We start from the raw sequence: 57671 nt of genomic DNA on the forward strand, positions 1-57671 counted from the left end.
TGTCAGCTGAGGAGGCGAAATATACGCACCTTGCTCGGGGGCGTCAACTACTAAAACCCGTAAAAATGGCCAAACCCAGCCTGAAAAACATCAAGCCATTGTTTTAAAACAATTTAGTCCGCTCATGTTTTTTCAAGCCATCTATCCTGCTACAACTTACCGCTGAAGGTATGCGTCAAACGTCCTCTGCTGCAGGATAGAAACGCGCGCTCAACTACGGTAATCGGCGTTGATACGCACATAGTCATAGGAGAAGTCGCACGTCCATACGGTCGCATCCGCACTCCCCCGCTCCAGCACAACCCGTACCGTAATCTCGCTTTGCTGCATGACGCGTTGGCCATCAGCCTCTTTATAACCTGGGTGACGCCCCCCGGCGGAGGCCACCAGCACATCATCTAGATAGAGGGAAAGCCTATCCACATCTAGATCCGTCACTCCGGCATAACCGATCGCGGCCAACAAGCGCCCAAGATTAGGGTCGGACGCAAAGAAGGCGGTTTTAACCAGTGGCGAGCGTGCAATCGCATAGGCGATATCCTTGCATTCGGCCACGCTACGCCCGCCTTCCACTTTGACGGTAATAAATTTGGTCGCGCCTTCGCCGTCACGCACGATGGCCTGCGCTAGCTCGCGGGCAAGATCCAGCAAGACGGCTTTAAATGGGGCGTAATGCGGATGGTCGACCGAGTCGATCAGGCTGCTTGCGCTTTGCCCGCTACAGATCAGCATAAAGCTGTCATTGGTCGACGTGTCGCCATCAATAGAAATGCAGTTGAAAGACTGGTCGGCGACCTCCTTGACCAGCTGTTCCAGCACTGGGCGCGTAATAGCCGCATCGGTCGCGATAAATCCCAGCATAGTGGCCATATTGGGGTGAATCATGCCGGCGCCTTTGGCAATGCCGGTCAAGGCGACAGGCACACCATCCAGACTCAATGTGCGACTCGCCGCCTTGGGTGCCGTATCGGTCGTCATGATAGCCTCGGCCGCCTCGGCCCAGTTGGCTTCACGTCTTGCCGGTAAGGCCTGGATGATCTTAGCTACCGGTAGCGGCTCCAGAATCACGCCGGTAGAGAACGGCAATACCTGCTCGGGCTGGCAGCCCAGCTCTTCAGCCAGTGCCTTGCAAACTTGCAGGGCATGTTCACGCCCAGCGACGCCGGTACCGGCGTTAGCATTGCCGGTATTGACTACCAGCGCGCGTATTTGCACTCCCGCCCCCAGATGGGATTTGCTCACTTGAACCGGTGCGGCGCAGAAACGGTTCTGGGTAAAGACGCCGGCAACGGTATTGCCTTTATCCAACTGAATCACCAGTACATCCTTGCGCTCCGCCTTTTTGATACCGGCCTCAGCCACCATCAGCTTGACACCGGCTACCGCCAGCAAGCTTTGCTCATCCGCGACTTTGAGATTGACTGCCATTCCGCACCTCCACAATAAATGTTATTGGCATTGATTGTAACGGATTTATTTATGTCTGCGCGACAGCCCGTCCTCAGTTGGCCAGCGCCTCTTCCAGACACGACAGCAGCGGCTCGCCATAGCGCGCCAACTTGAGCTCTCCCAAGCCATAGATATGCCGCAACTCAGCCAGTGACGATGGCCGCTTCTCGACCAGTTCGCGCAAGGTCTTGTCGGAGAAAACGGCATAAGCCGGCACATTGTGCTCATCCGCCATGCTTTTACGCCAACGCCGCAGTGCCTGCCAGACCCGCTCTTCGCGCTCGGTGCGTAACCATTGCTCGGTGCTGCCGGCTTTAGCCCGGCTATCATCTGCCAGCGGCCGCAGGAAGATTTTTTCCTGCCCCTTGAGAATATTGCGGCTGGACTCGGTCAATACCAGCGACTGCCCGCGCACGACATCAACCTCGATAATCTTTCTTGCCACCAGTTGGCGCACCAGCGAACGCCATGCCCGCTGCGAATATTCCTTGCCGATGCCGAAGGTAGAGAGCTGGTCATGGCCGACTTGCAGCACGTGCGCATTGCTGCGCCCCAGTAACACATCGATAACCTGACTGGCCGGATAGCGCTGCCCGACCCGCCAGATACACGACAATAGTTTTTGCACGGCCAGCGTCGCATCAAACGTGACCGGCGGGTGCAGGCAATTGTCGCAATGCCCGCACGGCTGCCCCACTTCACCAAAATGCGCCAGGATCAGCTGGCGACGGCAGGCGGCGGTTTCGCAAAATGCGACCATTGCATCCAGCTTGGACAGCTCGACCTGCTTTTGTAGCTGAGCCATCTCCGAGTTCAGGATCATCTGCGTCAGCTGCACCATATCGTTCAGCCCATAACATAACCAGCTGGATGCAGGCAGGCCGTCACGCCCGGCGCGCCCCGACTCTTGGTAAAAGTTTTCCGGGCTTTTAGGCAGGTCGACATGGGCGACAAAGCGCACGTCCGGCTTGTCTATCCCCATTCCGAAAGCGACGGTCGCCACCATCACCACCCCGTCCTCGCGCAAAAAGCGGCGCTGATTCGCATCCCGTGCCTCGTGCGACATCCCCGCATGATAAGGCAGCGCCATGATGCCATTCTGTGCCAGCCATGCGGCAAACTCTTCGACCCGCTTGCGCGACAGGCAATAGACGATGCCGGACTCGCCGCTATGCTCGCGCTGGATATAGGCCAGCACCTGCTTCTTGGCCTCATGCTTTTCGATGACCTGATAGAAGATATTGGGCCGATCGAAACTGGATTTGAACACCGGCGCAGCCGTCAGCCCCAGATAGTGCAGGATATCAGCTTCGGTCTGCGGGTCAGCCGTTGCCGTCAGCGCAATGCGCGGCACGGCTGGAAAGCGCTGGGCCAGCACACCCAATTGCTGATACTCGGGACGGAAGTCATGTCCCCACTGGCTGACGCAATGCGCTTCATCAATGGCAAACAGCGAAATATTCAGCCCGGCCATAAATTCGAGAAAACGCGGGGTCAACATGCGCTCGGGCGCCACATAAAGCAGCTTAAGCGCACCCGAGCGCGCATCCTGCGCGATGCACCGTTGCGCCTCCGGCTCGGTCGCCGAGTTAAGACAGGCGGCGGCAATGCCCTGCTCGGTCAAAGCCGCCACCTGATCCTGCATCAAGGCAATCAGCGGCGACACCACGATGGCCAGACCGTCGCGCATCAGCGCCGGAATCTGGAAGCACAAACTCTTGCCGCCACCTGTCGGCATCAGCACCAGCGCACTGCCCCCTTGTGCGACCTGCGCGATAATCTGTGCCTGCTCCCCCCTGAATGCGGGGTAACCGAACAGGTTTTGCAGAATATCGAGGGCTTGACGCATGGTTTGACGACCGGAAGAGCAAGAAAGACGCTCATTGTAAGCGCAAAACAAATCCGGACAGCCTTATGTTGCCGCAAACAACTAGCCGGCCTTGCCTGCTGACCTGCGCGCATGAATATGCGAGACTGCGCGCACGGAGGCTTTCATGTTCAAGCATTTATTACGCAGCACCGTGCTTTGCACGGCTTTTCTGGCAGGTTGCGCCACACAAACCGGCAAACCGCTAGACACCGGTACTGCAGGCGGCAGCCGTCCGCAGGCCAATGCCGAATGGCACAATCTGGGGGTCTCGCCTAGCGGCAATGTCCTGCACGAAATAGACGGACTGAGCATACGCAAGCACGGTAACAATCTGTTTGCCTACCGCGACCGCAAGACCATTTTCAACCCGGCCAAAGAGAACTACCTCAATACGCCCAGGCACAAACAGTCCGTCAATCGCTGGGTCGTCGATTGCAAGGCGCGCAATATACGCCTGACCGGCATGGATCTGTTTGACGAAAATGGCCGTGCCATCGCCAACTACACATATAATGACAAACAAATTAGAGCAATGCCGGTTGTACGCAACTCGGCCAGCTATCAGCAATTTGAATATGTGTGCGGAACTACGGGCAACTAAGCGCCGGGCTCCGCCGGAACGGAGCCCATGCGCAGAATCGTTTTCAATCAAAAAGGCGGGGTCGGTAAATCGACCATTACCGTAAACCTGGCGGCAATCGCGGCCAGCCTGGGTAAGCGGGTACTGGTCATCGACCTCGACCCGCAAGGCAATAGCAGCCATTACCTGACCGGTGAAAGTGCGGCGGATGCCCGTCAGGGCGTGGCGGGCCTCTACCAGCAGATGCTCAGCATCAGCCTGTTCGGCAAGAAGGCGGATGACTTTATCAGCGCAACCCGCTTTCCGGGCTTGTCGCTGATGGCCTCGCATCCGGAACTGGCCGAAATGATGGTCAAGCTGGAGTCGCGCTACAAAATGTTCAAGCTTAAAGAAGCACTGGATACGCTGGACGACAAGTTCGACGAAATCTGGATAGATACCCCGCCTGCGCTTAACTTCTATACCCGCTCGGCCCTGATTGCCGCCGAGCGCTGCCTGATTCCTTTTGACTGCGATGCCTTCTCGCGCCACGCCCTGCTCGGACTGATCGACAGCGTAGCGGAAATCCGCACCGACCATAATCCGGCTTTGTCTATCGAAGGCATCGTCGTCAACCAGTTCCAGCCACGCGCCAGCCTGCCCAAACGCATGGTGGAGGAATTGCGCGAACAGGGTTTGCCGGTACTGGACCCGCCGCTGCCGGCCTCGGTCAAAATCCGCGAATCACATGAAGCCTGCAGCCCGATGATTTTTCTTGAGCCGCGTCACAAGCTGTCGCAGGCCTATGCCGCGCTGTATCAATCGCTACCGGCCTGACGAAAACGCCAATAACGCGGTGCCTCATGCCGCCATGCCCGTATGCTGACCCTGTCGGATACATCAATCTGCACCGCCCCGCTCTCGTCGGTGCGCACCAAGCGCGCACCGCTGGCGGCTACTCGCGCCAACACTTCCTCGTGCGGATGGCGATACCGGTTGCGGTAGCCGTTGCTGGAAAGCGCCCATTGCGGCGCAACACGAACCAAAAATTCGGCGGCGCTGGAGGTACGGCTACCGTGATGGCCCAGCACCAGCACGCTGGCACGCAAGGCTGCGCCATAGCGCACAATCAGTGCACGCTCCCCAGCTTGCGGCAAATCACCGGTCACCAGCAAGGCCTGCTGCCGGGTGGCAACCCTCAACACACAACTGGCGGCGTTATCATTCTCCGGGGGATCACCGGCTGCGGGCGCCAGCATATCAAAGCGCACCCCGTCCCAGACCCAGCTTTGCCCGGCCAGACAAGGCAGGGCATGAATACCGTCAGCACGCATTTTTCCGACCTGCCCGGTCAGGATACGCGCGGCAGGCAAGAGCGCCAGCAAGGAAGCGGCGGCCCCCATATGGTCGGTATCATGGTGCGACAACACCAGCACATCCAATCGCCGGACACCCAAGCCTTGCAATTGCGGCAGCAAAATACGGCCGGCCTCGCCTGCGCCGGTATCAAACAACAGGTGATGGCGGCGGGTCTGTACCAATAGCGCAAGACCTTGCCCGACATCGATCAGGCGGGCGCGAAAATGCCCCGCGTCAGGCACGGGTGCCGGGTAAAACAATAATGGCCCCATCAGCAACAGGCCAAACAGGCGCGCACACCATGCCAGCGGTAGCAGAAGCAGCAAGCTGCCGGCCAACGCCAAAATAGTCAGTGGCCAGGGGGCCGCCGGCAAGGCCAGTGCCGGAAAGCGCGCCAGCCAAGCCAGAGCCCAGAAAAAACCTTGTGCCGCCAAGCCGGCCAGATGCAGTAGCCCGCCGCTTGGATCAAACAGGCCAAGCAGCGCCAGGGGCGTGACCAGCAGCGTGATCCAGGGAATGGCAAGCAAATTGGCCAGCGGCGACACCAGCGGCAATTGACCAAAGAACCACAGCAGCGGTAAAGGCGACACCACCAGCACCGCCCACTGCCCGGCCAGCATGTCGCGCCAGCCATAAAGCGGGCGGCGTCTTGCCATGCCAGCCACAATCAGCGCCGCCACCAGGCCAAACGACAGCCACAAGCCCGGTGTCAGCACGGCAAACGGATCGATCAGCAAGACCAGCGCAAGACTGCTCCACCATATTTGAAAAGGCGTAAAGCCACGCCGCATCAGCAGCATGGCGCCGGCTAGAGCCAGGGCCAGCACCGTGCGCTGGGTCGGCACCGAAAATCCGGCCAGCAGCGCATAGGCAAATGCCGCGCCCACCCCGGTCAGGATGACCAGTGTTTGCGGCGTGCGCACCAAGCGCGGCAGCAAGAAAAGCAGGCCGCGCATCAGGTACGCGGCCAGCAAGGCCACCATGGTCACATGCACGCCGGAGATGCTGACAAGGTGGGTGGTGCCGGTCGCGGCCAACTCGCGCCATACTGTACGCGGCAAATCGCCCTGCGCGCCCACCGCCAGTGCGGCAACCAAAGCGCCCTCGCGCCCGTCGCCCAGCGTGGCATAAATCCGCGCCACCAGACGTGCACGCAAACGGTCCAGCGCGGCGGCCATGCCCGCCTCCTGCCCCAGCGCGACCCGGTATTTTCCGACGCTGCCACTGGCCAGCAAGCCTTGCGACCACATCCAGGCTTCGCCATCAAAACCATAGGGGTTGGCCTCGGCGCGCGCGGCACGCAGGCGCAGGCTAAGACGCCAGCGACTGCCGGCCGGCCAGTCGCGCTGCAGATAGTCACGCGCCAGCAGCACGCTAGGCACTCCGGCTGGCGCATGCTCAGGCACAAAATCGAAGCGGGTGGCAAAGTCGTTGCGGGTCGCCAGCCCCTGCACCCGGCCTTCAAGCACAATCGGTATGCCCTCCTCGGCCGCTGACAGGCTATGCGCCAATTGCTGTTGGGCGCGCCAGCTTGCCCACGCCATCGCGCAGCACACCATCAGGATGCCGTAACAGACGCGCAAACCCACACCCCGCAAATAGCGTCGCGCAGGCCAAGCCAAAAGCAATGGCAGCAAGCACCAGCGCCAGTCTGGCAAATCGGGCAGCACGGCAATCAAGGCCACGCCCAGACAGAAGCAAACCAGCCGTTCCATGCTCCATCATATGCAGGCACAACTTGCATGGCAGCCTAGCCTCGCTTATCGTGCGCCCTCGCCCGCTACTGCCTGAAAGACCGCCATGTCCGATTTTCCTTTTTTCCTCGCCGCCAGTGCCCGCCGTGACTACGCAGACAGACTGGTCGCCCTGTTCGGCCTGCAACGCCTGCGCGCACGCCCGACCAGCGGCTATTGGCTGGAACTGGGGGACGACAGGCTGGAGCTGGTGACCATAGGCAAGCATGGCGCGGTTTACGCCGAGTTTGTTGAAGGCGCAGCCAAACACCGGCGCGAACAGGGCGGCGGGCGCGGCCAGCCTGTGGCCAAGGCCATCGGCCTCAAGAGCGCCAAAACCCTGCCCAGCGTCGTTGATGCGACCGCCGGCCTTGGGCGCGACAGCTTTGTACTGGCAAGTCTGGGCTGTCAGGTCACCTTGCTTGAGCGCTCACCCGTCGCCGCCGCCTTGCTGTTTGATGCGCTGGACAGGGCACGCTCGCATGCCGACACCGCCGATATCGCCGCACGCATGACGCTGGTGCACGCCAACTCGATAGACTGGCTGAGCACGCTGGCTCCCGAGCAGGCACCGGATGTGGTGTTTGTCGACCCGATGTTCCCCGACACCGACAAAAAAAGCGCCGCAGCCAAAAAGGACATGCAGGCCTTCCAGCAGGTCATCGGCGACGATATGGACAGCGCCGCCCTGCTCGCGGCAGCGTGGGAGGCGGCACGCAAGCGGGTGGTGGTGAAGCGCCCGCGCCTTGGCGCACCGATAGCAGGCATGAAGCCTTCGGTGGTGATGGAAGGCAAATCGACCCGCTTTGACCTTTATATCAAGCAAAGCATGAGCAAGCCGGACTAAGCGGCGAATGGCACAAAGCTCGAAGCAAGCACTCGCCAACTCGACAGGCTGCGTTTAAGCGATTATTTTAAAGCCATCCTGAATTCCCACACAGATACTCAACATGAATGCTGTCCTTCTTGCGGTCGTGCTGATGCTCGGCCTGTCACTCGCCCGCACCCATGTCGTCATCAGCCTGCTGATCGGCGCCATCGTCGGCGGACTGGTCGGAGGCCTGTCACTGGCCGATACACTGGAGGCCTTCAATAAGGGGCTGACCGGTGGCGCGTCGGTGGCACTGTCCTATGCCTTGCTCGGCGCTTTTGCCGTGGCCATTGCCAAGTCCGGCCTGCCGCATGCTCTGGCCGATATTGCCTTAAAGAAACTGGAAAACGGGCAAGCCAAAACCAAGCTCAAGTGGACCTTGCTGCTCTTGCTGGTGGCGGTCAGCATCTCCAGCCAGAACCTGATTCCCATCCATATCGCCTTTATCCCGCTCTTGGTGCCGCCGCTGCTTTATGTCATGGCCAAGCTGCAACTGGACAGGCGCGCGGTTGCCTGTGTGATGACTTTCGGTCTGATCACACCCTATATGCTGTTTCCGGTCGGCTTTGGCGAGATTTTCCTCAAACAGATCCTGTTGGGCAATATCGCCAAGTCCGGCATGGACGTGGCCGGCATCAATGTCACCCACGCCATGGCCATTCCGGCGGCCGGCATGCTGGCTGGCCTGCTGTGTGCGGTATTCATCAGCTACCGCAAGCCGCGCCACTACAGTCTGGGGCGCATCGAGAATGCCGAGCGTACCCATGCCAAAATCAGCACACGCTCCATTCTGACCGCGCTGTTCGCCATTGTGCTGGCGTTTTCGGTACAGCTTTACTCCGGCTCCATGATCATGGGCGCACTGGTCGGCTTCCTGACCTTTATCGCCACCGGCGTGGTGAAATGGGAAGACGCGGACGATTTGTTTACCGAAGGCATGAAAATGATGGCGATGATAGGCTTCATCATGATCACCGCCCAAGGCTTTGCCGAAGTACTCAAGGCCACTGGCCAGATTGCCCCGCTGGTCAACGCTTCGGCCGATCTGTTTGGTCATAACCGCGGCCTGGCCGTATTCGTCATGCTGCTGGTCGGCCTGTTTATCACCATGGGCATAGGCTCGTCCTTTTCCACTGTGCCCATCATCGCCGCCATTTATGTGCCGCTGTGCATACAATTGGGTTTTTCACCGATGGCGACCATCGCCATTATCGGCACGGCCGGAGCCTTGGGTGATGCCGGCTCGCCAGCCTCTGAATCAACGTTGGGCCCCACCTCGGGTCTGAATGTGGACGGCCAGCACGACCATATCCGCGACACCGTCATTCCGACCTTTCTGCACTACAACCTGCCGCTACTGACCGCAGGCTGGATTGCCGCCATGGTGCTGTGAAATTTTTAAGGAAGCATGATGAATACTCCTGCCCCAATGGCACTGGCGACACGACTCGCCCCCTTACTCAACGGACTTGACTGGGGAGTCGGCGGCAGCACCCTGCTCTACCATCTGGGGCTGGAGGCCAACCCGCAGGATCTGGATCTGCTGGTCACGCCCGAGCACTTTGCCCAGGCCCATCTGCGTCTGGCCGAACTCTTTAACGAAGAACCAAGGCCGGCGCATCCGCGCCATATTGCACAGCACTTCGCCCGCTTTGTCAGCCAGGACGGCAGTGCCATCGATTTGATAGCGGGCATTTGCGTACGCGACGGGGAGAAACAGACCAGCTGGGACTTCGACCCGGCACAGGTGGATATCGAACATGGCTTGCCATGGATGCGCGCCGAAGACTGGCTGACGCTCTACACCCTGTTCCAACGCCCGTTTCGCGTGCAGCAGCTACAAAACTGGCTCAATGCACGCGATGCCGAGCAACGCTGTGGCGAACTGGAAATCCGTCTGGCCTTTCTGGATGACACCGTCGATGCCTTAAGCAGCACGCTTGCACGCCAGCAACACGAACTCGACCTGCTGCAAGAACAGCTGCGCCTCTTGTATCGTCAAAGCGCACGCGGCAGTGGCGAAAATGAAGAGCGCTCGCTGCGCGACGAAATTCCGCCGCACTATTAAACCGCTACGCGCCTGCCGGCTGAGGGGTGAGTCATGCGTCCGGAAAACAGCCCGGATGCAACAATCAGCATGCCGCCCAACCACTCGCCTGCTCGTATGCTTTCACCGGCAAGCAGCCAGGCGGTCGCTGCGGCAAACACCAGCTCCAGCAACATCAACGCCGTCACCTGATTGGCCGGCAACAACGATACGCCATGCTGGGAGATCACACTGGTACACAACAAGGTAACGCCCAGCGCAAGGATGACCGCCCATGCCATGGGCGGAACTTCCAGCACGGCGGCTAACTGACCACGCCAAAGCAAGGCTCCCGCAGCAAAAAACAGAACACCCAACCAGATCATGGCGGATTTGACCGGCAAGGGCAGAGTATCGGCACTACGGCTCAGTACATTACCCAGCGAAAACGCCATGCCACCGGACAAGGCCAGCCACTCATAGAGATGGCTCAAGGGTAAATCGCCGTCAAACACACCGGGGCGCCACAAAATGGCCAGGCAACCCGCCAGCAAGGTGGCGATCACCACATAACCGCTGCGGGTCAGCCGCTCGTGCAGGATCAGGCGCGCCAGCAGCGCCGTCCACAGCGGAGACAGATAAAACAGCAGCAGCACACGTACCACCGGCCCCTCGGTCAGTGCCCAGCTATAGCTGAAATTGCACCACCCAAAAGCCAGCATCATCGGCAGCATAACCGGTGTCCAGCGCACCCCCTGCCGAAAAGTCGCGCGAAACAGCACCAGGCCCAGCAACATGGCGATCAGATACACCAGCAAGGAGGTGGTCCAGTTACTGACACCTCCTGCTTGCAAGGCGCGAAAAGGGAGCCACATCAGCCCCCACACCAGCGCGGTCGTCAACAGACAAGCCACGGCAGTCAGCTTTTGTTTTGCCAGGATCATATTGTTTTCTTTAAGATGGTCAGATTTGCTGCAGCACGAGAGAGAACCGTGAACCCCAATCTGGCCCTACTGCAACCCTACCCGTTCCAGCGCCTGCGCGCCCTGCTGGCCGATGTCCAGCCCCCGCAAGACAAGATCGCCATCAATCTGTCGATCGGTGAACCCAAGCACCCGACGCCGGCGCTGCTCACCGATGCACTGACGGGTAATCTGGAGGGACTCGCCGGCTATCCTGCCACGCTGGGTACCGACGCCTTGCGTCAGGCTTGTCGCGACTGGGCCCAGCGTCGTTACGCGATCGAGCTGGATGCGGCTTGCGAAGTGCTGCCGGTTAATGGTAGCCGCGAGGCGCTGTTTTCTTTTGTACAAAGCGTGATCGATAGCAGTGGCGCCGAAAAACCTATCGTCATTTCACCCAATCCGTTTTACCAGATTTACGAAGGTGCTGCACTGCTGGCTGGTGCCCAACCGTTTTACGTCAACTGCACCGCCGAGCGCGCTTTCCAGCCGGACTGGTCTGCCGTACCGGAGGCGATCTGGCAGCGCACACAACTGGTTTTCGTCTGTTCGCCAGGCAACCCGACCGGCGCGGTGATGAGTCTGGCCGACTGGCAGGCGCTGTTCGAACTCTCCGACCGCTACGGCTTTGTGATTGCATCGGACGAGTGCTACGCCGAAATCCACTTCGGCAGTCCGCCTTTAGGTGGACTGGAGGCGGCGCGCAAGCTGGGACGCGACTACCGGCGCCTGGTGATGTTTACCAGCCTGTCCAAGCGCTCCAATGCGCCAGGCCTGCGCTCGGGCTTTGTTGCCGGCGATGCCAGTCTGCTGGCAGACTTCCTGCAGTACCGCACCTATCACGGCAGCGCCATGAGTCTGCCAACACAGGCCGCCAGCATCGCCGCATGGAATGATGAAGCGCATGTCGTTGCCAATCGCGCCGCTTACATCGCCAAGTTTGATGCCGTGACCGCCCCCTTGGCTCAAGTGCTGGACGTCAAACGGCCCGATGCCAGCTTCTATCTGTGGGCCCGCGTGCCCGGCGGGGACGATGTCCGCTTTACCCGCGAACTGTTCGCGCACGAGCACATTACCGTCCTGCCCGGTTCGCTGCTGGCGCGCGAGGCGCATGGCCACAACCCGGGCCAGGGCTATATCCGTATCGCGCTGGTCGCACCACTGGCAGAATGCGTTGATGCCGCACAACGCATGGCACAATTTACAAGCGCTTATCGCACTGCAAACACTTAAAGATTACGATCATGACCACCACCATTCATCTTGCCAAAGGGCTTAACCATATGCATCCGCTGCAATCCCTGATTGAAAATGCCTTCGAAGAGCGCGCATCCATCACGCCAGCTTCGGTCTCGGCCGAACTCAAAGCCGCTATCGAGCAGGTCATTAATGAACTGGACAACGGCCATCTGCGCGTAGCGGAAAAACAGGGCGACGAGTGGATCGTCAACCAGTGGCTGAAAAAAGCCGTGCTGCTGTCGTTCCGCATCCGCGACAACGAAGTGATGGATGATGGCGTCAGCCGTTATTTCGACAAGGTCGACACCAAATTTGCCGACTGGAAGGCAGAAGACTTCAGCGCTGCCGGCTTCCGTGCCGTACCCGGTGCGGTCGCACGCAAGGGCGCTTTCATTGCCAAAAACACCGTACTGATGCCGTCCTTTGTCAATATCGGCGCCTTTGTCGACGAAGGCACCATGGTCGATACCTGGGCCACCGTCGGCTCCTGCGCCCAGATCGGCAAGAATGTGCACCTGTCAGGCGGCGTCGGCATCGGCGGCGTATTGGAACCCTTGCAGGCCAACCCGACCATTATCGAAGACAACTGCTTTATCGGCGCGCGCTCGGAAGTGGTCGAAGGCGTGATCGTCGGCGAAGGCTCGGTGATCTCCATGGGCGTATTTATCGGCCAATCCACCCGTATCTATGACCGCGAAACCGGTGAAATCCACTATGGCCGCGTACCGGCCGGCTCGGTGGTGGTGTCCGGCAGCCTGCCATCCAAAGACGGCAGCCATAGCCTGTATTGCGCGGTGATCGTCAAGAAGGTCGATGCGCAGACCCGCTCCAAAACCAGCATCAATGAGTTGCTGCGCGGCATCTGATGCCCCCGCTTAGGCCCGCCGGCAAAAGGCGGGCTTTTTTGCGCCCCAAAAAATCACCGCGTCAAGCATAAGCGCCAAACAGCACCTATCCGCTGTGTGCATTGCAACAAGAGATCATAAAGCAAGGCGGTAATTTGGTGATTCTGCCTTGCAGACTGTAAAATGCCGAACAACTCGGGCAGCTTCTGCCCCATTTTTTTGGTCATAGAAAACTCCGTGAGTACAGACAGCTTTATCGAATTCAGAAATGTCAGCTTTGCCTATGGCGAGCGCAGCATTCTGAAAAACATCAACCTGAGCATTCCCTACGGGCGCTTCGTCGCCATTATGGGCGGCAGCGGCAGTGGCAAGACCACCTTGCTGCGCCTTATATCGGGTCAGGTTCACCCGCAACAGGGCGAAGTGATCGTCGGCGGCCGCCATGTCGAAAAGATGAGCACGCGCGAACTATTCGAGCATCGCCGCCGTATGGGCATGCTGTTCCAGTTCGGCGCGCTGTTTACCGATCTGTCGGTATTCGACAATGTGGCCTTCCCGATACGCGAACACACACACTTGCCCGACAGCATGGTGCACGACCTGGTGCTGATGAAGCTCGCCGCCGTCGGCCTGCGCGGTACCGAACACCTGATGCCGGCCGAACTCTCCGGCGGCATGTCGCGCCGTATTGCACTGGCGCGCGCCATTGCACTGGATCCGGCACTGATGCTGTACGACGAACCCTTTACCGGACTGGACCCGATCTCGCTGGGTGCGATTGCCCACCTGATCAAAAAACTCAGCGATGCGCTGGGCACCACCTCGGTGATGGTGACGCACGATGTACAGCACTCGCTCAATATCGTCGACTACGTCTATTTTGTCGCCAATGGCGAGATCGTGGCCGAGGGCACGCCGGACGAGGTTCGCGCCTCGTCATCCCCCTGGGTACACCAGTTTGTCTACGGCGAAGCCGACGGCCCGGTGCATCTGGCCTATCCGGCCACCACCTCGCTGGCCGATGATCTTGGACTCGGAGGCGCCCATGTTTGAAACCCTGCTCTCTCCCCTGCGCAAGCTGGGCCACTGGGTGATCGAGGCTATCTGGCGTCTGGGTGTGATCAGCCGCTTTTTTGTCGCCATCCTGATGAACTCGGGACAAAGCCTGCTGCGCTTTCATCTGGTGATACGCGAGATGTACTTCTCCGGCGTGCTGTCGCTGATCATCATCGTCGTGTCCGGCCTGTTCGTCGGCATGGTGCTGGGGCTGCAAGGCTATACCACGCTGGTGCGCTTTGGCTCGGCCGATGCGCTGGGGGCACTGGTGGCGCTGTCCTTGCTGCGCGAACTGGGCCCGGTGCTGGCTGCGCTTTTGTTTGCCAGTCGCGCAGGCTCGGCCATGACCGCCGAAATCGGCCTAATGAAGGCCACCGAGCAGCTGGACGCCATGAGCGTGATGGCGGTCAACCCCATCGCTCGCGTCGTGGCGCCACGCTTCTGGGCCGGCGTGCTGTCCATGCCGATTCTGGCGGCGCTATTCAATGTAATGGGAATTATCGGCGGCTACGCCGTCGGCGTGCTGATGATAGGTCTGGACAGCGGCAGCTACTGGTCGCAAATGCAGGCCAATGTCGACCTGCACGTCGATGTGGTCAACGGCCTGATCAAAAGCCTGTTCTTCGGCATGGCGGTGACCCTGATTGCCGTGTACGAAGGCTTTGATGCGACGCCCACCGCCGCCGGCGTCTCGGCGGCCACCACCCGTACCGTCGTCACCTCGGCCCTGGTTATTCTGGCACTCGATTTTGTGCTGACTGCCTTCATGTTCTAGCTTCGGAAAAAACCATCATGAAACGCTCCATCATCGACCTGTGGGTCGGCATTTTTGTCGCCATCGGCCTTGCATCCATCGCCTTTTTGTCACTTAAGGTGGCCAACCTGACGCCGCAAAGTGCCGACAAGAGCTATGCGCTCTATGCCGAGTTCGACAATATCGGCGGCCTCAAGGTCAAGGCACCGGTCAAGGCGGCCGGCGTTCTGGTTGGCCGGGTCAGCAGCATCGAGCTTGACCGCAAGAACTATATGGCGCGCGTCAACCTGAGCATAGATAGCCAGTACAATTTCAGTCAGGACACCAGCGCCGAAATCCTGACCGCAGGCCTGCTGGGCGAACAATACGTCGGGCTGGTGCAAGGCGGCGACCCGGAAGACCTGAAACCCGGCGGTCGCATTGCCCTAACTTCGTCGGCACTGGTACTGGAACAACTGATCGGCAAGTTCATGACCAGCTTTGCCGAAGGCGGCGCCGCCAAAGACGACAAACAGCCCTGAGCCGCCGGCTCAGGCACTAAACTGAAAATCAATACCGGACACCCTGAAAATGAAAAAACTGCTACTGACCACCCTGTTCCTCCTCGGCCTGTCGACCCAAGCCATAGCGGCCGATACGCCGCTGGCGCTGATTCAGGACACTTCGACTCAGGTTCTGGAGATGCTGAAAAAGGACGACGGCAAGAACACGGCCCGAATCCGCACCCAAGTCGAAACCTTCGTCATCCCCAAATTCGACTTTACCCGCATGACCGCGCTGGCCGTCGGCCGCGGCTGGCGCGATGCGAGCCCGGAACAAAAAGAGGCACTGGCACGCGAATTCCAGACCATGCTGGTGCGTACCTACTCCGGCACCATGACCCGCTTCAAGAATGCATCGGTCAATATCAAGCCCAATGTAATTCTGAACAACGAAGGGCGTGAAGCCACGGTTAAGTCGGAAATCACCACCGGCAGCAATAACGGCAACGGCAGCAAGCCGGTCAATGTCGACTATGTGCTGTACAAGACCGCACAGGGCTGGAAAGTCTTTAATGTCAGCGTCGAGGGCGCCAGCCTGGTCACCGTGTACCGCAACCAGTTCAGCGATGAAATCCGCAAAAGCGGTCTGGATGGTCTGATTCGCGCCTTGCAGGACAAAAATGCCAAGCTGGCACGCGGAGCAGCCTGATGCCTGCCCATCACGCCGCCACCGCGCTGTCCGGCGAGCTGACTATGCTAAGCACCGGGCAACAGCTCAAAGAACTGTCTGCCCGGCTTAAAAGTGGCGACAGCTTGCACCTTGATCTGGCCAAGGTTAACCGAGCCGACTCGGCGGCCTTGTCGATGCTGTTCGAGTTGGCACGCCAAGGGGCGGTGCAGGGCAAGTCCTTTACCCTGCAAAATGTGCCAGCACCGCTGATCAGCCTGGCCAGGCTATACGGCGCAGACGTCCTGCTGGACACGTTGATGGAGCCTACAAGATGAAATCCTTGCGCTTGTTAACCATTGTGGCGGCACTATCGCTATCGGCTTGCGCCAGCAACCCGAGCAGCCCCTATGACCCCTACGAGCCGTTCAACCGCTCGATGTATAACTTTAACTCGACGCTGGATCGCAATGTGATCAAGCCGGCAGCAGAAGGCTATCGTACCGTCACACCCAAGCCATTCAGAACGGCGGTCGGCAACTTCTACGGCAACATGAAAGATGTGTTCAGTCTGCTGAGCAATACGCTGCGAGCCGAACCGGAAAAAGCACTGAACGATCTGATGCGGGTCAGCATTAACTCGACCTTCGGCCTGTTCGGCCTGATCGATATTGCAACACCGGCAGGTCTGGTAAAGAACCGTACCACGCTGGGCGACACCTTCGCGAGTTGGGGCTGGAAAAACAGCAACTACCTGATGCTGCCGTTTTTCGGCCCATCTACCGTACGCGATGGCTCGGGCCTGGGTATTTCGCTCAGTATTCCGGGGCCGGAAAAGCTGATCTATGACACGCTGCCGCAAGCCGCCGGCTTTTACGGCCTGTATGGTGTCAACGAACGTGAGCGCTTGCTCGGTCTGGAACAGCAGATCGACGAGTCCTCGCTGGATGCCTATACCTTTACCCGCGACGCCTATATGCATATGCGCGCCAAGCAAACCGGGGCGGTATTGCCACAGGATACGGATGAAGAAGAAATCAATATCGATGATCTGGTAGGCGCACCGCAAGCCTCGGCTCCCGTGGCTGCACCACCGGTGCCCAAGCCCTGAAAGCAGACGCAGTAAAATACCCCCGCACCAGACCTACGGCTGCGGGGATTTTTTTGGCGACGCCTCAATAAATAGCCCAAAAAAAGCCCCCGATGACCGGGGGCTTCTGTTTTGATACAAGCAAACTCAATGCTGGGTCGGTGCGCTCCAGCCACCACCCAAGGCCTTGTACAGGTTGACCGAGGCTTGCAGCTGGTCCTGCCTTGCGCTGACCAGTTGCAGTTCGGCCTGATAAGAGCCACGCTCCGAGTCCAGTACCTCAAGATAACTGGAGTAGCCGTTATCGTAGCGCAAGCGGGCCAGACGCAAGCTCTCCTGCAGGGCCTGCAACTGGGTAAACAAGGCAGCCTGACGGTCACGCGAGGTTCGGGTAAACGACAAGGCATCCAGTGTCTCGCCAAACGCGCTCTGGATGGCCAGCTCGTACGCGGCCAGCGCCTGCTTCTGCTGCGCACTTGCGGCATCGACACCGGCACCGGTCTTGCCCCAGTCAAAAATAGGCATCGCCAGATTACCGACAAAACTCCAGGTACGGGTCGGGCCGGTAAACAGCGTATCCAGTGCCGTACTTTGCGAGCCCAGCAATCCGGTCAGACCAATGCTGGGGAAGTAGGCCGCACGCGCGACACCGATGCGTGCATTGGCAGCCTTAAGCTGCTGCTCGGCGGCCTGCAAGTCGGGACGACGCATCAATAGCTCGGATGGCAGGCCAGACGGGATATTAACCGGCACCTGCAATGCCTCCAGCGCGTTGCCGCGCGCCACCTTACTATCGACCAGCGCCCGCGGCGAGCGTCCCAACAAAATCGCCAGCGCGTTTTCGCTCTGGGTGACGGCCTGCTCCAGCGACGGCACTGCGGCGCGCGCCGATGCGGCCTCCGCTTCCGCCTGGCGGTAGGTCAGCTCGGAGGTAACCCCGCCTTCAAAGCGGCGCTTGTTGATACGCAGCGATTCCTCGCGCGACACCAGCGTACGCCGGGTAATGTCGAGCTGCGCATCAAAGCTACGCAGCTGGAAATAGGTTTGTGCCACCGCAGCCGCAATAGACAAGCGGGTCGCATCGCGGGTGTACTCGGAGGCGGCCAGATTGGCTAGCGCCGCCTCGTTGGCACGCCTGAGCTTGCCCCACAGATCCAGCTCCCAGCTCAGTACACCATTGGCGGTGCGTGCATCGGATACCAGCGCGCCGCTTGCGGACTCCGCCGAGGTACGTCCACGCTGGTAGCCGGCGTTGGCCGAAAGCTGCGGTGCCAGATTGGCACGGGCAATGCCGGCCTGGGCACGCGCCTCTTCCACCCGCGCCGCTGCCTGCGCCAGATTGCGGTTATATGCCAGCGCCTCGTCAACCAGCTGGTCCAATACCGGATCGTTGAACGATTTCCACCAGTCAGGCGCCACCTTGATGTCGGCGGCCGGAGCCGGAGCCCCCGCCTGCCAGGCATTCGGCATTTCCACCGCCGGACGGGTGTAGTCGGGGCCGACCGCGCAGCCGGTCAGCGCAATGGCAAGCCATAGCGGCAGACTTTTATTTAGCATCGGTAGACTCCTTGATTGCTTTGACTTCGTCATCCTGCGGCTGGATATGATCCTTACCCTTGTTCGAGAGCTTCATAATCAACAGGAAAAACAGCGGGATGAAAAACACCGCGATAAAGGTTGCCGCCAACATACCGCCGATCACACCGGTACCGATCGCATGGCGGCTGGCCGAACCGGCACCACTGGAAATAGCCAGCGGCACCACGCCCAGAATAAAGGCCAGCGAGGTCATCACGATAGGACGGAAGCGCAGCTTGGCCGCCTCCATGGCCGAGTCGAACAGGCTCATACCCTCTTCAAACTTCATCACGGCAAACTCGACAATCAAAATCGCGTTCTTCGCCGCCAGACCGATCAGGGCCACCAGCGCCACCTGGAAGTAGATATCGTTCTGCAGGCCACGCAGCCAGGTCGCCATAATCGCACCGAACAAGGCAAATGGCACGGCGGTCAGCACCGCAAGCGGCAAGGTCCAGCGTTCGTACTGCGCCGCCAGGATCAGGAACACCATAATCATGCCGAAGCCGAACACCATAAACGAAGAACCGCTGGTCGACTGTTCCTGATAAGCACTACCGCTCCAGGACAGCGAGTAATCCGCCGGCAATACTTCTTTGGCGACCTCTTCCATCACCCTGAGCGATTCGCCCGAGCTGTAACCCGGAGCCGGACCACCGACGATCTTGCCCGCAGGGAAGGCATTGAAACGCTCCATGGTTTGCGGACCGGTGGTCATTTCGACCGTCACCAGCGAAGTCAGCGGAATCATGTCGCCCTTAGCCGAACGCACATAAACATTGCGCAGGTCTTCGATCTTGGAGCGGAAATCTTCCTCCGACTGCAACTGCACCTTGTAGATGCGGCCGAACTTGTTGAAGTCGTTCACATACAGCGAACCGAAGGTACTCTGCATGGTGTCGAACACCTGGTTGATCTGCACGCCATAGGCCACCGTTTTCTCGCGATCAAGCTTGACGTTGATCTGCGGCACATCAGCCGAGAAGGTGGTGGAGATACCGGCCAACTCCGGACGCTTGGAAGCAGCAGCGACCAGTTTTTTCACCTGCACACCGATTTCTTCCGGCGATGCACCGCCACGGCTCTGGATATAGGCTTCAAAACCACCGGTCGACGACATGCCGGAAATCGGTGGCGGGTTAAATGCCAGCACCACACCCTCGGTAATCGATCCGCCCATCTTGAAGATATCCTGCACCACGGCAAAGGACGACTCACCCGCCGCCTTGCGCTCGCTCCACGGCTTGAGCGTCACAAAGCTAACACCGGAGTTGGTCTTGTTGCCGCCGGACAGAATATCGAAGCCGGCAAAGCTCATCACCACCGCAACAGCCGGGTTCTGCATCATTTTCTGATCAAGCTGATTCATGGTGGTAATGGTGCGCGACAGCGAAGCACCATCAGGCAAGATCACCGCGCCAATCACATAGCCCTGGTCTTCTTCCGGAGCCAAAGAGCCCGGCACCATGCGGAACAGACCGGCCGTAATGGCGATCATGCCGGCAAACATCACAAAGGCGACAAAGCTGCGCTTGAGCAAGAAACGCACACCCGTGGTGTAGCTATGGGTGATGCGGTCAAAGACCTTGTTAAACCAGACAAAGAAGCGTGCCGGTTCCTGATGGCCTTCTTTAAGCAACAAGGCGCACAAAGCCGGGGTCAGCGTCAGCGCCACGATGCCGGAGATGGTGACCGATACCGCAATGGTAATGGCGAACTGCTTGTACATCTGGCCGGCGATGCCGCCCAGGAAGGCAACCGGCAAGAACACCGACACCAGCACCAGCACGATGGCCACCACCGGACCGGCCACCTCTTCCATCGCCTTGATGGAAGCCTGGCGTGGCGGTAACTTCTCGGTCGACATAATACGTTCGACGTTCTCCAGCACCACAATCGCGTCGTCCACCACAATACCGATGGCCAACACCATGCCGAACAGCGTCAGGGTATTGATGGAGAATCCCAGTGCATACATACCGGCAAAGGTACCGATAATCGACACCGGCACCGCCAGACACGGGATCAGCGTGGCGCGCCAGTTCTGCAAGAACAGGTAAACCACCAGGAACACCAGCACCATGGCCTCGGCAAAGGTCTTGTACACCTCTTCGATAGACACGCGCACAAAGTCGGTCGTGTCATAAGGAATGGTGTATTCCAGCCCGCCGGGGAAGCTTTGCGACAGCTTGGCCATGGTGGCACTCACCTGATCGGCCACCGCCAGCTGGTTGGCACCCGGAGACAAATAGATGCCGATAGGCACGGTTGGCAAGCCGTTATAGCTACCGTTAAAGTCATAGTTCAGCGCGCCCAGTTCGACCCTGGCCACATCTTTCAGACGCAGGTTGGAGCCATCCGGATTGGAGCGCACGATGATGTTTTCGAACTCGGCCACATCGGTCAGACGGCCTTGCGTCGTCACGGTGTAGGTGAACTCGGTCGGATTGGCCATCGGCTCGGCACCAACCTTGCCCGCCGCATACTGGGCGTTTTGCTGGTTAATGGCAGCAGAAACATCCGACGGGGTCAGCTTGAGCTTGGCCAACTGGTCAGGCTTGAGCCAGATACGCATCGCATAGTCTTGCGAGGCAAAGTTGACCACACTGCCGACACCGGGAATACGCTTAAGCTCGTCAACGATATTCAGCGTGGCGTAGTTACTGGTAAACAGGGTGTCGTAACGCTTATCGGGAGAAAACAGCGCAATGATCTGCAACATGGCGGTCGACTGCTTGGTCACCGTCACGCCCTGACGACGCACTTCCTGCGGCAGCTGGGTCAGCGCCGACTGCACGCGGTTGTTCACGTCGATGGTAGCCTGGTCCGGGTCGGTACCGATCTTGAAGCTGACATCAAGCTTGAGTACACCATTACTCGAACTGGACGACTGCAGATAGATCATATTCTCGACGCCGTTGATCGACTGCTCCAGCGGCGAAGCCACCGTATCAGCGATCACCTGGGCCGAAGCGCCAGGATAAGTCGCCTGCACCTGAACAACAGGCGGCACGATGTTCGGATATTGCTCGACCGGCAAAGCGGTAATCGCCGCCAGACCCGCCAGCATGATGATCAGCGAGATCACCGTAGCGAAGATAGGCCGTCGGATAAAGAAGGCAGAAAACATGGGGTCAGACTCCTTTTATCAGCCTTGGGCCTGGGTCGCTGGCGCGGATGCGGTAGCTTTGCTGCCTGCTTCTTGCGGTTTCAGGGGGGCACCGGGGCGCAGCTTGAGGATATTGTCGACCACCACGCGGTCACCCTTGGCGAGGCCGCTGCCGATTACAAAGTCCTTGCCGTTCTGGTCGATCACTTCAACCGGACGCGGTTCGGCCTTGCCATCCTTGTTCACGGTCCACACCAGCTTGCCCTGCTGCGTAGTCAGCACCGCGGCTTGCGGCACGGTGATCGCGGCCACCCGTGTCGCGCCCTTGAGCGTCACCCGAACAAACTGTCCCGGCAACAACATGCCTTGCGGGTTGGCAAACTGGGCGCGGCTGCTGATGGTGCCGGTATTGGTATTCACCACATTGTCGGAGAAATTGATCTTGCCGATCTGGTCAAAGGTCGAGCCGTCGGACATTTTCACCGATACCTGATAGGCATTTTGTGCCGGCACACGGATACGCCCTTCGTCGACATCACGACGCAACTTCTGCGCCTCGTTATCGGAGAAGGAGAAATTCACATAGACCGGATCAAGCTGCGAGATGCGGGTCAGCATGCTGTTAGGGCTGACCAAGCTACCTTCGGACACCACATCCAGGCTAGTCAGACCGGTAATCGGAGCAGTCACCTTGGTGTAACCCAGATTAATCTGCGCCTGCTTGAGCGTGGCACGCGCGGTTTCAACGGCTGCTTTGCCGCTTTCAAAAGCCGCCAGCGCATTGTCACGGTCTTGCTGGCTGACTGCATTTTCTTTGAACAGGGGCAGCACACGATCATAGGTGCGCTTGGCCTGGTTGTAGTTGGCTTCCTGCACCGCCAGATTACCCTTGGCCTGATCGACGGCAGCGATATAAGTATCCGGGCCGATTTCAAACAGCGTCTCACCCTGTTTGACGCGGCGCCCTTCGACAAAATTGCGATGCAACAGAATACCTTCTACCCGCGAGCGCACCTGCACCTCGCGGAAACCGGCCGCCTGGCCGGCATATTCGAAGCTGATCGGAATGTCTTTAGGCTGGATGGTCACCACAGACACCGGCATCGCCGGCATATTACTCTGCTGCTTGGCGGCGCCATCATCCTTGCCGCAGGCCATCAGGCTGGCCGCAACGGCCGTCAGCAACAGCCAGGTTCCTGTTTTTTTCATTTTATTGCTCGGTTGTGACATGCATTAACCCTCGGAAACAGATAGACAAGCCATACGGATATCTTTTCCAGATTAGATTACATATTGAGTTTTGGATTAGTTCTATATTTTACATACATTCATGCATGTATGTAAAATATAGAAATTCGATAATCATAGTGGCAGGCAAACTGCCCCGATACCACAGTCCCCTGTACTGGGGACAGATGTCAGGAGCAGGCGACAATGGCACGAAAAACCAAACAAGAAGCAGAACAGACCAGACAAAAGCTGCTGGAAACGGCTGCCCTGCTCTTCTGGGAGCAAGGCGTCAGCCACACATCGCTGGCCGATATCGCTCATGCTGCCGGCGTTACGCGCGGTGCAATCTACTGGCATTTCGACGGCAAACTAGCCATTTTCAACGCCATGTGCGCAGAACTGGCGCCCATCTTTGAAGAAAGCTATCAACGCATGCGCGCAGAGGCCGCAGACAATGCCGCCGCCAGCCTGTGGCGCCACTGTGTGGACAGCTTCGGCCTAATTACCGGCAATCCCACCATCGCGCGTATCTTGGGCATTATTTATCTGCGCTGCGAATACGTCGATGAAATGAGCAGCATTCAGGCCGATAGCGTGGTCTGGATCAGCGAACAGCACCAGCGCCTGCTGGCAACGCTGGAACAAGCGCATAAGCAAGGGCAACTACAGCCTGATACCGATTGCAAGATGGCCGCCATGAGCCTGCAGGCGCTCAGGCGCGGTCTGGTGCAACTGTGGTTAAGCGCACCCAAGCTCCTCCCGCTGGACAGCCAGCCACAAGCCTTGCTGCTGCCGTTTTTTCGCGGCACCTTTACCGGTAACTGCTGGCAGGAACACGCTGACCCCAAAAGCTGATTACCGCTATAATGCCTGCTTTTGCCAGATGCCGGCCTTATGACTCCCGCCATTGAAATCCAGTCAGTCAGCAAGACCTTCGGTACGCTCAAGGCGCTGGACGATGTCAGCTTCCGGGTCGAGGCCGGCGAATTTTTCGCCCTGCTCGGCCCCAACGGCGCGGGCAAAACCACGCTGATCTCGGCCATGGCGGGTTTATCACGCCAGACGAGCGGCCATATCCGCATACTCGGCCATGACACCATCAGCGCCGCCTATCAGGCGCGCAAGACCTTGGGCGTCGTGCCGCAAGAACTGGTTTTCGACCCCTTCCTCTCGGTACGCGAAAGCCTACGGTTTCAGTCCGGCTACTTCGGTCTCAAACACAACGACGACTGGCTGGACGAACTGCTGGACAAGCTGGGTCTAAGCGACAAGGCCGACAGCAATATGCGTGCCCTGTCCGGCGGCATGAAGCGCCGGGTGATGGTGGCGCAGGCGCTGGTCCACCGCCCGCCGGTGATTGTGCTGGACGAGCCGACCGCCGGCGTCGATGTCGAACTCAGGCAAAGCCTGTGGGCCTTTGTGCGCGAACTGAATCAGGCCGGCCACACCATTGTGCTGACCACCCACTATCTGGAAGAAGCCGAAGCACTGTGCAATCGCATCGCCATGCTGAAAAAAGGCAAGCTGATCGCTCTGGAAGACAAAACCAAGCTGCTGGCACACAGCAATGAGCGCGATGTGTCGTTCAAGCTGTCGGCGGCACTGCCGGACACACTATTGCCGCTGAAAGTCCGCGATGAAGGCCAGCGCGTGGTGCTGCGCCTGCCGGAAATTGCCCGCATCGAACAGGTACTGGCCACTTTGCGCGAGGCGAAGATAGAGGTCAGGGAAATGACGGTGATCGAAACCGATCTGGAAAGCGTATTCGTCCATATGATGCAAGGAGGGAAAGCCTGATGCAGGGGTTTTACACGCTGTTCAGAAAAGAAATCCTGCGTTTTTGGAAAGTCGCATTCCAGACCGTTGCTGCGCCTGTGCTGACTGCCTTGATGTATCAGCTGATTTTTTCCCATGTAATGGCACGCCATCTCGAGGTTTATCCCGGCATCAGCTATACCGCCTTCCTGATTCCGGGCCTGGCCATGATGTCGATGACGCAAAACGCCTTTGCCAATGGCTCCAGCAGCCTGATCCAGTCCAAGATCACCGGCAATATCGTGTTTCTGCTACTGTCGCCGCTCGGGCCCTTGCAATTTTTTGCCGCCTATCTGGCTGCCGCCATCGTACGCGGACTGGTAGTCGGCGCAGGCGTCATCGCCATTACCGCATGGTTCGGCATGCCCTTGCCGCAAGCACCGCTATGGATCTTCGCCTTTGCCGTGCTGGGCTGCGGGGTACTGGGTGCGCTGGGAATTATTGCCGGCATCTGGGCGGAAAAATTCGACCAGTTGGCCGCCTTCCAGAATTTCATTATTCTGCCGCTAACCTTTTTATCCGGTGTGTTCTACTCGATAGACAGCTTGCCACCACTGTGGCGTGCCATTTCGCATCTGAATCCCGTGTTTTACATGATAGACGGCTTCCGCTACGGCTTTTTCGGTCAAGCCGACGTCAGTCCGTGGCTGGCACTGGCCGTGGTTGGCAGCAGTTTTGTTCTGCTTTCTTCGCTAGGTTTGTGGATGATCAAGGTTGGCTACAAGCTGCGCCATTAAGCTACTTTTTTAGGAATATCCCGTACCATGGTTACACCTGACTACATCAAGCAATTGATCACCGCCTCGCTGCCTTGTACCCACATCGTAGTCGAGGGCGATGACGGCACCCATTTCTCGGCGGTAATCGTCAGCGCGGAGTTTTCCGGCCGCAACCGTGTGCAGCAGCACCAGTTGGTCTACAAGGCACTGGGCGACCGCATGCGTGACGAAATCCACGCTCTTTCGATGAAAACATTCAGCCCTGAAGAATGGGCTGAGCAACAAGGCTAACCCATGGAAAAACTGATTATTCGCGGCAATGGCCCGCTCAACGGTGAAATTCCGGTTTCCGGTGCCAAAAACGCCGCCCTGCCCATTCTGTGCGCCAGCTTGCTGACCGCCGACACCATGCGTTACAGCAATGTGCCGATGCTGCGCGACGTTGCCACCACGCAAAAGCTGCTGCAAGGCATGGGTGTGCGCGTGATGACCGATAATGTGCATGAGATCGAAATCACCGCCAGCCAGATCGACACACTGGTTGCGCCGTACGAGCTGGTGAAAACCATGCGCGCCTCCATTCTGGTACTGGGCCCGACCCTTGCACGCTTCGGCGAAGCCTCGGTCTCGCTGCCAGGCGGCTGCGCCATCGGCTCGCGTCCGGTTGACCAGCATATCAAGGGCCTGGTGGCCATGGGTGCCGAAGTCACCATCGAGCACGGCTATGTCAAGGCACGCGCCAAGCGCCTGCGCGGTGCCACCATCGTCATGGATATGGTCACCGTTACCGGCACCGAAAACCTGCTGATGGCTGCCACCTTGGCCGACGGCATCACCGTGCTGGAAAACGCGGCACGCGAACCCGAAGTCAGCGACCTTGCGCATTGCCTGAACAAGATGGGGGCCAAGATCAGCGGCATCGGCAGCGACCGTCTGGTGATCGAAGGCGTAGAAAAACTGCATGGTGCAGAACACGCCATCATGCCGGACCGCATCGAAGCGGGCACCTTCCTGGTCGCCGGCGCCATGACCCAGGGCCATATCATCCTGCGCCATGCCGCTCCCAAGGGCATGGAAGCCATCCTAGACAAGCTGGTCGAGGCCGGTGCCATTATCGAATGCGGCGACGACTGGATTTCGCTGGATATGAAGCGCCGCCCGAAGTCGGTCAATATCCGCACCCTGCCCTACCCGGCCTTCCCGACCGATATGCAGGCGCAGTTCATGACGCTGAACACCATTGCCGAAGGCGCAGCCATGGTGACCGAGACCATCTTTGAAAACCGTTTCATGCATGTGCCCGAGCTCAAGCGCATGGGCGCCAATATCGAGACCGAAGGCAACACAGCCGTGATCCGCGGCGTTGAACGCCTGTCCGGCGCCACCGTCATGGCAACCGATTTGCGCGCCTCCGCCAGCTTGGTGATCGCGGGTCTGGTGGCCGATGGCGAAACCATCGTCGAGCGCATCTATCATCTGGACCGCGGCTACGAGCATATCGAGCGCAAGCTCGGTGCAGTCGGCGCCCAGATCGAGCGCGTCAGCTAAAACCGCTAAACGGTAGATGAGCACAACCGGCCTAACCAGCTAGCTCAGACCGAAAACTCAACAGTCCGGCAGACTAAACCTGCCGGACTGTTTTTATTGGCCATGGCAGACCTTGTCCTCGATGAACGAATTCGCTAATTGCATCGTCCCAGCGGATGACGAGATAAGCTGGCACGGCCACTACAAGACGATCACAAGCAGCACAACAACAACAAGTGGAAATGCTCGGGCACGCCGATACAAAAATAACTACGGTATAAGCAAGGTAGTCGCGCAGACCAGAGCGCGGCATACTCAAAGCCATGATCTTGCAAAATGATTAAACATGTATTGCCAATTAGTCACGACATATAGCAACAAGAGTCGTGCACACTGGGCATTGCATTGACTTCACACGTTTAGGGCCTTCCTTGAGCACTCCCTTTTCCAGGTGCTGCGATTTTTGCCGTCACCCCGCCAGCCTAGGCATACGCTACCACTCGCCACGCGTAGAACATACGTTCTACTCGTGTGGTCGTTCGTTGTGCCAAGAGTTTGTCGATATCGGCATCCAGCGCCTGGATCAGCTAACGCCGCCCGCCCAGCTGGCCGAGCGTAGCGTGACTCACTTTCCGCTCGCCCCTCCTGATACCCCGCAGTAAGGATCATGAAAAAACCCCCGTCAGCGATGCTGTGGGGGCTGCTATCAAACACCTGATACTCAGGCCTGGGTTGCCTGGATTGCCGTCAGTGCCACGGTGTAAACGATATCGTCTACCAGCGCGCCACGCGACAAGTCGTTCACCGGCTTGCGCAAGCCTTGCAGCATGGGACCCACCGAAACCACGCCGGCAGAACGCTGCACCGCCTTGTAGGTCGTATTGCCGGTATTCAGATCCGGGAACACGAACACATTGGCGCGCCCGGCAACCGGGCTATTCGGTGCCTTCTGGCGGCCGACCGATTCGACCGACGCCGCATCGTACTGCATCGGGCCATCTATCATCAGATCCGGACGCTTTTCCTTGGCCAGACGGGTCGCTTCGCGCACCTTCTCGACATCGTCACCCGTGCCGGAGGCACCGGTCGAGTAGGAAATCATCGCTACACGCGGCTCGACACCGAAGGCCTTGGCAGAATCGGCCGACTGGATCGCGATGTCGCACAACTGCTCCGCGGTCGGGTCCGGATTGATGGCGCAGTCGCCATACACCAGTACCTGATCCGGCATCAGCATAAAGAACACGCTGGAGACGATAGACGCGCCAGGCGCGGTCTTGATCAGTTGCAAAGCCGGACGCACGGTGCTGGCGGTAGTATGCACCGCGCCGGACACCAGACCGTCGACTTCGCCCAGTGCCAGCATCATGGTGCCCATCATGACCGTGTCTTCCAGCAGCTTTTCAGCCTGCGGTGCAGTCAAACCCTTGGACTTGCGTAGCTCGACCATAGGCGCCACATAGCGGCTAAGCACGGCTTCGGGATCAATGATCTCGATATCGGCCGGCAAGACCACGCCCTGTGCATCCGCAACCTGATGGATGCGCGCCGGACTCCCCAGCAAGACGCAACGGGCAATCCCCTTCTCATGGCAAATCACCGCCGCTTGCAAGGTGCGCGGCTCGTCGCCTTCCGGCAGCACGATGCGCTTATTGGCACGACGGGCAATCTCGACCAGACGATGGCGGAATGCCGGTGGCGGCATACGCAGTTCGGTCGGCTCGCCGATCTTTTCCTTCAGCTGCTCAGTGGCCGTGTGTTCGGCCATAAAATCAATCACTTGCTGCATGCGTTCGGTGTCATCCGCCGCAACATGGACATTGATCGCCGACAGCAAGGCGCTGGTTTCAAAGGTATCGCGCTCGGTCGACAGGATAGGCAGCCCCGCCAGCTTGGCCGATTCGATCAAAGGGGCAACCTTGGCGGCAACCGGCTCGCCACAGGTCAACAGCAGGCCGGCCAGCGGCACGCCGCGCAAGGTGGCCAGCGCCGTCGCCAGAATCACGTCGGAGCGGTCTCCTGGCGTCACCACCAGCGCGCCAGGGCGCAGACGGTCTATCATGTTTTCCACCGCACGGGCAGCCACGACCACTTCATGCACCCGCGAGCGTACGATATTGCCGGCGTGCTCGATCTTGAGCCCCAAAGGCGAGGCCAGATCCAGCAGGCGCACGGCATTCAGGCGCGCTTCAAACGGCACCGTCGCCAGCAACGGCAATGGCGGGGCAATGCGGCCCAGGTTCTGCAGCAACTGCTGACCTTCGGCGCCTAGCGGCAGCTTGTTCAGCATGACGCCGGCCAGATTGACCTGGCCGTCGCTATAACTGCGGCGCGCCAAGGTAATGGCTTCAAAAATATCGCGCGCGTCGCGGCGTGCAGCCGAAATGGCCAGAATCAGGTCGGCGGTCAGGGTCTTGGCCAGCTCCAGATTCAGCTCGCTAGCCAGGGGTACATCCGAGCCCGGGGTCAGGCCCTCAACCAGTACCACATCGTGCTGCATCACCAGCGGTGCCACGTTTTGCACCACCTCTTCCATCAGGTCGGACAACTTGCCTTCGCGCAGCAGTGCTTCGGCACGGGCGAAAGGAATGGCCTCGGGTGCCTCGATGCCGCACAAGGAGCGGACGAAATGGGTAGACAGATCCGGGCCGGTGCCGGGCTGGGCGATAGGCTTGGCAAAACCAACCTTGATGCCTTCGCGTTCCAGCGAGCGCACCAGACCCAGCCCCAGAGAGGTCAGGCCGGCATCGTGGCCGACAGGGGCCAGGAAAAATATTTTCTGCATGGTGTAAGCCTTTCTTGTGGCTGTAACGCACGAACCCGCGCAGGCGCGGGTTCGTCTTTCATCCTAGACCGGAATTCAGCGTGTGATGCCAGCCAGTTCGGCGGTATCGCAAGCAATCACGAATTCTTCATTGGTGTTGATCACCATGGCTTTAGGGCCGTTGCCACGGCTGATCACGCCGGCAGTGCCGCGGATGCAGCGGGCGTTGGCTTCGGCATCGACTTCGATACCGAAAGCCGACAGCTTGGCCAAGGTCATGGCGCGCAGCTTGTCGCTGTTCTCGCCGATGCCGCCGGTGAATACCACTGCGTCCAGACGGTCAAGCGAGGTTGCCAGACCGCCGATATGACGGGCCAGGCGATGGGCAAACACTTCCAGCGCAACGGTCGAGCCTTCATGGCCTTCGGCTGCAGCTTCTTCCAGCGTACGGCAGTCATTGGACAGCTCGGACAGACCCAGCAGGCCCGACTCCTTGTTCAGCAGCTTGTCGATGCCGGCCAGATCCAGGCCCAGTTTTTCGCCGATATAAGCCAGGCTGCCCGGATCCACATCACCCGAACGCGTGCCCATGACCAGACCTTCCAGCGGGGTCATGCCCATGGTGGTGTCTACGCTGGCGCCATTCTTGATGGCCGCAGCAGAAGCACCGTTCCCCAGATGGGCAATCACGATGCCGTGGTTAGCGGCATCCAGACCCAGCTCGGCTACGGCGGCTTCAGCCACAAAGCGGTGGCTGGTGCCGTGGAAACCGTAACGGCGCACACCATGGTCGCGATACAGCTTCATTGGCAGCGCGTACAGATAAGCGGCACGCGGCATCGTCTGATGGAAAGCGGTATCGAATACGGCAACCTGCGGCAGCTTAGGCAGGCAGGCTGCGACGACGCGGATACCCAGCAGGTTGGCCGGGTTATGCAGCGGTGCCAGCGCGGCGCACGCTTCAATAGCGGCTTCAACTTCAGCGGTAATCAGCGCCGAGGCGTGGAAACGCTCGCCGCCATGTACCACGCGGTGGCCGACAGCCACCACGCTATCCAGTTCGCCACGGGCGCGGATATGTTCAATCACGGCTTCCAGCGCCTGGTCATGTGCGCCACCGGCAATGGCCAGCGTGCTCTTCTTGCCGTCGGCCTTGAATACCACGCGCGAATCGGCATCGCCCAGGCACTCGGCTAGGCCGGACAGGGTCGGCTCTTCTGCACCGACAGGGAACAGACCGAACTTGAGCGACGAGCTGCCGCAGTTAATAACCAGAATCAGGGATTGGCTCATGAGAGTACTTTCAATAATGAATAAAATCGGTTTGTCAGGCTGTGCACATCAAATGCACGCTAGCTGACAAAGAAACCGCGTGCGGCAAATTGGCCACGCACACGGGCGACACACTCGGCCGAAGGCGGCAGGGTGTCGGCCAGTTCATATGCCATCCCAAGCTCAGCCCATTTACTCTGGCCCAACTGGTGAAATGGCAGCACCTCTACGCGTTCGACGACTGCACCCAGACTAGCGACAAAATCGGCCAGCCGTTCGACATCATCGAAGCCGTCAGTCAGCCCCGGCACCAGCACATAACGGATCCACATTTTCTTGCCCATCTTCGCCATGCGCCGGGCAAAATCCAGCGTCGGCTGCAAAGGCTGGGCCGTGATCTTCTTGTACTGTTCGGGGTCGCTGTGCTTGATGTCCAGCATCACCAGATCCACCGCCTCAAACCAGGCATCCGGCAGGCTCTCATGCAGATAGCCCTGAGTATCCAGCGTGGTATGCAGACCGAAACGCGCCTTGGCCCCCTTGAACAGCTCACCGACAAAATCGGGCTGCATCATCGGCTCGCCACCGGACACCGTCACGCCACCGGCAAACTTGAGGAAGCCGGCATAAGGCTTGAGTTCGGCCAGCGCATCTTCCACGCTCATCTCGCGGCCATGATGCAGCTTCCAAGTGTCCGGGTTATGGCAATACAGGCAGCGGAACTGGCAACCTGAGGTAAAGAACACAAAACGCACACCCGGACCGTCAACGGCAGCACCGGTCTCCAGCGAATGGATATATCCCTTGACGGCAGTGCGCTCCGTAACGAAGTTGACCGGGATGGCGGTAGCGGGTGTATTCATGAGTGTCCTTGTCAAAATGACGGCGGGCGGCTTGCGCCGCCCGCCGACCTAGCCTTCCTTTAGCGGAAGGCGCTAACTTACATCTTGCCGTGGAAGGTACGGTTGATTACGTCCAGCTGCTGCTCGCGCGTCAGCTTGACGAAGTTCACCGCATAGCCCGACACGCGCACGGTCAGCTGCGGGTACTCTTCCGGGTGCTCCATCGCGTCAATCAGCGTGTCGCGGTTGAACACGTTGACGTTGACATGGAAGCCGCCGGCTGCGGCATAGCCATCCAGGCAGTTAGCCAGGTTGCGGATACGCTCTTCAGCCGTGTGGCCCAGTGCGTCCGGCGTAGCCGACGAGGTCCAGCTGATGCCGTCCAGAGCCGCGTTGTAAGGAATCTTGGCAACCGAAGCACCGGAAGCCACAAAGCCCTTCACATCGCGACCGTTCATCGGGTTGGCACCCGGCGAGAATGGCTCGCCCGAGCGACGACCACACGGGGTGTTACCGGTCTTCTTGCCATACACCACGTTGGAGGTGATGGTCAGCACCGACTGGGTCGGGGTGGCATTACGGTAGAAGTGAGGCTGGGCCTTGATCTTCTCCATAAAGGTTTCGGTCAGCCAAACGGCGATGCTGTCTACGCTGTCGTCGTTGTTGCCGTAAGCCGGGTATTCGCCTTCGATCTTGTAATCGACAGCCAGACCGTCTTCGTTACGAATGACATGAACCTTGGCATGCTTGATCGCGGACAAGGAGTCGGCGGCCACGGACAGACCGGCAATGCCACAAGCCATGGTGCGCAGAATATCGCGGTCGTGCAGCGCCATCTCGATACGCTCGTACGAGTACTTGTCGTGCATGTAGTGAATGGTGTTCAGCGCATCAACGTAAGTCTCAACCACCCAGTCCATCATTGGCAGGAACTTGGCCATCACTTCGTCGTAGTCGAGTACGTCGCTGGTGATAGGCTCGAAACCACGGGCTACGGTTGCGCCGCTCTTCTCGTCCACACCGCCGTTGATCGCGTACAACAGGGTCTTGCCCAGGTTGGCGCGGGCGCCGAAGAACTGCATCTGCTTACCGATGGCCATGGCCGATACGCAGCAAGCGATGCCGTAGTCGTCGCCCCACTTCGGACGCATCAGGTCGTCGTTTTCGTACTGGATGGCCGAGGTGTCGATAGACACTTTGGCGGCGAAGTCCTTGAAGCCGCGTGGCAACTGGGTCGACCACAATACGGTCAGGTTAGGCTCAGGTGCCGGGCCCAGGTTGTACAGGGTGTTCAGGAAGCGGAAGCTGTTCTTGGTCACCAGCGTACGGCCGTCCAGACCCATACCGGCGATGGACTCGGTCACCCAGGTCGGATCCCCGGAGAACAGTGCATCGTAATCCGGAGTGCGCAGGAAGCGCACGATACGCAGCTTGATCACCAGATCGTCGATCATTTCCTGCGCCTGCTCTTCATTCAGCACGCCGGCCTTGATGTCGCGCTCGATAAAGATGTCGAGGAAGGTCGACACGCGGCCGAAGCTCATCGCGGCGCCGTTCTGCTCTTTCACTGCGGCCAGATAGGCAAAGTAAGTCCACTGGATCGCTTCGCGTGCCGTCGCGGCAGGACGAGCGATATCGTAGCCATACTTGGCAGCCATGACTTTCAGTTCGTTCAGCGCGCGGTACTGCTCGGAGCACTCTTCACGCAGACGGATCACGTCGTCAGTCATCGGCGGCTTGATGGCCATCCAGTCCTTCTTGCGCTCGGCCATCAGGAAGTCGACGCCATACAGGGCAACACGGCGGTAGTCACCGATGATACGGCCACGGCCATAAGCGTCAGGCAAACCGGTAATCACGCCGGACTTGCGCGCAGCCAGAATGGCCGGGGTGTAGGCATCGAACACGCCCTGGTTATGGCTCTTGCGATACTTTTCCCAGATCTCTTTGACCATAGGATCGATCTTGAAGCCGAAGGCTTCCAGACCGTTTTCAACCATGCGCAGGCCGCCGTTAGGCATGATGGCGCGCTTGAGTGGCGCATCGGTCTGCAGACCAACGATCAGTTCATTTTTCTCGTCAATATAACCGGCGTCATGTGCGGTGATGCTGGCACCACGATCAGCGGAGACATCCAGCACGCCACGGGCACGCTCTTCTTTCAGTAGTACGGACAGCGTGTCCCAGATGCCTTGGGTACGCGCAGTGGCACCGGCCAGAAAGGCTGCATCGCCCTCGTAAGGGGTCATGTTGTGCTGGATAAAGTCGCGTACGTCCACGCGAGCCTGCCAATCACCGGCAACGAACTCTCTCCATGGGTCAACAGCCAGCATTTCCTTGTTTGCAGCGTCCATCTTTTGCGTCTCCTGGTTCATCTTCGAACACGATATGTAACAAATTGAATACATATTAAGTCGAAAACGAAAGCGATTACTTGATCTACGTCAAAAACAAATTTCTCAGCGCAACGAAAATAGCGGCTGGTAAAATCTATCTTTTTACGTTACTCATTGATAGAAAAGGATTTTAATACAAAAGTAGCGTCAAACACCAGTCTGACTCCGGCTAAAGAACGGCAACAAGCGGCAAGAAACGAACAAAACCGATCGAAAATAATTTCGAAAACGCAAAACGGGTTTTAAAAACATCACAAAACCCAAAACAACTAACCCATCTACCCATTAAGATCATGAGCCACACCTACTCTCTCGACTATGTCGCCCAGCAAGCCAGTGCCAAACGCACCGTCCTGCGTACCGCCACTACCCGCTATTTTCTTTCCGCCGCCTTTGCCGGCGCCCTGATTGCCCTCGTCCTCGCCGTCAGCATGCGCCTGGGGCAGTTGTTTCACAGCAATGGCTCGCCTTACTACGCCATCGCCTACTCGGCCTTCTTCGGCACGGCCCTGGTTGCCATCATTGTTTCCAAGACCGAACTATTTACCAGTAATGTGATGTATATGAGCTTGGGTAAACTGACCGGCCGCGTCAGCAGCGCCGAGGCGCTGGCAAGCTGGGGCACGGTTTACTTCGGCAACCTGGCCGGCATTTTGCTGTTTACTATGGTGTGGATGCAGACCGGCGGTCTGGGTGACTACCCTGCCGATCATGTGGCCAGCCAGATCGCGGCCGTCAAAACCAGCGCGCCGTTTATGAAGATCTTCTGGAAGGGCGTACTGTGTAACTGGATCATCTGCCTCGCAGTCTGGCTGCCGATGAAGCTGGAAAACGAGATGGCCAAAATTGCCTTGGTGTTCCTGCTGGTATTCGCCTTCTTCTTCTCCGGCTTCGAACACAGCATCGCCAATATGGCACTCTTTAGCCTGGTCGTCGCCCATGCGCCCGCAGCGCTGTCGTTTGGCGACATCCTGCACAATCTGCTACCCGCAACACTGGGCAATATCGTGGGTGGTGGCGTCGGTGTCGCCTTGCTGGCCTTTATGCTCGAGCGCCACACGCTGAGCGCGCCGGCCAAGACCGCACAGAAACCGGCCAACAAGCTGAGCCCGGCTAGCCTCTAAGCTCCCCCCCTCTGCACTTAGGTGCGGAGGGGTGTCCTCTCCCCATCCCCACCCCTTTGGCAAGACTTTTACACCAGGCAGATCGCCATCAGGCCACAGCCCCAACGCCCCGACCGCGCTGCGGTAGCAAAAAAGCAAAAGGGGTTTGCAGCCTAAGCTGCAAACCCCTGATTTTGCTAATCAAATTTCTGGTGGGCCCTATCGGACTTGAACCGATGACCAAAGGATTATGAGTCTTCACTTAACGGGGTTGACTGGTGTTGATCAAGATGGAGAAAAATCAAAATTTACCATTAAAAACAACACACTACAAAAACAACCAACTCCATGGGTGATGCTTGGGATTGACCTAGACACCCCTACAAGCCCTACAATAGCCCTACAACTTTAGACTTGTAGGGATTTCACATGGCTCGAGTACTGCTCACGATCAATCGGATCGAAAAGCTGACCTGCCCAGCAAACAAAAGTCAGGTCTTCTTGCGCGATAGTGAGGTTCCTGGCTTTGGCATCCGCTGTACCCAGAACAGGAAAACCTTCATTTTCGAGGCAGACCTGCATGGGAAGAGCATCCGGATAACCATTGGCGAGTACCCGGCTTGGTTACTTGATGCCCCAAAGGGCAGTGCTGAACCCAGCGCTCGCCGTCGGGCACGCGAACTAAGGGGGCTAATAGACCAAGGCATCGACCCCCGCGAACAAGATCGGCATAAGAAAGAAGAGAGTGAACGCCAGCAGGCTGAGCTCGCCAAAAAAAATATCTCTTTTGAATACGCGTGGTCAAGCTACATTAAAGCCAACGCTATCCGCTGGAGCAATACACACTTGGCTACGCACGAGCGGCTAACTCACAGAGGTGGAGAGCCGCGAGTACGTTCCAAAGTCAAGGAAACAATCCCTGGACCTCTCGCATCGCTATTAGATGTATGTTTGAGAGACCTCACCTCAGACCGCTTAGCGGTATGGCTTGATAAGGAAAACATCACCAGACCCACCGTGACGGCTCTTGCATTCCGTATGCTCAGAGCTTACTTAAACTGGTGTGATGAACAGCCCGAATTTGCCGGCCTCGTCCCTGACGGTGCCCACGCGGCAAAAAAGGTCCGCCAAAGAGTAAGCAAATCGAAAGCTAAAGATGACTGCCTTCAAAGAGAGCAGTTAGCTTCATGGTTTGCAGCCATGCAACAACTTAACCCTGTTTTCCGTGCCTACTTACAGACCCTACTACTCACCGGAGCCCGCCGAGAGGAACTTGCTAAATTGTGCTGGAGTGATGTCGACTTTCAATGGAACAGCATGCGCCTTTCCGACAAGGTTGAAAGTGAAAGAACAATCCCGCTCACACCTTATGTTGCATCGTTACTGACGGACTTACCCCGAGTTAATGAATGGGTTTTCAGTAGCCCAACCGCTAGAAGTGGGCGCATCCAAGACCCACGAGATGCCCATAATCGGGCCCTTGCCTCTGCCGGCTTGCCTAATCTCACCTTACACGGTCTTCGTCGCTCTTTTGGCACTCTGGCGGAGTGGGTCGAATGCCCTGCTGGGGTTGTAGCCCAGATCCAAGGGCATAAACCAAGTGCCACAGCAGAAAAACATTATCGTCGACGCCCTCTCGATCTTCTTCGCATGTGGCATATCAGAATCGAAAACTGGTTCCTGGAACAAGCGGGACTGCCCACTTCCACTCAATAGCTCATAGAACTCTGCCTTACCTCTCGCCAATACGGACCTAACTGTCGAGAGTCAGGTTAGGCCCAGCAGCGAACCCGCCCCGGCTAACAGCGCGTATTAGCCTACGCCAGCAGGCAGACGGAAAAAAAGCTGCGGACCAGGCCGCAGCTTTTGTTGGACAGATCAGCCATTCAGGCCAAATCACTTAATACGCGTAGCGCGCCTTGACCGATGCGGTGGCGTTGCTATAACCGCCCTTACGCCATTCGCCGTCCAGACGCGTGCTCAGCTCCAGGCCGCCCTTGCCGGTATCGGCCTTGTAGGTATGGCCGATGCCGGCGCGCCACAGCCAGCGGCTCTGGCCGGACGCCTCAGTCGAGAACAAGGCACTGCTCTCGCCGGCGAAGGCCGAGGTCAGCACCGCACCATCGTTCATCAGGTCGTAGGCGGCACCGGCGTTCAGCGACACCGACTGGCGCGCATTCAGCGGCAGCGTCATCCGGTTGTCGACCGCCAGCAGCGTCTGTTCGACCGAACGCTTGCCATTGATCAGGTTTGCCGCGCCAGCACCCGTCTCGCTGTACCCGTCTTCCTTGATACGGGTGTAATCCAGACGCAGCGACGGCGTGGTGGTGATTTCACGCGGCAGCGCAAAAGTGCGACCGATGCCAGCGCCCATGTGATAGCTCAGGCTGTCGTAGTCCGAGCTTGCTTTCACCCCCATAAACGACAGCTGACGTTCGCCCTGATTGCGGTTACGCCCGCCATCGAGCTGGAAGTTTAACTCGGTATTGCCATCGAGCTGCACGCTGCCGTAACCGATCAGCTGATATACATCGACCTTGGACGACTGCGGGGCGGAGGCAGATTTGCCATCCACATCGCTATGCGCATAGGCCAGTGCTGCACCCAAGCGCAGCTTGGGGCTGATCTCCGCATCGGCGCCGAACACCAGGCCGCCGGTGTTGGCCTTGAAGCCGGCGGTCTCGCTACGCGCATCCTGCTTGGCGTAGGAGCCGAACGGCTTCACCCACACGTAGCGCTCGGCGGAAGGCTCGTCACCGGACGACAGGCCGATATTGCCCTCGACCCGCGCCTGCACCACGCGGTTGATCGCACCCAGACTGTCGCTAACCGCCGACAGGGCCGCCGACGGCAAAGCCGGCGTCAGCTGCTCCACCGCCTGCGCCAGTTCGGTCTGCGTACCCAGCTTGCCCAGCGCGTCGATCACCGGCGCCATCGCACCGGCGTTGCCACTGGCCACCAGCCGGTCGGTAATATTGTCCAGCACCCGCGCCGCGTCCTGGCTGGCCAGTGGCACCGAACCCTTGTTGTCCTTGACGATCTGCTCCAGATACACCGGCTTCTTGTCTCCACCTGTCGAGCCACCGCCGCTACCCGCCCGCTTGATCACCAGGTCGATGCTGTTGTCGCGCTTCTCCGCGCTGAAGTCGAACAGCGCCGAATTGTCGGTGACCTTGATTCCGCTGCTTGTCAGCCCCCCCGTTGCCTGGATCACGTCCGCCAGCTTGCCAAGAGACAGGCCGGCGGCTGCGTCAACGTCGATCGTGGTGTTATCAACCAGAGTTGCCGTGCCGGTGACCAATAATTTGCTGTACTCGCTGTTGCTGCTTACGCGCACCCCCAGCGTCGCGCCGCCCCCCCTGACCGTAGTTACCAATCACCTTGTACGTTTCCGCCTTGGCCAGCACCAGCTTGCCATTGTTGGCGATGCCGCCGGTGGTCTTCAGCGCGTCGCCAAGTTTTGGCAAACCATTGCCTACACTCGAGCTCAACTGATCGTTCCGCGCGCTGGTCGAGTTCAGGCTGTCCAGCACCAGTTCGCCACCACCTTCAATCATCAAAGACTGAACCTCGAGCGCGCCGTTGATGCGGTTGTTGAGCCCCTTAACCTTCACCGCATCATTCTGTGCGTAGACATCTCCAGCTACCTTGCTGTAACCGGCCAACGTCATCCCGCCAAGTTTGGTGCTTGAGCCTTGAACCAGCACGGCATAACCCTGGCTTTCCAGCTCAGCCGGTTTGTCAGCCGCCCGCCCCTGCAGCGTCAAGCCACTTACAACAGAGGTGCCGCCGGTCAGTGAAATGGCAGAGACCGCACCCTGCACCTTACCCCCGATGCGGATGTCGTCTACATAGGAACTACTCAGGTAAATCCCGGATTTTGCACCACTGATCAGCCCGTCGTTGACAATGCTGCCGCCTAGTCTTGAAGCAACACTATCAAGACCGTATAACACGCCGGTCATGGTGCCTTGATTGACGATGTCGCCGTAGACTTGAGCGTTATCCAGCATCAACGAACTACTTAAGTAACCTCCTTCGCCGATCACCTGGCCACCAGCCGCATTCAGGAAGGCGGTATGCTGAAGAAACGGTCTCATATGCAAGCCGAGCACGCCGCCTTTTACCACAATGCCTGCCGCCTGATCGCCCTTGATGGTGCCGCTATTCTCAATCAGTTCGATCCGGCCACCATTACCAATTGCAACCCCCGCAGCGCCGGAGCCGTCAGCCAGCCCCTGAATCATTCCGCTGTTTTGCAGCTTATTCAGAACTGTAAGCGGTCCTTCGACGTTGATAGTGCCTGTACCTCCCCCGGTGATCGTACCTGCGTTCTGTACCGACTCAGCCTGAACGCCCCCCTCGACTCGCACAACTACGTTACCATTTTCAAGTTCAACACCGGATGTAACAGAGACACATTGACCCGCCCCCAGCGGAACAACCGTGTTTGTGTTGGCTGGTGGCGTGCTTGCAAATTGATGGGCGCAAGTAGCCGCCAGCGCAGGCGCGGCAGCCAGCAGGCCGGCCACCAGCACGGCAGCGGCGCGGGTCGACGCCGGCTTGCCGCAGGCGGTGGCGTGTTCGTGGGTGACGACATAGGCCTGGCGGACAGCCGACCAGACGATGCGATGGGTCTTATTCATACCTATTTCCATTGGAATAATTGCCAGCTTTACCCGGCTCGATGCACGATTGCATACTGCATACAATCATGCCATAAAATGCCATGGAGGTATCGATAAAATCTATCGTAAAACTGGTCATTCCTTACATACACTTCCAGATCGCCACGGAACCCCACCCCGACTATGCACTGACCCTCTCTTTCCCGCGCCATGCTGCTTGCGCAGCACCTGCTGGTGCCACCACTCTTCGCACTGACAGCACAACCCGCCACAACACGGACCAAGTAATCAGCGGGCATGACATTTATCTGCAATGGCAATTATTTGCCATAGTCCATTACGTACTGTACTTCAGCGCACCGGTATTGGTGTCAACTGCAATGAACATTCCCCAGCCTCCGTCTCGCAATCCTATTTGTCGTTGCGTAGCGGGTATGTCCACCACTGGCAGTGCTAATAACCACGTAAGCAATACCGAGACTAGGGACAGCAAGATGGTCGTGACAAAAAAAGACAGCGCGCCAGCATGGGGAGATCCATGCTCGCCCCCTTACACTTGGGAGATGCCGATCAAGGTGGTGCTGACGGTGGCACCGGGCATCATTATCTGCAAATTGCGCGCAAAACTGGCTCCGGCTTCAAGTAATGCTTCTTGCGGCATCTCTGGCAAGCTCTCGAGAATAAACCACATCTGCGTGGCTTTAGCATCGAGGCGCGTTCTCCCCCCCTGTCTCCAGTTCCAACGACGGCAGGTTACTCCAAACTCATCACGCCAAACCACTTCGCCGACTTCAGGGTGTTCGTCAACCAAGACGCCGTCTTTCTGCGTATCAAACCGTTCGCTACCATCGGCAATGGTGAGCCTGGGGCTTCCCACATAGGCGGAAAAATTCTCGCCCCCCACAGGTACGGCATACTGCAGGCTGATGGCGTTATAAAGGTCGACCACAGGATCAATACTGGGCAGCAGACCATCGCGCAACACCCGCTTGCGCAGAGCACTGGCCGAACAAGGTGTGCGCTGCGGCTTGGCACCAAACAGGCGGAAGACGTTGTCCCAGGCGGCTAGGTGCGCCTCAGCCCAGGCTGGCTCTCCCGCGCGCACCGCTACGCAAGCATGAGTCAGTAGTTCTGCGGCGACTTCCGGGTGGATGATCGGTGTTGCGCTTACGCTAAGACTGAGCGCTTGAAACCCTGGTGCAGATAGGGCAATCGCCGGATCAATTGACGGTGTGACCTTAAACATCAGAAAATTCTCCGTTGACTAATTTAGTACAAGATAAAGACCAATGACCAATTTAGTCAATATATCGACCTATCCTATCGCGGATGCGCAAGCGATCAGCAACGCGGTCGCCACGCGGATTAAGGCCTACCGTAAGACGCAAAAGCTTTCACTGGATGATTTGTCACAGCGGACTGGGGTCAGCAAGGGTATGCTGGTCGAGATCGAGAAAGGCGCTGCCAACCCAAGCATTGCTATCTTGTGCAAGCTGGCGGCAGCTCTGTCCATGTCGGTGGCCGACATTGTCAACGTCGCCATTGAACCAGTTATACATTTAATCGAAGCCAAGGACATCCCAACCCTGTGGGCGGGTAATAAAGGAGGAACGGCTAGGCTGCTGGCCGGCACTACCGGCCCCAACATGATTGAGCTGTGGCGCTGGGAAATGCATCCTGACGAGTGCTTTGAGTCACCGGGCCACCCGGATGGCACTTTCGAGCTTTTCCACGTGGAAAAGGGGCAACTAACCCTGAGCATCGCTCAGACTGACCTGATTGTGCCTGCTGGCTGTGCAGCGGTAGCCTCCACCGACAAGCCACATCGCTATGCCAATACTGGGGATTGCAACTTGGTGTTTACAATGACGGTTGCGGAGTTTCATCCAGCGTAAGCTACGCTGGACCCTAGTAGTACCGCTAAGCAAGGCTAGCCACGGCAACACCCACTTAGCCCCAGTTAACCCGAATGCTCCAGCTATCAGATTTTCTGGTGGTAATGCACTTCAATCGTCGAGTGGACGATTTCCTCGTGCACGGCAAGTCGATCGCGTACTACGCCTGGAGTCATCGAGAAGTCTTGTGTGACCACGGTCAGTGCGCAAGAATAAGACTGCTGCCCCACCCGCCAGACGTGTAAGTCGACGATATGCGACGCGCCCAAACCGCTGTTGATCTCCACAACCTCTCGGATTTCGTTCACGACTGGGTGATCCATTTCGCGGTCGAGCAACACTTTGCCTGTTTCGACAATTAGTCCCTTAGCCCAGATGGCGACCAGCACTGCACCGATGATGCCCATCAGTGGGTCTAGCCATGACCAACCATACAGCCAGCCGCCAACCAACGCAGCGATAGCCAGCATAGAGGTCGCAGCATCCGCGATTACATGCACATACGCCGACTTCAAGTTTAGATCGTGATGGTGGTGGCCGTGGTGGTGCTCATGACCGTGAACATGATAGTGAGCCTTGCCCAAAATCAGCGCGCAAATAACGTTCACCGCCAGTCCGAGCATAGCCACCACGATAGCCTCGCGATACTGAATGGGTGTGGGTGAGAACATACGCTCGACTGAGCCTGCTACCATCATCCCCGCGACGCCGAGCAGGAAAATCGCGCTCGCAAAGCCGCCGAGGATCTCGATCTTCCAGGTACCGAAGGCGAAGCGCGGGTCATGTGCGTAGCGCCGTGCCGCCGCATAGGCCATGGCTGACAAGCCAATTGCCAAAGCGTGTGAGCTCATGTGCCAGCCATCAGCCAGCAAAGCCATCGAATTGAACCACCAACCGGCGCCCACCTCAATCAGCATGGTGGCCGCCGTGATCCACATTACGACCCGCGTGCTTCGCTCTGCGACTACATTACCGCTGTCAAAGACATGGTCGTGTATCCATTGAGGAATTTGTTTGGTATGCATTAATTTCTCACTTCAGATAAGTACCGAAAACGCCAATGGGCTCATCGCTACCCTGTTGGCGCCCGGCAGTGCAGGTGAGCGCTGGATCTGCGACAGTAAGAGCGGGCATGGCCTTCCAGCACTCAGGCCATCAATCCAGTCATTGCACCGCGCACACCCGCGATCTGGAGCAAGTCTTTGGCGCAACTCGATCTGCGTCAAGAGCGCGCGCTAATGATTAGCATGCCCGCAAGTGCTCCGGCCCCGTACCACTAGCTTCTGTTTTTCTCGAGCGGTGTAACGATCATTGATCGTCCCTTTTAACACAAGGCACAAATTAATGCCATATAACTTACCAACCAAACCCAACCTAGATGGCGAGCGCTCATAGTTTATGATGCGGAACTAATTGAAAATGGTTATGATTGAAGAGCTTTATATGGAGAAAATTTATGCCAATAGATAGCGGAAAGGACCCTCTTCGCAGACTGTGGTTATCTGCAGTTGTATTAATGAGCGTGCTAAGTGGCATTCTTGCTCTATTGCTACTTGTGACCGAACTACAGGGTACATTAGACCGTCGTCGGCAGTCATATGAAGCCCTGCTCGACACATTCACCTCGATCTATATACAAGAGCAGCTTGGACGCGACGGGGCTTTGCTGGACGCGTTATCTGCACAGCTTAAGCTAACTGAAGAGCGTCCACTGGCATTGTCATCCACTTGGCCACTATTGGTAAGAACTCTAAAAGCCGGTGGCGAACATGCCTATTTCTACAACACTCACTCAGAGCTGATCGAAGCCTATCCTAATTGGGAAAAGCCTTTAGGGTTTGTCGCAACAAAGCGTCCATGGGCAATATTACTTAATCCAGATATTAAAAAAGAGACCATCTGGGTTGGCCCCTATCTAGAGTTTAGTAGCCAAAAGCCAATGATGACCGTCGTGCGTCGTGTGCGTAATGTAGATGGTGCGCTAAGAGGCCTGCTGATGGTAGATTTGGCATTGGAGCCGGTTAAGCAAGCAATTGGCAGAGCCATTAAATCAACACCAACAACTCTGATTATTTTTAATCGAGAAGGCCAGATTGTTGTTGATGCAAATCCCAGAGGGATACCTGTAGACGCAAACATCCTGCGCAAGGCCGATTTTTCAGGTAGTTTATTTAAATCATTAAAAAATGGAATGGGAATCCACCGCCATATTAAATCACCAGACTGGGATATTGTACTTTACCTTCCTGCAAATGAACTGCATAAGCAGATACTAACTACCGCCCCACGCTACATATTGGCACTATTTGGCCTTTTATCACTCTGGCTTGCTGGATTGTTAATGCTGAAGCGTTTATTCATGCAAGAGCAGCGATTTTTGCTAAAAACAATGACAGCCTTAGAAAGGCAAAAAGAAGGAAAATATATTCAGCCCAGGCACAAATCAACATGGTTTTTTGACGAACAATGGAAGATTGTTCGTCACATTGCAAAAAAATTAAATGACGCAAATCGCGCCTCACAAGAAGACATATTGACTGGCCTTGATAACCGTCGCGCTTTTGATTCTGATTTCATTACCCGCTGGGACTCTGGCTCTGAATTCTGGCTACTGGCGATAGACATTGATCATTTCAAGAAAATTAATGATCGCTACGGTCATCTCGTTGGTGACACCGTGTTGCAGCGATTAGCGACAGCGCTGAATTATGATAGAAATTGCTTACGTGTATACCGCACAGGTGGGGACGAAATGCTGGCAATCGCCAACGAACAGATGGAGATCGAAGCCCTGTTATCTCGCTTACTTGAAAATGTTACAACTTTGCGGTGGCGGGAACACGAGTTAGCAGTCAGTGTCAGCATTGGAGCTGTTGCACGCAGTGAAGCCACTGACGCCAAAGGCATGTTACAGATGGCAGATGATCGCCTCTACCACTGCAAGCAGACCGGCCGTGGTCGTGCATGTTGGTACGACCCTGCCGTTGGCTTAGAATAAAGGCACGCCAAATTAAAATAAATGCATAATCAACATATGCACATTCACTTAATCAATCATCGAGCATCCACCCTAAGAGCTTGCCCACCCCATACCCCACCACCGCGCTGGTAGCCATGGTCAGCGCGAGCGGGGCAAGTGTCGTGGCGGTAACGCCCGCAGCCAGCCCTGTTGCCAGGGCTGTAGTGCTGCCGGCAACCTGACTGCCGGTAACGGCGGCTGTTGCTGCTTGGGCGGCCAGTTGCACTGTGTGCTTGCCGGCTTGCTGTCCAACCGTACTTGCCGCCAGCCGTGCCGCCTGTGATGCGGCAAGGCTGGTGCTGACCAGTTGGCTAACCTGCTGGCTGTCGTGGGTGCCTTCTATACACCAGTGCACAAAGTGCTCGCAGTTGTTGAACAGTACGTTGTAGCCGTCTTCGCCCTGTCGCTTGAAAGCTCGGCCGATGCTCTGACCGGCGTCGAAGCGCCGGCATAGGTGGTGGCGGACACTACAGGACTGATCCTGTTGAAACGCATCCAGCGTCACCACGGCGACGCCATCCTGCACATAGTGGATGACGCGCTGCTGCCCAAGGTAGAGGCCGTGGTGGGTGTAGCCGATGCGGGGGCTGATGAGATGGTCGCCTCTTTGCATAAGGTTCCTTTCGTTTAAATGAATAAGCCCCCGCTCGTGGCGGGGGCGATTTGCCGTCATGCTGCTTCCGGCTCTCTGGTGGTGCCGAGCTTGCTGGTAAGCCTGCTTGGCCGGGTGGTGGTTTTGGCGGGCGCTTCGTCGGGCGGTGGTTCGTCGCCTTCCGGGTAGAACTCCTGCAGCAGTAGCGGGATCTCCTCTTCACTGTCCTCAAACTGGCCGTTCTGCAGCAAATGCCTGGCCATGCGTTCCAGCCCTTCGGTGTCGATGCCCGCCTCCTGCTGGCGGGCGGCTTCCTCGCGTGCTGCCAGGACTGTTTCTGCCAGCTTGTCTTCATCACGCAAGGTGAGGTCCACGTAGTAGACCGGGGCCCGGTACGACTGGGTGGTGCTCTTGGCACGCAGACGCAGCATCAGCGGCAGATAGCGGGTATGCCCGCCACTGACCGCCTCCAGGTAACGCAGGCGTGCCGCCAGCGTGCGCACCGAGTTGTAGCCGGTGGTGCGGAAGATGAAGCTGCCCAGCTCGTCGTTCTGCCCTTCGATCTGCAGATTGAGCCGGCCATACAGCTTGCAGCCCGCCTGAATGCCGTAGCGGCAACGATCCGGCCCCGCGCAAGGCGTGTCTTCCATGCCTTCGCTACTCATGCGCCGGGCGTGTTCGCCATTGCCGACACATACCGGTCGCCCGGTGCTGCGGTCAAAAGCGCTGTACTCGGCGCGCAGATTGAGATCGCTATCGTTGAACAACACCCGCACCGGGATGGCGCGCAGCTTGCCGTTGGCACTGTGCTCGCTGTACTGCTGATGTAGCGGGTGCAGCATCCAGCCGCCACGGGTTTGTACCTGGGTGGTCAGGGTGAAGCTGTCGTCTTTCTCCGGCAGCCACTTGTCGTTCTTGTTGACCAGCTTGCCGATGCTGATGCGCCCGATCACGGGCGGAGTGATGGCGAGTCCTTTGATCATGCTGTTCTCCTTTCGGCTTGAACGATAAAACGGCGTGAGCCGCTGACGGGTTTGCTGTACTGCTGCAGGATGTCGGGGTGATCAAGACTCAAGCGTTCCAGATCCGGTGCCAGCCGGTCTTTGCTTTTCTTCCAGCTCACCCGTCCGCCCTGGAACACGGCAGCGCTGGCCGTGCCCAATACCGCCTGAATCTTCTGCTTGAGCTGCGCCTCGATCGCTTCGGTTTCTTCCTTGTGTTGACGGACCGACAACAGGTCGCGGAACAACGCATTGAATTCCGTCGATTCGGACAAGTCGACAGTCTGTCCGTCGTCCTGCGGGAACAGCCATTGCAGGGCACTGGCTGCATCTTCAGAGCCATCGGGCAGTGGTTGGGTGTCCTGGGTCACACAGGCCCAGAAACGGGCTTCCCGTTCGATTAAATCGGTGATCTTGTCTTCGTCACGATGGATACGGTAGATACGGAAGTCCTGCCCGCCGATCAGTACCGCCACATCCGCCCAGGCGTGGCCGGTGACCGCCAGCTGATGCAGCACCTGACACTGGTAAGCGACAGGGACCCCGTCTTCCCACTGCTGCGCACTGTGATAACCGGCGGTCTTGATTTCCAGCACCCCGGTACCGTCGGCGGTACCGACCACCTCACGGTCGAGGTTGGCCAGCATGAAGTCGTGCTGGGTGTGACGGAGTACCGCATTGACGCGGCGCACCTTGCGCCCGGTGCGCTCGGCGTAGACACGGGCCAGTACCGGCTCCAGCGTCGTGCCCCAGATCACCGCTTCCTTGGCGGAAATGTCGTCGGGGGTTTTACGGCCGGTCTTTTCCAGCCACAGGGTCAGCGGACTCTTGTACGGCGACAGGCCGATGGCGACAGCGGCATCGGACGAGCCGATACCCTGACCACGTAGCGCCAGCCAGGCTTCACGTTCCAGACCGACGGTGGAAGCCACACGTACTGCATTGCCATAACGTTCACGCATGATGGATCTCCTAAAAAACATAAAGCCCGGCTGGCAAGAGCCAGACCGGGCCGTCATGGATGGATAAATGGGATAAAACGGATGAACAGGAATGAATAGCAGTCAGCAACCGGCCGCCGCTTGCGGCAGGCATTCGATGGCCGATGCTTCGAGCGGCAGCTGCTGCATGATCAGTGTGAGCGCAGCTTCTGCATGACCACCCCGCGCCATAAAGCGGGTCGCGAGCAGTGCCAGTTGGCCATGCACACGCGGTGATGAAGGCATATCCCCTTCACGCGCCAGCACGGTGCCAAACCAGGCACCCAGCTCTTCGGTGACCTCGTACTCGAATACACCGGGGAAGGCGTAGTGCTCGGATAGTGCTTCGTTCAGGGTGCTGATGGTTTCTGCGTACTGGCAGAGCGCGTCGTGCAGCTCCAGTGCGCCTTGCCCCCATCGTTCGTACAGGGTGTCCCGCTTGCAACCAGCCATCATGCCAACGGTCAGGAACGATGCTTGTAACGCCACGCAATTAAAGGAAGGGGCCATGTCAGTACTCCTCGGCCAGCATCACGGTCAGTACCCGCCGTGTCTGCGTCGAATCGGCAGGATCGTCCGAGCGATAGCGTAGCGACTGATCGTAGTAGTCGATCTTCCAGAACACACGGATACCCTCATGTTCAACGCTACCAAAGTCATGCTCGCCGTAAGGGTCGTTGTCAGCAGTGAAATCATCAAAGTCCTGCATCAGGCCCAGCAGCGCCATTTGCTGTTGCGGCGGCAAGGCTCGAAAGCCGGTCGTAAAGACCAGTTGGCCACCAAGGATCAGCGTCTTGCGTAGCAAGTTGTTCAATAACTGGATACGTAAAGTGGTGGGAGAAATAACGGTAGCTGTCATGGCAAAGCTCCATAGGGCGCACTGATGCCACGCAAGCGGGCAACGGTTGCGGCACAGTCAGATAAAGGGGATGGGGGAAGAACGGAAACAGCAGGGAGAAAAGATGAGCGTGCGGGGTCAGGCAGCCAGCGCCAGCGCATGGGTCAGCGCCTTTTGTTTGAGCTGGGCGCCCTGACCGAACCAGGCCGAATCCAGTCGGTAGTCCTGGCTGCGCGCCCGACGCTTGTGGTCAACAAACTCGGTCATGCTGTTAAGCAAGCCCCAGGCCGTGCCTCGGGTGCCGGTCAACAGCGAACCCATACCCGCGCCGCTATACAGCGCCTGCACTTGTTGCATGGCCTTGGAGGCCACGCTGTCTTCGCCTACGACCAAAGGCTCGTCCAGTACTGCACTGAAATACTGGCGGGCTTCTTCCGGGGATACCGGGCGCTGGCTGAGCTGTTTGATATTGCCGATAAAGGCTTCCCAGCCAGACAGGCCCAGCCCCAGCGCTTCCTTAACAGCTACAGGGTCGAACACCGTCGAGTGCGGCACCTTGACCGCACCGGTCTTGTCAGCCACCGCCATCTGCAGCGTGTTGTTGCACACCACGCGCAAGGAGGTGAACTGCGCAGTAGTACACAGCGTGCCGTCGCAGCTGGTGGCCAGCAGCAAATAAGCCTTCACCCGGTCACCGCCCTTGAGCAGGGTTTCCTGCCCTGTCTTGGCCAGCGCCCACAACTTGCGCCCGCCCTTCAACACGCCGGCCGTCTCCAGCTCGAAGCCACCGGCACTGACCAGATCATTATAAAAGTGCAGCACTTCATGCGGCTGCACCACCTTGTAGCGGTTGGATACGACGGACAATGGCGCCAGCGTGTCCGAGCGGTACAGTACCTTGGCGTCCGTATGCGGGCGGATATGCATGCCACCGGGGGAGACATTGAACAGCACATCACTGTGCTCGATGGTCCAGTCCATACCGGCCTCGCGCAGCCAGGCCGACTCCGGCTGCTGCGGGGACAGCGGGTTACCCAGACCGTGCCAAGGGACTTCACCAACAAACGCCATGGTTTCGACGAGATGAGACATAGAGCACTCCACAAAGCATAAACCCCGGCACAAGGCCGGGGCTTGGGGGAAGGAAAGCCTGTGCTTGCGCGCAGACCTTGGGTTGATTCAAGGGAGTGATATGTGTCTGAATAAATCTGGGATGCTGACGATCGACTCGCATGGCGCCCCCAGCGATGCCATCAGTCCTTTTAAGGTTCGCGTGCCGCGAAGTGCTGTTGCACCCATTGCTCACAGCGCTCCCATAGCGCAGGCGCTCCCCGTTTGGTGGTGGGGCCGTAGCGCTCCAGCACCTGTTCCAAGGTCACCCCGTTTTCTGTCCAGGTGCCGCCGTCGGTGCGGATATTGATCAAAAGAGGCTGCACCCGATCCAGCGCTTTGGCAAACTTGGCGTCGGCAGAAATGCTCTGCTCGAACTCCCGCCACAGCGCTAACAGCTCAGTGCCTTGCATCCCCGGTATCATGCCAAAGAGGCGGATGGCTGCCACATCTTCCAGCACCTCCTGTGATCCCCCGGAAGAAGTCTGGTGGATAGGCATATCCCCAACATCGACCTCAACAATGTCGTGAATCAAAAGCATTTGAATCACGCGAGAGATATCGACTTCTTCCTCGGCATAGTCCTTCAAGAGCAAGGCATACATCGCCAGATGCCAGGAGTGCTCAGCACTGTTTTCTTTGCGGCTCTGATCTAACAGCGGTGACTGCCGGATCACATTTTTAAGTTGATCAATCTCGCACAGGAAAGCGAACTGCTGGTCCAATTGGCTGGTGGGCATGTAGATTTTCATATCAGGTCAAAGAGATCACCCGCACTCGACAATGGTCTCAGGGGGCGTTGTGGGCAGTAATAAAAGCAATTGTGGCATGCTCAATTAAGCTAGCCGATTCTATCGTAACGACGCGGCTCATCCCCCTTCCCTTTCCTGCGCTACAAAGCCCCGGTGCTTAGCGCACAGCCCATCAATGACGGGCGTTTCAAGCTGGCTGCAGTCGTGGCCGTCTGGTAGACTGGTGACGATTTTGAACGATTTTCAGACAGACTTGAGCACCAAGCCATGAATTCAGAACCATGGGTCACAGCCCTTGATGTTGCCCGGCATCTGGGCGTGGTGAAAGACACCGTTTACCGTTGGCGCGAGCGTAAGGGCTTGCCCGCGCACAAGATCGGCCGGCTGTGGAAGTTCCAGTTGTCAGAGGTGGACAGCTGGGTGCGTGCCGGCGGAGCCGATGACGAGGCCGGAAGCACACAAAAATAAACCCGCTGTGGGAAGATGCAACATCGCTCAGTAAGGGCAAGCGCCCAGCCCGCAGCCCTTGCCGACAGACGAAAGCGAAACCGCCAAGGCATGCTTTGCTTTGTTAACGCAACAGGCTGTCATCTATTGCGGGGCGCACCCCAGTGCCTGTTTCAGCTTCGCCCTTGCCATCACCAGCCTGTTTCTTTGCCTCGCGCCCGATGCGTGAGCCAGACCCAACGAATTAAAACCGGATATTCACAATGACAAGTATGCAACAACGTGCCGCCCTGCAACGCCAGATCTGGGCCATCGCCAACGATGTGCGCGGTGCCGTCGATGGCTGGGATTTCAAGCAATATGTGCTGGGCACCCTGTTCTACCGCTTTATCAGCGAAAATTTCACCAGCTACATCGAAGGCGGCGACGACAGCATCCACTATGCCCGCTTCCCTGATCATGTCATTACACCTGAAATCAAAGAAGATGCCATCAAGACCAAGGGCTACTTCATCTACCCCAGCCAGCTGTTCGCCAATCTGGCCGCCAGCGCCAACAGCAACGAGAGCCTGAATACCGATCTGGCCGCCATCTTTGCCGCCATTGAAAGCTCTGCCAACGGCTACCCGTCCGAGCAGGATATCAAAGGCCTGTTTGCCGATTTCGACACCACCAGCAACCGCCTTGGCAATACGGTAAAGGATAAAAACACCCGCTTGGCCGCCGTACTCAAAGGCGTGGCCGAGCTGGACTTTGGTGATACGCATAACGGTGATTTTGAAGACAACCACATCGACCTGTTTGGCGATGCCTACGAATTCCTCATCTCCAACTATGCCGCCAACGCCGGCAAATCGGGTGGCGAGTTCTTCACTCCGCAGCATGTCTCACGGCTGATCGCGCAGCTGGCCATGCACGGGCAAACGAGCGTCAACAAGATTTACGACCCGGCCTGCGGCTCCGGTTCGCTGCTACTGCAAGCCCAAAAACACTTCGATGCCCACATTATCGAAGACGGCTTTTTCGGACAGGAACTCAACCACACCACCTACAACCTGGCGCGGATGAACATGTTCTTGCACAACATCAACTACGACAAGTTCAACATCCAGCTGGGCGACACGCTGATAGCCCCGCATTTTGGCGACGACAAACCCTTCGACGCCATCGTTTCCAACCCGCCCTACTCGGTGAAGTGGATAGGCAGCGACGACCCCACGCTGATCAACGACGAACGCTTTGCCCCGGCCGGCGTGCTGGCCCCCAAGTCCAAAGCCGACTTTGCCTTTGTACTGCATGCGCTGAGCTACCTCTCAAGCCGTGGCCGCGCCGCCATTGTCTGCTTCCCCGGCATCTTCTACCGGGGCGGGGCCGAGCAGAAAATCCGCCAGTATCTGGTGGACAACAACTATGTCGAAACCGTGATCTCGCTGGCACCCAACCTGTTCTTTGGCACCACCATCGCGGTGAACATTCTGGTGCTGTCCAAACACAAAACCGACACCACCACCCAGTTCATTGATGCAAGCGGCCTGTTCAAGAAGGAAACCAATAACAACCTGCTGCTGGATACACACATCGAGCAGATCATGGCGGTGTTCGACAGCAAGGCGAATGTCGACCACTTCGCCCGATCCATCCCGTTCGAGCAGGTGGCGGCCAACGACTACAACCTGTCAGTTAGCAGCTATGTGGAAGCGGAAGATACCCGTGAGGTGGTGGACATTGCTAAGCTCAATACCGAGCTGAAAACTACCGTTGCCAAAATCGATCAGCTTCGGAAGGACATTGATGCCATCGTTGCGGAGATTGAAGGAGAGCAGGCATGAACACGCAGCCAGCAGGCGAAATAATCCTGTATCAGCGCGGTGATGCGCCTGCGATTGATGTACGACTCGATGGCGACACAGTCTGGTTGAGCCAGCAGCAACTGGCAGACCTGTTTCAGACCTCGCGCACCAATGTTGTCGAGCACATCGCCAACATCTACGCAGAGGGTGAACTGAGCCAAGAGGCAACCTGTCGGGAATTCCGACAGCTTCGCACCGAGGGCACCCGCCAAGTGACGCGTGCGCTGCCGTTCTACAACCTTGACCTCATCATCTCGCTGGGTTATCGCGTCAAATCAACTATCGCCACCCAGTTCCGTATTTGGGCCACCGAACGCCTGCGTGAATACCTCGTCAAGGGTTTTACCATGGACGACGCCCGCCTGAAGAACCTGGGTGGCGGGCTTTACTGGAAAGAGCTGCTGGATCGCATTCGCGACATCCGCTCCAGCGAAAAGGTGCTCTACCGCCAAGTGCTCGACCTCTATGCCACCAGTGTCGATTACGACCCCAAAGCCGAGGCCAGCGCGCTGTTTTTCAAGACTGTGCAAAACAAACTGCACTACGCTGCCCACGGCCAAACGGCGGCCGAAGTAATTGCCCAGCGCGCCGATGCGGGCAAACCCTTCATGGGCTTGTTGTCCTTCTTGGGCCGTCAACCTACCAAAGCCGAAGCAGGCAATGCCAAAAACTATCTGGATGCCAACGAACTCAAGCGCCTGAACACGCTGGTATCGGCTTACTTCGACGCAGCCGAATTCCGCGCCATGAACCACGAACCCACCTACATGCAAGATTGGCTGACGCACCTCACGCAACTGATTACCGCCATGGGCGGCAAAACCCTGCAAGGCGCGGGCAAGGTCAGCCACCAAGACGCGCTGGCGCACGCCGCAGCCGAATACGCCAAATTCCGCACCCAACAGGCCGCGCAGCCTTCCGAAGTGGAAGCGGTGTTTCTGGAAACCGTTAAACAGGCGCAGAAGAAAATAGAGGGGAAAAGCAGATCTGGCCAAGGCCGCACGAAAGGACAGCGCGATGCGTAAGATAGATTATTTGGGTAAGCTGCTGGATGGGGTTGACGTGGAGCAGATCAAGGTGGGCGAATTAATTTCACCTCAGCGCGGGAGAAGACTCGTCAAAAGCCAATTAGAAGAAGTCGGCAGTTATGCGGTCTATCAGAACAGCATGAAACCGCTCGGCTATTACCATGAAAGTAATGCTCAATCTGGGGCAACCTTTGTGATTGTTGCCGGCGCAGCGGGCGAGATTGGTTTTAGCGATGCTCCATTCTGGGCTGCAGATGATGTCTATTTCTTCCCTGAGGCCGATGCTGTTAACAACAAATACTTGTATCACTTTCTTTTGACGAAGCATCATGAGATTTCATCTCAAGTTCGCAGGGCAAGCATTCCGCGCTTATCAATAACTGCCGTTGAAAAACTCGAAATCCCACTCCCCTGCCCAGACAACCCCAAAAAATCGCTGGAAATCCAGGCCGAAATCGTCCGCATTCTGGACGCTTTTACCTCTCTTACCGCCGAGCTTACAGCCGAGCTTACAGCCGAGCTTACAGCACGCAAGAAACAATACAACTACTATCGCGACCAGTTGTTGAGTTTTGAAGAGGGGGAGGTGTCGTACCTACCCATGGGTCAAGAAGGCGTCGGTGAATTCATTCGTGGAGGCGGACTACAGAAAAAAGATTTTACGGATTCTGGCGTTGGATGCATTCACTACGGCCAAATCTATACGTACTATGGCACATATACCGAAAAGACTAAAACTTGTGTCTCACAAGAGTTTGCCAAGAAAGCGCGCAAAGCCAAATCCGGTGATTTAGTCATAGCAACAACTAGTGAGAACGACGACGATGTTTGTAAGGCTGTTGCGTGGCTAGGTAGCGAAGATATTGCAGTGAGCAGTGATGCTTGCATTTACAGACATAGTTTTAACCCGAAATTTGTTTCTTACTTTTTTCAAACAGAGAAATTTCAACAGCAAAAAAGACAGTACATTACTGGCACAAAAGTGCGACGTGTAAATGCCGATAGTTTAGCCAAAATATTGATCCCGGTTCCTTCACAAGAAGAGCAAGCCCGCATCGTTGCCATCCTCGACAAGTTTGACACCCTGACCCACTCGATCAGCGAGGGTTTGCCGCGTGAAATCGAACTGCGTCAGAAGCAATACGAATACTATCGCGATCTGCTGTTGAGTTTTCCCAAGACGGCAGCAGAGCCCGCACCTGCTGCCGTGGAGAAATAACATGGACAAGATAGCTCAAGTCAAGCAACTGGTCAGCGAGATCAACCGCTTGCATCGTGATTTTTCGAATGACTTTTTCGAGACCGGAAAAGTCGAAAAGATCAACCTGTCCAGAACCATCAAGCATGTACCGCCCGCGCATATTTACCGCTACCGGCTGGCCTTGCACGAGAGCGTCAACGATTACCTGATGACGGCGGACATTGACATCAAGTACTTTTACCGCGTGAAGACGCGGGAAAGCATTGACGACAAGATCGGGCGTTTCGCCAGCCGCGAAGACCAATACCCGGTCAACAACTGGCTGAATGATATTTTTGGCGCCAGGATCATCCTGTCCGCCACTGAAATCGAAACCGTACTGGATTTGCTGGATGCGTGGCAGGATGAGCTGGGCCTGAAAAACTGGTATTTGCGCGATAAGGCCGGCTATCGCGGCCTGCATGTGTACTTCAAGAACAAGAGCAATTACTTTTTCCCGTGGGAGCTGCAAATCTGGGATGCGGCAGATATTCAAAGCAATATCGACAACCACGAGAAGTTCAAACGCCTGTTCATGTGATTTTTTGCCACGGCCATTCAAAAAGCAACAAGCCGTGGCGTATCGAATCCGGCTTTAACCGTGAAGCCCACAAGGCCGGCACAACAAGGGTGAAACAGCATGAGCGACTACAAGACCATCGCCGAATCGAAAAACTTTATTGTGCTTGAGAAGTACAGCAAGGACTGGAAGGTGGCGGACAGCTACCAGAGCGAGAATGCGCTAGAATGCGAGCTGATTCAGGATCTGCAAAATCAGGGCTACGAATACCTGGCCGGCCTGAATTCTGCACAAGCCTTGCTGGCCAATGTGCGCGTGCAGCTGCAAACCCTCAATCACGTGCAGTTTCTTGATGGCGAGTGGCGGCGCTTTGTGGAAACCTTCCTGGATACGCCCAGCGACAGTATTGTCGACAAGACCCGCAAGATTCACGACAACCATATCCACGACTTTGTGTTCGACGATGGCCGTATCCAGAACATCTACTTACTGGACAAAAAGAACATCGCCCGCAACAAGGTACAGGTGATCCGCCAGTTTGAGCAGGCCGGCAGCCACGCCAACCGCTACGACGTGACGATTCTGGTCAACGGCCTGCCGCTGGTGCAGGTGGAGCTGAAAAAGCGCGGCGTAGCGATCCGCGAGGCCTTCAACCAGGTACACCGCTACAGCAAAGAAAGCTTCAACAGCCAGCATTCCTTGTTCAAGTATCTGCAGCTGTTTGTGATCTCCAACGGCACTGACAGCCGCTATTTCGCCAATACCACAGCGCGCAACAAGCACAGCTTCGACTTCACCATGAACTGGGCGAAGGCGGATAACAGCCTGATCAAGGATCTGAAAGACTTTACCGCCACCTTCTTCCAGAAGCACACACTGCTGAATGTACTGCTGCATTATTCGGTGTTCGATGTCAGCCATACGCTGCTGGTGATGCGTCCCTACCAGATTGCCGCTACCGAACGCATTTTGTGGAAGATCAAAAGCAGCCACCAGGCCAAAAATTGGAGCAATACCGACAGCGGCGGCTTTATCTGGCACACCACCGGCTCGGGCAAGACGCTGACCAGCTTCAAGGCAGCACGGCTGGCGACCGAACTGGACTTTATCGACAAGGTGTTCTTCGTGGTGGACCGCAAGGATCTGGATTACCAGACCATGAAGGAATATCAGCGCTTTTCGCCGGACAGCGTGAATGGCTCGGACAGTACCGCCGGCCTCAAGCGCAACCTGGAGAAAGACGACAACAAAATCGTCGTCACCACCATCCAGAAGCTCAACAACCTGATAAAGAACGAAGCCGAGCTGCCCATCTACGGCAAGCACGTGGTGTTCATTTTTGATGAGTGCCATCGCAGCCAGTTTGGTGAAGCGCAGAAGAACCTGAGCAAGAAATTCAAGAGGTTTTATCAGTTTGGCTTTACCGGCACGCCGATCTTCCCGCAAAACGCTTTGGGTGCAGAAACCACCGCCAGCGTGTTTGGCCGCGAGCTGCATTCGTACGTAATCACCGATGCCATCCGCGATGAAAAAGTGCTCAAGTTCAAGGTGGATTACAACGATGTGCGACCGCAGTTCAAGGCCATCGAAACCGAGAAGGACGAAAATAAGCTGAGCGCGGCGGAAAACAAGCAGGCCTTGTTGCACCCGCAACGCATCCGAGAAATCAGCCAGTACATCCTGCACAATTTCCGCCAGAAGACCCATCGCCTGCATGCAGGGAGCAAGGGCTTCAATGCCATGTTTGCCGTGAGCAGCGTGGACGCGGCCAAGCTCTACTACGAGTGCTTCAGGGAACTACAGCAGGACAGCGACAAGAAGCTGAAAGTGGCGACCATCTTCTCGTTTGCCGCCAATGAGGCGCAGGAGGCGGTCGGCGATATTCAGGACGAAAGTTTTGACGTGTCGGCCATGAACAGCAGCGCCAAGGAGTTCTTGAGCGCTGCCATCGCCGACTACAACGCGCTGTTCAAGACCAACTTCAGCGTGGACAGCAACGGCTTCCAGAACTATTACCGCGATCTGGCCAGGCAAGTCAAAGCCAAGGAAATTGACTTGCTGATCGTGGTGGGCATGTTCCTGACCGGCTTTGATGCACCCTCCTTGAATACCTTGTTTGTCGACAAGAACCTGCGCTACCACGGGCTGATGCAAGCCTACTCGCGTACCAACCGCATTTTTGACGCCACCAAGACCTTCGGCAATATCGTCACCTTCCGCGATCTGGAGCAGGCGACCATTGATGCCATCACCCTGTTTGGCGACAAGAACACCAAGAACGTGATCCTGGAGAAGAGCTATCAGGAGTACATGCAAGGCTTTACCGATGTGGTAACAGGTGAAGCGCGCCGTGGTTTTGTCGAGGTGGTGAAGGAGCTGGAACAGCGCTTTCCTGACCCTTCCGCCATTGAAAAAGAGTCCGACAAAAAAGCCTTTGCCAAGCTGTTTGGCGAG

At 57.5% G+C, this 57671-nt stretch carries 50 protein-coding genes and 1 tRNA gene (1 of these 51 running past the window's edge); 28 read left to right on the plus strand and 23 right to left on the minus strand.

The features are described from left to right. Nucleotides 1-210 precede the first annotated feature (210 nt). A complete protein-coding gene (argJ, locus tag M3P88_RS13735; RefSeq protein WP_249616576.1) occupies nucleotides 211-1428 on the minus strand; it encodes a bifunctional glutamate N-acetyltransferase/amino-acid acetyltransferase ArgJ in 1218 nt (405 codons plus the stop codon). 73 nt (nucleotides 1429-1501) lie between these two features. Then, nucleotides 1502-3298 carry a DNA helicase RecQ gene (gene recQ / locus M3P88_RS13740; protein WP_249616577.1) on the minus strand — a complete coding sequence of 599 codons (1797 nt, stop codon included), beginning with the start codon at nucleotides 3296-3298 and terminating at the stop codon, nucleotides 1502-1504. Nucleotides 3299-3443: 145 nt separating this feature from the next. Here recQ and M3P88_RS13745 point away from each other — a divergent pair, with 145 nt between their 5' ends. Further along, nucleotides 3444-3920: a surface-adhesin E family protein gene (locus tag M3P88_RS13745; protein ID WP_249616578.1), complete on the plus strand. Its 477-nt coding sequence runs from the start codon at nucleotides 3444-3446 to the stop codon at nucleotides 3918-3920. A gap of 27 nt (nucleotides 3921-3947) precedes the next feature. Beyond that, nucleotides 3948-4715, plus strand: coding sequence for a ParA family protein (locus M3P88_RS13750; protein ID WP_249616579.1), 768 nt, complete (start codon nucleotides 3948-3950; stop codon nucleotides 4713-4715). On the opposite strand, the gene M3P88_RS13755 is transcribed toward M3P88_RS13750, so the two are convergent. Next, nucleotides 4697-6952, minus strand: coding sequence for a DNA internalization-related competence protein ComEC/Rec2 (locus tag M3P88_RS13755; RefSeq protein ID WP_249616580.1), 2256 nt, complete (start codon nucleotides 6950-6952; stop codon nucleotides 4697-4699). The two genes, M3P88_RS13750 and M3P88_RS13755, sit on opposite strands and share 19 nt — an antisense overlap. Nucleotides 6953-7037: 85 nt before the next feature. Between M3P88_RS13755 and M3P88_RS13760 the strand changes: the two genes are divergently transcribed. From M3P88_RS13760 to M3P88_RS13770, 3 genes are all read left to right on the plus strand, one after another. Further along, entirely contained in the window at nucleotides 7038-7817 is a 780-nt protein-coding gene (locus M3P88_RS13760) for a class I SAM-dependent methyltransferase (RefSeq protein ID WP_249616581.1), read from the plus strand. Between the two features lie 103 nt (nucleotides 7818-7920). Next, nucleotides 7921-9234: a Na+/H+ antiporter family protein gene (locus tag M3P88_RS13765; RefSeq protein ID WP_249616582.1), complete on the plus strand. Its 1314-nt coding sequence runs from the start codon at nucleotides 7921-7923 to the stop codon at nucleotides 9232-9234. Nucleotides 9235-9252: 18 nt separating this feature from the next. Continuing rightward, nucleotides 9253-9909, plus strand: a complete 657-nt coding sequence (locus M3P88_RS13770; RefSeq protein WP_249616583.1) for a SlyX family protein — start codon at nucleotides 9253-9255, stop codon at nucleotides 9907-9909. Here M3P88_RS13770 and M3P88_RS13775 read toward each other — a convergent pair. After that, nucleotides 9906-10811: a DMT family transporter gene (locus M3P88_RS13775; protein ID WP_249616584.1), complete on the minus strand. Its 906-nt coding sequence runs from the start codon at nucleotides 10809-10811 to the stop codon at nucleotides 9906-9908. The two genes, M3P88_RS13770 and M3P88_RS13775, sit on opposite strands and share 4 nt — an antisense overlap. A gap of 48 nt (nucleotides 10812-10859) precedes the next feature. On the opposite strand from M3P88_RS13775, the gene dapC reads away from it, so the two are divergent. The 8 genes from dapC (at nucleotide 10860) to M3P88_RS13815 (ending at nucleotide 16983) form a co-directional block, all read left to right on the plus strand. Then, complete coding sequence (gene dapC / locus M3P88_RS13780) at nucleotides 10860-12062, plus strand: succinyldiaminopimelate transaminase (RefSeq protein WP_249616585.1); 1203 nt, start codon at nucleotides 10860-10862, stop codon at nucleotides 12060-12062. 50 nt (nucleotides 12063-12112) lie between these two features. Beyond that, nucleotides 12113-12934: a 2,3,4,5-tetrahydropyridine-2,6-dicarboxylate N-succinyltransferase gene (gene dapD, locus M3P88_RS13785; protein ID WP_249616634.1), complete on the plus strand. Its 822-nt coding sequence runs from the start codon at nucleotides 12113-12115 to the stop codon at nucleotides 12932-12934. A gap of 216 nt (nucleotides 12935-13150) precedes the next feature. Further along, nucleotides 13151-13966 carry an ABC transporter ATP-binding protein gene (locus tag M3P88_RS13790; protein WP_249616586.1) on the plus strand — a complete coding sequence of 272 codons (816 nt, stop codon included), beginning with the start codon at nucleotides 13151-13153 and terminating at the stop codon, nucleotides 13964-13966. Continuing rightward, nucleotides 13959-14744 carry a lipid asymmetry maintenance ABC transporter permease subunit MlaE gene (gene mlaE, locus M3P88_RS13795; protein WP_249616587.1) on the plus strand — a complete coding sequence of 262 codons (786 nt, stop codon included), beginning with the start codon at nucleotides 13959-13961 and terminating at the stop codon, nucleotides 14742-14744. Before M3P88_RS13790 ends, mlaE begins: the two co-directional genes overlap by 8 nt. A 17-nt stretch (nucleotides 14745-14761) precedes the next feature. Then, the gene (mlaD, locus tag M3P88_RS13800) at nucleotides 14762-15244 is read left to right on the plus strand and encodes an outer membrane lipid asymmetry maintenance protein MlaD (protein ID WP_249616588.1); all 483 of its coding nucleotides are present in this window, start codon (nucleotides 14762-14764) and stop codon (nucleotides 15242-15244) included. 49 nt (nucleotides 15245-15293) lie between these two features. Next, nucleotides 15294-15914 (plus strand): MlaC/ttg2D family ABC transporter substrate-binding protein, encoded by a 621-nt coding sequence (locus tag M3P88_RS13805; protein ID WP_249616589.1) that lies wholly within the window; start codon nucleotides 15294-15296, stop codon nucleotides 15912-15914. Then, entirely contained in the window at nucleotides 15914-16210 is a 297-nt protein-coding gene (locus M3P88_RS13810) for an STAS domain-containing protein (RefSeq protein ID WP_249616590.1), read from the plus strand. Before M3P88_RS13805 ends, M3P88_RS13810 begins: the two co-directional genes overlap by 1 nt. Further along, a complete protein-coding gene (locus M3P88_RS13815) occupies nucleotides 16207-16983 on the plus strand; it encodes an MlaA family lipoprotein (RefSeq protein WP_249616591.1) in 777 nt (258 codons plus the stop codon). The genes M3P88_RS13810 and M3P88_RS13815 overlap by 4 nt, the downstream gene beginning before the upstream one ends. Nucleotides 16984-17109: 126 nt before the next feature. On the opposite strand, the gene M3P88_RS13820 is transcribed toward M3P88_RS13815, so the two are convergent. The 3 genes from M3P88_RS13820 to M3P88_RS13830 are packed head-to-tail and all read right to left on the minus strand — an operon-like array spanning nucleotide 17110 to nucleotide 22858. After that, the gene (locus tag M3P88_RS13820; RefSeq protein ID WP_249616592.1) at nucleotides 17110-18519 is read right to left on the minus strand and encodes an efflux transporter outer membrane subunit; all 1410 of its coding nucleotides are present in this window, start codon (nucleotides 18517-18519) and stop codon (nucleotides 17110-17112) included. Further along, complete coding sequence (locus tag M3P88_RS13825; protein WP_249616593.1) at nucleotides 18509-21670, minus strand: efflux RND transporter permease subunit; 3162 nt, start codon at nucleotides 21668-21670, stop codon at nucleotides 18509-18511. The genes M3P88_RS13820 and M3P88_RS13825 overlap by 11 nt, the downstream gene beginning before the upstream one ends. Before the next feature lie 18 nt (nucleotides 21671-21688). Next, the gene (locus tag M3P88_RS13830; protein WP_249616594.1) at nucleotides 21689-22858 is read right to left on the minus strand and encodes an efflux RND transporter periplasmic adaptor subunit; all 1170 of its coding nucleotides are present in this window, start codon (nucleotides 22856-22858) and stop codon (nucleotides 21689-21691) included. 225 nt (nucleotides 22859-23083) lie between these two features. Between M3P88_RS13830 and M3P88_RS13835 the strand changes: the two genes are divergently transcribed. From M3P88_RS13835 to murA, 5 genes are read left to right on the plus strand one after another with little or no spacing between them, the layout of a single operon-like run. Continuing rightward, the gene (locus M3P88_RS13835; RefSeq protein WP_249616595.1) at nucleotides 23084-23734 is read left to right on the plus strand and encodes a TetR family transcriptional regulator; all 651 of its coding nucleotides are present in this window, start codon (nucleotides 23084-23086) and stop codon (nucleotides 23732-23734) included. A gap of 39 nt (nucleotides 23735-23773) precedes the next feature. Further along, nucleotides 23774-24676 (plus strand): ABC transporter ATP-binding protein, encoded by a 903-nt coding sequence (locus tag M3P88_RS13840; RefSeq protein WP_249616596.1) that lies wholly within the window; start codon nucleotides 23774-23776, stop codon nucleotides 24674-24676. Continuing rightward, nucleotides 24676-25431 carry an ABC transporter permease gene (locus M3P88_RS13845; protein ID WP_124735129.1) on the plus strand — a complete coding sequence of 252 codons (756 nt, stop codon included), beginning with the start codon at nucleotides 24676-24678 and terminating at the stop codon, nucleotides 25429-25431. Before M3P88_RS13840 ends, M3P88_RS13845 begins: the two co-directional genes overlap by 1 nt. Before the next feature lie 27 nt (nucleotides 25432-25458). Further along, a complete protein-coding gene (locus M3P88_RS13850) occupies nucleotides 25459-25704 on the plus strand; it encodes a BolA family protein (protein WP_249616597.1) in 246 nt (81 codons plus the stop codon). 3 nt (nucleotides 25705-25707) lie between these two features. Next, entirely contained in the window at nucleotides 25708-26961 is a 1254-nt protein-coding gene (gene murA / locus M3P88_RS13855) for a UDP-N-acetylglucosamine 1-carboxyvinyltransferase (RefSeq protein WP_124735131.1), read from the plus strand. A 700-nt stretch (nucleotides 26962-27661) separates the two neighbouring features. On the opposite strand, the gene pta is transcribed toward murA, so the two are convergent. From pta to pflB, 4 genes are all read right to left on the minus strand, one after another. Next, nucleotides 27662-29725 carry a phosphate acetyltransferase gene (gene pta / locus M3P88_RS13860; RefSeq protein WP_249616598.1) on the minus strand — a complete coding sequence of 688 codons (2064 nt, stop codon included), beginning with the start codon at nucleotides 29723-29725 and terminating at the stop codon, nucleotides 27662-27664. Nucleotides 29726-29800: 75 nt separating this feature from the next. Continuing rightward, complete coding sequence (locus M3P88_RS13865) at nucleotides 29801-30997, minus strand: acetate/propionate family kinase (protein ID WP_249616599.1); 1197 nt, start codon at nucleotides 30995-30997, stop codon at nucleotides 29801-29803. 59 nt (nucleotides 30998-31056) lie between these two features. Next, complete coding sequence (gene pflA, locus M3P88_RS13870) at nucleotides 31057-31839, minus strand: pyruvate formate-lyase-activating protein (protein WP_249616600.1); 783 nt, start codon at nucleotides 31837-31839, stop codon at nucleotides 31057-31059. Between the two features lie 77 nt (nucleotides 31840-31916). Beyond that, complete coding sequence (pflB, locus tag M3P88_RS13875; RefSeq protein WP_283773227.1) at nucleotides 31917-34193, minus strand: formate C-acetyltransferase; 2277 nt, start codon at nucleotides 34191-34193, stop codon at nucleotides 31917-31919. A gap of 314 nt (nucleotides 34194-34507) precedes the next feature. Between pflB and M3P88_RS13880 the strand changes: the two genes are divergently transcribed. Further along, complete coding sequence (locus M3P88_RS13880) at nucleotides 34508-35338, plus strand: formate/nitrite transporter family protein (RefSeq protein ID WP_249616602.1); 831 nt, start codon at nucleotides 34508-34510, stop codon at nucleotides 35336-35338. Nucleotides 35339-35527: 189 nt separating this feature from the next. On the opposite strand, the gene M3P88_RS13885 is transcribed toward M3P88_RS13880, so the two are convergent. Next, nucleotides 35528-35644 (minus strand) — tRNA-Leu (locus M3P88_RS13885). 102 nt (nucleotides 35645-35746) lie between these two features. Between M3P88_RS13885 and M3P88_RS13890 the strand changes: the two genes are divergently transcribed. After that, on the plus strand, nucleotides 35747-37033 hold the full coding sequence (locus M3P88_RS13890; RefSeq protein ID WP_249616603.1) for an integrase family protein: 1287 nt from the start codon (nucleotides 35747-35749) through the stop codon (nucleotides 37031-37033). A gap of 184 nt (nucleotides 37034-37217) precedes the next feature. Here M3P88_RS13890 and M3P88_RS13895 read toward each other — a convergent pair whose 3' ends face one another. From M3P88_RS13895 to M3P88_RS13905, 3 genes are all read right to left on the minus strand, one after another. Then, nucleotides 37218-38693, minus strand: coding sequence for an autotransporter outer membrane beta-barrel domain-containing protein (locus M3P88_RS13895; protein WP_249616604.1), 1476 nt, complete (start codon nucleotides 38691-38693; stop codon nucleotides 37218-37220). Further along, nucleotides 38590-39963: an ESPR domain-containing protein gene (locus M3P88_RS13900; RefSeq protein WP_249616605.1), complete on the minus strand. Its 1374-nt coding sequence runs from the start codon at nucleotides 39961-39963 to the stop codon at nucleotides 38590-38592. Before M3P88_RS13900 ends, M3P88_RS13895 begins: the two co-directional genes overlap by 104 nt. A gap of 532 nt (nucleotides 39964-40495) precedes the next feature. Then, a complete protein-coding gene (locus M3P88_RS13905; protein ID WP_249616606.1) occupies nucleotides 40496-41191 on the minus strand; it encodes a B3/B4 domain-containing protein in 696 nt (231 codons plus the stop codon). Between the two features lie 43 nt (nucleotides 41192-41234). Between M3P88_RS13905 and M3P88_RS13910 the strand changes: the two genes are divergently transcribed. Beyond that, entirely contained in the window at nucleotides 41235-41840 is a 606-nt protein-coding gene (locus tag M3P88_RS13910) for a helix-turn-helix domain-containing protein (RefSeq protein ID WP_249616607.1), read from the plus strand. An 86-nt stretch (nucleotides 41841-41926) separates the two neighbouring features. Here the strand turns inward: M3P88_RS13910 and dmeF are convergent, their stop codons facing one another. Further along, on the minus strand, nucleotides 41927-42865 hold the full coding sequence (dmeF, locus tag M3P88_RS13915; RefSeq protein WP_249616608.1) for a CDF family Co(II)/Ni(II) efflux transporter DmeF: 939 nt from the start codon (nucleotides 42863-42865) through the stop codon (nucleotides 41927-41929). A gap of 431 nt (nucleotides 42866-43296) precedes the next feature. Here dmeF and M3P88_RS13920 point away from each other — a divergent pair, with 431 nt between their 5' ends. Next, on the plus strand, nucleotides 43297-44838 hold the full coding sequence (locus M3P88_RS13920; protein WP_249616609.1) for a sensor domain-containing diguanylate cyclase: 1542 nt from the start codon (nucleotides 43297-43299) through the stop codon (nucleotides 44836-44838). Between the two features lie 52 nt (nucleotides 44839-44890). Here M3P88_RS13920 and M3P88_RS13925 read toward each other — a convergent pair whose 3' ends face one another. The 7 genes from M3P88_RS13925 to M3P88_RS13955 form a co-directional block, all read right to left on the minus strand. Beyond that, on the minus strand, nucleotides 44891-45472 hold the full coding sequence (locus tag M3P88_RS13925; protein ID WP_249616610.1) for a lecithin retinol acyltransferase family protein: 582 nt from the start codon (nucleotides 45470-45472) through the stop codon (nucleotides 44891-44893). A 56-nt stretch (nucleotides 45473-45528) separates the two neighbouring features. After that, a complete protein-coding gene (locus M3P88_RS13930; protein WP_249616611.1) occupies nucleotides 45529-46434 on the minus strand; it encodes a recombination directionality factor in 906 nt (301 codons plus the stop codon). After that, nucleotides 46431-47414: a YqaJ viral recombinase family nuclease gene (locus M3P88_RS13935; protein WP_249616612.1), complete on the minus strand. Its 984-nt coding sequence runs from the start codon at nucleotides 47412-47414 to the stop codon at nucleotides 46431-46433. Before M3P88_RS13935 ends, M3P88_RS13930 begins: the two co-directional genes overlap by 4 nt. Before the next feature lie 102 nt (nucleotides 47415-47516). Beyond that, nucleotides 47517-47942: a hypothetical protein gene (locus tag M3P88_RS13940; RefSeq protein WP_249616613.1), complete on the minus strand. Its 426-nt coding sequence runs from the start codon at nucleotides 47940-47942 to the stop codon at nucleotides 47517-47519. 1 nt (nucleotide 47943) lies between these two features. Continuing rightward, nucleotides 47944-48291: a DUF3768 domain-containing protein gene (locus M3P88_RS13945; protein ID WP_249616614.1), complete on the minus strand. Its 348-nt coding sequence runs from the start codon at nucleotides 48289-48291 to the stop codon at nucleotides 47944-47946. Between the two features lie 117 nt (nucleotides 48292-48408). Next, nucleotides 48409-49362 (minus strand): DUF932 domain-containing protein, encoded by a 954-nt coding sequence (locus M3P88_RS13950; protein ID WP_249616615.1) that lies wholly within the window; start codon nucleotides 49360-49362, stop codon nucleotides 48409-48411. A gap of 170 nt (nucleotides 49363-49532) precedes the next feature. Further along, nucleotides 49533-50120 carry an HD domain-containing protein gene (locus M3P88_RS13955; protein ID WP_249616616.1) on the minus strand — a complete coding sequence of 196 codons (588 nt, stop codon included), beginning with the start codon at nucleotides 50118-50120 and terminating at the stop codon, nucleotides 49533-49535. Nucleotides 50121-50399: 279 nt separating this feature from the next. Here M3P88_RS13955 and M3P88_RS13960 point away from each other — a divergent pair, with 279 nt between their 5' ends. The 6 genes from M3P88_RS13960 to M3P88_RS13985 form a co-directional block, all read left to right on the plus strand. Beyond that, nucleotides 50400-50600 carry a helix-turn-helix domain-containing protein gene (locus M3P88_RS13960; RefSeq protein WP_249616617.1) on the plus strand — a complete coding sequence of 67 codons (201 nt, stop codon included), beginning with the start codon at nucleotides 50400-50402 and terminating at the stop codon, nucleotides 50598-50600. A 242-nt stretch (nucleotides 50601-50842) separates the two neighbouring features. Then, complete coding sequence (locus M3P88_RS13965; protein WP_249616618.1) at nucleotides 50843-52408, plus strand: type I restriction-modification system subunit M; 1566 nt, start codon at nucleotides 50843-50845, stop codon at nucleotides 52406-52408. Then, nucleotides 52405-53454: a virulence RhuM family protein gene (locus M3P88_RS13970; protein ID WP_249616619.1), complete on the plus strand. Its 1050-nt coding sequence runs from the start codon at nucleotides 52405-52407 to the stop codon at nucleotides 53452-53454. Before M3P88_RS13965 ends, M3P88_RS13970 begins: the two co-directional genes overlap by 4 nt. Further along, nucleotides 53447-54676, plus strand: coding sequence for a restriction endonuclease subunit S (locus M3P88_RS13975; RefSeq protein WP_249616620.1), 1230 nt, complete (start codon nucleotides 53447-53449; stop codon nucleotides 54674-54676). Before M3P88_RS13970 ends, M3P88_RS13975 begins: the two co-directional genes overlap by 8 nt. Before the next feature lies 1 nt (nucleotide 54677). Beyond that, entirely contained in the window at nucleotides 54678-55238 is a 561-nt protein-coding gene (locus M3P88_RS13980; RefSeq protein ID WP_249616621.1) for a nucleotidyltransferase family protein, read from the plus strand. Between the two features lie 99 nt (nucleotides 55239-55337). Further along, nucleotides 55338-57671 carry the 5' portion of a type I restriction endonuclease subunit R gene (locus M3P88_RS13985; protein WP_249616622.1) on the plus strand. It continues 765 nt past the right edge of the window, so 2334 of the gene's 3099 nt are visible here — the first part of the coding sequence; the start codon lies at nucleotides 55338-55340; its stop codon lies off the right edge, out of view.

Origin of the sequence: Craterilacuibacter sp. RT1T (assembly GCF_023502145.1) — a bacterium.
Taxonomy (GTDB): domain Bacteria; phylum Pseudomonadota; class Gammaproteobacteria; order Burkholderiales; family Chromobacteriaceae; genus Craterilacuibacter.

Coding starts and splice junctions, on each gene's coding strand:
- M3P88_RS13850 (WP_249616597.1), top strand. CDS start 25,459: ATGGTTACACCTGACTACATCAAGCAATTGATCACCGCCTCGCTGCCT.
- mlaD (WP_249616588.1), top strand. CDS start 14,762: ATGAAACGCTCCATCATCGACCTGTGGGTCGGCATTTTTGTCGCCATC.
- pflB (WP_283773227.1), bottom strand. CDS start 34,193: ATGAACCAGGAGACGCAAAAGATGGACGCTGCAAACAAGGAAATGCTG.
- M3P88_RS13815 (WP_249616591.1), top strand. CDS start 16,207: ATGAAATCCTTGCGCTTGTTAACCATTGTGGCGGCACTATCGCTATCG.
- M3P88_RS13880 (WP_249616602.1), top strand. CDS start 34,508: ATGAGCCACACCTACTCTCTCGACTATGTCGCCCAGCAAGCCAGTGCC.
- M3P88_RS13745 (WP_249616578.1), top strand. CDS start 3,444: ATGTTCAAGCATTTATTACGCAGCACCGTGCTTTGCACGGCTTTTCTG.
- dmeF (WP_249616608.1), bottom strand. CDS start 42,865: ATGCATACCAAACAAATTCCTCAATGGATACACGACCATGTCTTTGAC.
- argJ (WP_249616576.1), bottom strand. CDS start 1,428: ATGGCAGTCAATCTCAAAGTCGCGGATGAGCAAAGCTTGCTGGCGGTA.
- M3P88_RS13825 (WP_249616593.1), bottom strand. CDS start 21,670: ATGTTTTCTGCCTTCTTTATCCGACGGCCTATCTTCGCTACGGTGATC.
- M3P88_RS13830 (WP_249616594.1), bottom strand. CDS start 22,858: ATGAAAAAAACAGGAACCTGGCTGTTGCTGACGGCCGTTGCGGCCAGC.
- M3P88_RS13765 (WP_249616582.1), top strand. CDS start 7,921: ATGAATGCTGTCCTTCTTGCGGTCGTGCTGATGCTCGGCCTGTCACTC.
- M3P88_RS13810 (WP_249616590.1), top strand. CDS start 15,914: ATGCCTGCCCATCACGCCGCCACCGCGCTGTCCGGCGAGCTGACTATG.
- pflA (WP_249616600.1), bottom strand. CDS start 31,839: ATGAATACACCCGCTACCGCCATCCCGGTCAACTTCGTTACGGAGCGC.
- M3P88_RS13905 (WP_249616606.1), bottom strand. CDS start 41,191: ATGTTTAAGGTCACACCGTCAATTGATCCGGCGATTGCCCTATCTGCA.
- M3P88_RS13805 (WP_249616589.1), top strand. CDS start 15,294: ATGAAAAAACTGCTACTGACCACCCTGTTCCTCCTCGGCCTGTCGACC.
- M3P88_RS13820 (WP_249616592.1), bottom strand. CDS start 18,519: ATGCTAAATAAAAGTCTGCCGCTATGGCTTGCCATTGCGCTGACCGGC.
- M3P88_RS13835 (WP_249616595.1), top strand. CDS start 23,084: ATGGCACGAAAAACCAAACAAGAAGCAGAACAGACCAGACAAAAGCTG.
- M3P88_RS13755 (WP_249616580.1), bottom strand. CDS start 6,952: ATGGAACGGCTGGTTTGCTTCTGTCTGGGCGTGGCCTTGATTGCCGTG.
- M3P88_RS13865 (WP_249616599.1), bottom strand. CDS start 30,997: ATGAGCCAATCCCTGATTCTGGTTATTAACTGCGGCAGCTCGTCGCTC.
- M3P88_RS13975 (WP_249616620.1), top strand. CDS start 53,447: ATGCGTAAGATAGATTATTTGGGTAAGCTGCTGGATGGGGTTGACGTG.
- M3P88_RS13945 (WP_249616614.1), bottom strand. CDS start 48,291: ATGACAGCTACCGTTATTTCTCCCACCACTTTACGTATCCAGTTATTG.
- M3P88_RS13935 (WP_249616612.1), bottom strand. CDS start 47,414: ATGCGTGAACGTTATGGCAATGCAGTACGTGTGGCTTCCACCGTCGGT.
- M3P88_RS13775 (WP_249616584.1), bottom strand. CDS start 10,811: ATGATCCTGGCAAAACAAAAGCTGACTGCCGTGGCTTGTCTGTTGACG.
- M3P88_RS13890 (WP_249616603.1), top strand. CDS start 35,747: ATGGCTCGAGTACTGCTCACGATCAATCGGATCGAAAAGCTGACCTGC.
- murA (WP_124735131.1), top strand. CDS start 25,708: ATGGAAAAACTGATTATTCGCGGCAATGGCCCGCTCAACGGTGAAATT.
- M3P88_RS13940 (WP_249616613.1), bottom strand. CDS start 47,942: ATGGCCCCTTCCTTTAATTGCGTGGCGTTACAAGCATCGTTCCTGACC.
- pta (WP_249616598.1), bottom strand. CDS start 29,725: ATGCAGAAAATATTTTTCCTGGCCCCTGTCGGCCACGATGCCGGCCTG.
- M3P88_RS13845 (WP_124735129.1), top strand. CDS start 24,676: ATGCAGGGGTTTTACACGCTGTTCAGAAAAGAAATCCTGCGTTTTTGG.
- M3P88_RS13980 (WP_249616621.1), top strand. CDS start 54,678: ATGGACAAGATAGCTCAAGTCAAGCAACTGGTCAGCGAGATCAACCGC.
- M3P88_RS13840 (WP_249616596.1), top strand. CDS start 23,774: ATGACTCCCGCCATTGAAATCCAGTCAGTCAGCAAGACCTTCGGTACG.
- M3P88_RS13900 (WP_249616605.1), bottom strand. CDS start 39,963: ATGAATAAGACCCATCGCATCGTCTGGTCGGCTGTCCGCCAGGCCTAT.
- recQ (WP_249616577.1), bottom strand. CDS start 3,298: ATGCGTCAAGCCCTCGATATTCTGCAAAACCTGTTCGGTTACCCCGCA.
- M3P88_RS13925 (WP_249616610.1), bottom strand. CDS start 45,472: ATGCAAAGAGGCGACCATCTCATCAGCCCCCGCATCGGCTACACCCAC.
- M3P88_RS13750 (WP_249616579.1), top strand. CDS start 3,948: ATGCGCAGAATCGTTTTCAATCAAAAAGGCGGGGTCGGTAAATCGACC.
- M3P88_RS13960 (WP_249616617.1), top strand. CDS start 50,400: ATGAATTCAGAACCATGGGTCACAGCCCTTGATGTTGCCCGGCATCTG.
- M3P88_RS13760 (WP_249616581.1), top strand. CDS start 7,038: ATGTCCGATTTTCCTTTTTTCCTCGCCGCCAGTGCCCGCCGTGACTAC.
- M3P88_RS13950 (WP_249616615.1), bottom strand. CDS start 49,362: ATGTCTCATCTCGTCGAAACCATGGCGTTTGTTGGTGAAGTCCCTTGG.
- mlaE (WP_249616587.1), top strand. CDS start 13,959: ATGTTTGAAACCCTGCTCTCTCCCCTGCGCAAGCTGGGCCACTGGGTG.
- M3P88_RS13955 (WP_249616616.1), bottom strand. CDS start 50,120: ATGCCCACCAGCCAATTGGACCAGCAGTTCGCTTTCCTGTGCGAGATT.
- M3P88_RS13910 (WP_249616607.1), top strand. CDS start 41,235: ATGACCAATTTAGTCAATATATCGACCTATCCTATCGCGGATGCGCAA.
- M3P88_RS13770 (WP_249616583.1), top strand. CDS start 9,253: ATGAATACTCCTGCCCCAATGGCACTGGCGACACGACTCGCCCCCTTA.
- M3P88_RS13965 (WP_249616618.1), top strand. CDS start 50,843: ATGACAAGTATGCAACAACGTGCCGCCCTGCAACGCCAGATCTGGGCC.
- M3P88_RS13970 (WP_249616619.1), top strand. CDS start 52,405: ATGAACACGCAGCCAGCAGGCGAAATAATCCTGTATCAGCGCGGTGAT.
- dapD (WP_249616634.1), top strand. CDS start 12,113: ATGCATCCGCTGCAATCCCTGATTGAAAATGCCTTCGAAGAGCGCGCA.
- M3P88_RS13920 (WP_249616609.1), top strand. CDS start 43,297: ATGCCAATAGATAGCGGAAAGGACCCTCTTCGCAGACTGTGGTTATCT.
- M3P88_RS13930 (WP_249616611.1), bottom strand. CDS start 46,434: ATGATCAAAGGACTCGCCATCACTCCGCCCGTGATCGGGCGCATCAGC.